Origin of the sequence: Paenibacillus sp. FSL E2-0177 (assembly GCF_037992975.1) — a bacterium.
GTDB classification, from domain to species: Bacteria; Bacillota; Bacilli; order Paenibacillales; family Paenibacillaceae; genus Paenibacillus_AQ; species Paenibacillus_AQ odorifer.
The window spans coordinates 6,689,891-6,747,561 of record NZ_CP150307.1 but is presented as its reverse complement, the minus strand read 5'-3'; the positions used below and the strand labels follow the sequence as shown (position 1 = coordinate 6,747,561).

General features: G+C 44.3%; 56 protein-coding genes and 1 riboswitch (2 of these 57 running past the window's edge). Of the genes, 46 read left to right on the top strand and 10 right to left on the bottom strand.

Translation table 11 applies throughout. The features are described from left to right. The 5 genes from MHI25_RS30030 to hmpA all read left to right on the top strand — a co-directional run. On the top strand, positions 1-503 hold the 3' portion of the coding sequence (locus MHI25_RS30030) for a response regulator transcription factor (RefSeq protein ID WP_076124136.1). Its footprint begins 193 nt before the window's first position; only the last 503 of its 696 coding nucleotides appear in the window; the start codon falls outside the window, past its left edge; it ends in the stop codon at positions 501-503. Positions 504-611: 108 nt separating this feature from the next. After that, positions 612-1,463 carry a M15 family metallopeptidase gene (locus MHI25_RS30025; protein ID WP_076124134.1) on the top strand — a complete coding sequence of 284 codons (852 nt, stop codon included), beginning with the start codon at positions 612-614 and terminating at the stop codon, positions 1,461-1,463. Beyond that, positions 1,463-1,984 (top strand): VanZ family protein, encoded by a 522-nt coding sequence (locus MHI25_RS30020; protein ID WP_076124132.1) that lies wholly within the window; start codon positions 1,463-1,465, stop codon positions 1,982-1,984. Before MHI25_RS30025 ends, MHI25_RS30020 begins: the two co-directional genes overlap by 1 nt. 38 nt (positions 1,985-2,022) lie before the next feature. Continuing rightward, positions 2,023-2,859, top strand: coding sequence for a YitT family protein (locus tag MHI25_RS30015; RefSeq protein WP_036682251.1), 837 nt, complete (start codon positions 2,023-2,025; stop codon positions 2,857-2,859). A gap of 208 nt (positions 2,860-3,067) precedes the next feature. Then, a complete protein-coding gene (gene hmpA / locus MHI25_RS30010; RefSeq protein ID WP_076181862.1) occupies positions 3,068-4,273 on the top strand; it encodes an NO-inducible flavohemoprotein in 1,206 nt (401 codons plus the stop codon). A 63-nt stretch (positions 4,274-4,336) separates the two neighbouring features. Here the strand turns inward: hmpA and MHI25_RS30005 are convergent, their stop codons facing one another. Continuing rightward, positions 4,337-5,443, bottom strand: coding sequence for a DUF4163 domain-containing protein (locus MHI25_RS30005; protein ID WP_076301504.1), 1,107 nt, complete (start codon positions 5,441-5,443; stop codon positions 4,337-4,339). Positions 5,444-5,628: 185 nt separating this feature from the next. Further along, positions 5,629-6,477 (bottom strand): metallophosphoesterase, encoded by an 849-nt coding sequence (locus MHI25_RS30000; protein ID WP_076301503.1) that lies wholly within the window; start codon positions 6,475-6,477, stop codon positions 5,629-5,631. Positions 6,478-6,585: 108 nt separating this feature from the next. Between MHI25_RS30000 and MHI25_RS29995 the strand changes: the two genes are divergently transcribed. From MHI25_RS29995 to MHI25_RS29985, 3 genes are all read left to right on the top strand, one after another. Next, on the top strand, positions 6,586-7,407 hold the full coding sequence (locus MHI25_RS29995) for a methyl-accepting chemotaxis protein (protein ID WP_036682244.1): 822 nt from the start codon (positions 6,586-6,588) through the stop codon (positions 7,405-7,407). A gap of 80 nt (positions 7,408-7,487) precedes the next feature. Further along, a complete protein-coding gene (locus MHI25_RS29990) occupies positions 7,488-7,766 on the top strand; it encodes a hypothetical protein (protein WP_038573810.1) in 279 nt (92 codons plus the stop codon). Positions 7,767-7,905: 139 nt separating this feature from the next. Continuing rightward, complete coding sequence (locus tag MHI25_RS29985; protein ID WP_340394738.1) at positions 7,906-9,027, top strand: nitric oxide synthase oxygenase; 1,122 nt, start codon at positions 7,906-7,908, stop codon at positions 9,025-9,027. A 123-nt stretch (positions 9,028-9,150) separates the two neighbouring features. Here the strand turns inward: MHI25_RS29985 and MHI25_RS29980 are convergent, their stop codons facing one another. Beyond that, entirely contained in the window at positions 9,151-9,792 is a 642-nt protein-coding gene (locus MHI25_RS29980; RefSeq protein ID WP_076124124.1) for a helix-turn-helix domain-containing protein, read from the bottom strand. A 187-nt stretch (positions 9,793-9,979) separates the two neighbouring features. Between MHI25_RS29980 and MHI25_RS29975 the strand changes: the two genes are divergently transcribed. Beyond that, positions 9,980-10,732: an SDR family NAD(P)-dependent oxidoreductase gene (locus MHI25_RS29975; protein ID WP_038573803.1), complete on the top strand. Its 753-nt coding sequence runs from the start codon at positions 9,980-9,982 to the stop codon at positions 10,730-10,732. A gap of 163 nt (positions 10,733-10,895) precedes the next feature. Continuing rightward, positions 10,896-12,311: a hypothetical protein gene (locus MHI25_RS29970; RefSeq protein WP_248548920.1), complete on the top strand. Its 1,416-nt coding sequence runs from the start codon at positions 10,896-10,898 to the stop codon at positions 12,309-12,311. 67 nt (positions 12,312-12,378) lie between these two features. On the opposite strand, the gene MHI25_RS29965 is transcribed toward MHI25_RS29970, so the two are convergent. Next, positions 12,379-13,869: a peptide MFS transporter gene (locus MHI25_RS29965; protein WP_076124120.1), complete on the bottom strand. Its 1,491-nt coding sequence runs from the start codon at positions 13,867-13,869 to the stop codon at positions 12,379-12,381. A gap of 255 nt (positions 13,870-14,124) precedes the next feature. On the opposite strand from MHI25_RS29965, the gene MHI25_RS29960 reads away from it, so the two are divergent. The 4 genes from MHI25_RS29960 (at position 14,125) to MHI25_RS29945 (ending at position 17,438) form a co-directional block, all read left to right on the top strand. Further along, on the top strand, positions 14,125-14,481 hold the full coding sequence (locus MHI25_RS29960) for a nucleotide excision repair endonuclease (protein WP_036682230.1): 357 nt from the start codon (positions 14,125-14,127) through the stop codon (positions 14,479-14,481). A gap of 134 nt (positions 14,482-14,615) precedes the next feature. Then, positions 14,616-15,281, top strand: coding sequence for a glycosyltransferase (locus MHI25_RS29955; RefSeq protein WP_175617270.1), 666 nt, complete (start codon positions 14,616-14,618; stop codon positions 15,279-15,281). A gap of 175 nt (positions 15,282-15,456) precedes the next feature. Beyond that, positions 15,457-16,179, top strand: a complete 723-nt coding sequence (locus tag MHI25_RS29950; protein ID WP_076124118.1) for a hypothetical protein — start codon at positions 15,457-15,459, stop codon at positions 16,177-16,179. 5 nt (positions 16,180-16,184) lie between these two features. Beyond that, positions 16,185-17,438, top strand: coding sequence for a polysaccharide deacetylase family protein (locus MHI25_RS29945; protein WP_340394737.1), 1,254 nt, complete (start codon positions 16,185-16,187; stop codon positions 17,436-17,438). Between the two features lie 16 nt (positions 17,439-17,454). Here MHI25_RS29945 and MHI25_RS29940 read toward each other — a convergent pair whose 3' ends face one another. Continuing rightward, on the bottom strand, positions 17,455-18,513 hold the full coding sequence (locus tag MHI25_RS29940) for an endonuclease/exonuclease/phosphatase family protein (RefSeq protein WP_076181878.1): 1,059 nt from the start codon (positions 18,511-18,513) through the stop codon (positions 17,455-17,457). Positions 18,514-18,668: 155 nt separating this feature from the next. On the opposite strand from MHI25_RS29940, the gene rlmN reads away from it, so the two are divergent. The 4 genes from rlmN to MHI25_RS29920 all read left to right on the top strand — a co-directional run bounded on the left by rlmN (position 18,669) and on the right by MHI25_RS29920 (position 21,894). Beyond that, entirely contained in the window at positions 18,669-19,739 is a 1,071-nt protein-coding gene (gene rlmN, locus MHI25_RS29935; RefSeq protein WP_076181880.1) for a 23S rRNA (adenine(2503)-C(2))-methyltransferase RlmN, read from the top strand. A gap of 79 nt (positions 19,740-19,818) precedes the next feature. Beyond that, the gene (locus MHI25_RS29930) at positions 19,819-20,106 is read left to right on the top strand and encodes a DUF6509 family protein (RefSeq protein ID WP_036682221.1); all 288 of its coding nucleotides are present in this window, start codon (positions 19,819-19,821) and stop codon (positions 20,104-20,106) included. Between the two features lie 222 nt (positions 20,107-20,328). Beyond that, positions 20,329-20,808 carry a transcription elongation factor GreA gene (gene greA, locus MHI25_RS29925; RefSeq protein ID WP_036682220.1) on the top strand — a complete coding sequence of 160 codons (480 nt, stop codon included), beginning with the start codon at positions 20,329-20,331 and terminating at the stop codon, positions 20,806-20,808. A gap of 156 nt (positions 20,809-20,964) precedes the next feature. Beyond that, entirely contained in the window at positions 20,965-21,894 is a 930-nt protein-coding gene (locus MHI25_RS29920; protein WP_076181882.1) for an AEC family transporter, read from the top strand. 4 nt (positions 21,895-21,898) lie between these two features. Here the strand turns inward: MHI25_RS29920 and MHI25_RS29915 are convergent, their stop codons facing one another. From MHI25_RS29915 to MHI25_RS29900, 4 genes are all read right to left on the bottom strand, one after another. After that, positions 21,899-22,741 (bottom strand): aldo/keto reductase, encoded by an 843-nt coding sequence (locus tag MHI25_RS29915; RefSeq protein ID WP_076305826.1) that lies wholly within the window; start codon positions 22,739-22,741, stop codon positions 21,899-21,901. A 58-nt stretch (positions 22,742-22,799) separates the two neighbouring features. Then, positions 22,800-24,008 (bottom strand): MFS transporter, encoded by a 1,209-nt coding sequence (locus MHI25_RS29910; protein WP_340394736.1) that lies wholly within the window; start codon positions 24,006-24,008, stop codon positions 22,800-22,802. 210 nt (positions 24,009-24,218) lie between these two features. Then, a complete protein-coding gene (locus MHI25_RS29905; RefSeq protein ID WP_254847727.1) occupies positions 24,219-24,731 on the bottom strand; it encodes a hypothetical protein in 513 nt (170 codons plus the stop codon). A gap of 159 nt (positions 24,732-24,890) precedes the next feature. Beyond that, positions 24,891-25,859, bottom strand: coding sequence for a Gfo/Idh/MocA family oxidoreductase (locus tag MHI25_RS29900; RefSeq protein ID WP_076181887.1), 969 nt, complete (start codon positions 25,857-25,859; stop codon positions 24,891-24,893). Between the two features lie 196 nt (positions 25,860-26,055). Here MHI25_RS29900 and MHI25_RS29895 point away from each other — a divergent pair, with 196 nt between their 5' ends. The 20 genes from MHI25_RS29895 to MHI25_RS29800 all read left to right on the top strand — a co-directional run bounded on the left by MHI25_RS29895 (position 26,056) and on the right by MHI25_RS29800 (position 49,913). Then, entirely contained in the window at positions 26,056-27,003 is a 948-nt protein-coding gene (locus MHI25_RS29895; protein ID WP_076181889.1) for a sugar-binding transcriptional regulator, read from the top strand. A gap of 160 nt (positions 27,004-27,163) precedes the next feature. Then, positions 27,164-27,267, top strand: a riboswitch (purine riboswitch). A 168-nt stretch (positions 27,268-27,435) separates the two neighbouring features. Then, positions 27,436-28,050, top strand: a complete 615-nt coding sequence (locus MHI25_RS29890; RefSeq protein ID WP_340395719.1) for a xanthine phosphoribosyltransferase — start codon at positions 27,436-27,438, stop codon at positions 28,048-28,050. Beyond that, entirely contained in the window at positions 28,044-29,363 is a 1,320-nt protein-coding gene (locus tag MHI25_RS29885; RefSeq protein ID WP_076105084.1) for a nucleobase:cation symporter-2 family protein, read from the top strand. Before MHI25_RS29890 ends, MHI25_RS29885 begins: the two co-directional genes overlap by 7 nt. Before the next feature lie 211 nt (positions 29,364-29,574). After that, positions 29,575-30,873 carry an SLC13 family permease gene (locus tag MHI25_RS29880; RefSeq protein WP_340394735.1) on the top strand — a complete coding sequence of 433 codons (1,299 nt, stop codon included), beginning with the start codon at positions 29,575-29,577 and terminating at the stop codon, positions 30,871-30,873. Between the two features lie 33 nt (positions 30,874-30,906). Continuing rightward, positions 30,907-32,058: a glycerate kinase gene (locus MHI25_RS29875; RefSeq protein WP_076222377.1), complete on the top strand. Its 1,152-nt coding sequence runs from the start codon at positions 30,907-30,909 to the stop codon at positions 32,056-32,058. A gap of 109 nt (positions 32,059-32,167) precedes the next feature. After that, positions 32,168-33,202 carry a sugar diacid recognition domain-containing protein gene (locus MHI25_RS29870; RefSeq protein WP_076181893.1) on the top strand — a complete coding sequence of 345 codons (1,035 nt, stop codon included), beginning with the start codon at positions 32,168-32,170 and terminating at the stop codon, positions 33,200-33,202. Between the two features lie 92 nt (positions 33,203-33,294). Continuing rightward, positions 33,295-34,650: an MFS transporter gene (locus tag MHI25_RS29865; protein WP_254847722.1), complete on the top strand. Its 1,356-nt coding sequence runs from the start codon at positions 33,295-33,297 to the stop codon at positions 34,648-34,650. A 67-nt stretch (positions 34,651-34,717) separates the two neighbouring features. Next, the gene (locus MHI25_RS29860) at positions 34,718-34,936 is read left to right on the top strand and encodes a hypothetical protein (protein ID WP_036682196.1); all 219 of its coding nucleotides are present in this window, start codon (positions 34,718-34,720) and stop codon (positions 34,934-34,936) included. A gap of 28 nt (positions 34,937-34,964) precedes the next feature. Further along, complete coding sequence (locus MHI25_RS29855; protein WP_076124098.1) at positions 34,965-35,654, top strand: hypothetical protein; 690 nt, start codon at positions 34,965-34,967, stop codon at positions 35,652-35,654. Then, entirely contained in the window at positions 35,651-36,853 is a 1,203-nt protein-coding gene (locus MHI25_RS29850; protein ID WP_076181895.1) for a glutathionylspermidine synthase family protein, read from the top strand. Before MHI25_RS29855 ends, MHI25_RS29850 begins: the two co-directional genes overlap by 4 nt. Positions 36,854-36,922: 69 nt before the next feature. After that, entirely contained in the window at positions 36,923-37,516 is a 594-nt protein-coding gene (locus MHI25_RS29845) for a hypothetical protein (protein ID WP_232061559.1), read from the top strand. Then, positions 37,513-37,905, top strand: a complete 393-nt coding sequence (locus MHI25_RS29840) for a DUF350 domain-containing protein (protein ID WP_038573772.1) — start codon at positions 37,513-37,515, stop codon at positions 37,903-37,905. The genes MHI25_RS29845 and MHI25_RS29840 overlap by 4 nt, the downstream gene beginning before the upstream one ends. Positions 37,906-38,022: 117 nt before the next feature. Next, entirely contained in the window at positions 38,023-39,006 is a 984-nt protein-coding gene (locus tag MHI25_RS29835) for an ion channel (RefSeq protein ID WP_339281506.1), read from the top strand. Positions 39,007-39,143: 137 nt separating this feature from the next. Then, on the top strand, positions 39,144-41,189 hold the full coding sequence (locus MHI25_RS29830) for a catalase (protein WP_340394734.1): 2,046 nt from the start codon (positions 39,144-39,146) through the stop codon (positions 41,187-41,189). Between the two features lie 168 nt (positions 41,190-41,357). After that, the gene (locus MHI25_RS29825; RefSeq protein ID WP_340394733.1) at positions 41,358-42,512 is read left to right on the top strand and encodes a glycosyl hydrolase family 8; all 1,155 of its coding nucleotides are present in this window, start codon (positions 41,358-41,360) and stop codon (positions 42,510-42,512) included. 31 nt (positions 42,513-42,543) lie between these two features. Further along, entirely contained in the window at positions 42,544-44,097 is a 1,554-nt protein-coding gene (locus tag MHI25_RS29820) for a hypothetical protein (RefSeq protein WP_340394732.1), read from the top strand. After that, complete coding sequence (locus MHI25_RS29815) at positions 44,094-45,644, top strand: hypothetical protein (RefSeq protein WP_340394731.1); 1,551 nt, start codon at positions 44,094-44,096, stop codon at positions 45,642-45,644. Before MHI25_RS29820 ends, MHI25_RS29815 begins: the two co-directional genes overlap by 4 nt. A 28-nt stretch (positions 45,645-45,672) precedes the next feature. Next, the gene (locus MHI25_RS29810) at positions 45,673-46,923 is read left to right on the top strand and encodes a glycosyltransferase family 2 protein (RefSeq protein ID WP_036682179.1); all 1,251 of its coding nucleotides are present in this window, start codon (positions 45,673-45,675) and stop codon (positions 46,921-46,923) included. 52 nt (positions 46,924-46,975) lie between these two features. Next, positions 46,976-49,072 carry a cellulose biosynthesis cyclic di-GMP-binding regulatory protein BcsB gene (locus MHI25_RS29805; protein WP_340394730.1) on the top strand — a complete coding sequence of 699 codons (2,097 nt, stop codon included), beginning with the start codon at positions 46,976-46,978 and terminating at the stop codon, positions 49,070-49,072. Continuing rightward, positions 49,062-49,913 carry a diguanylate cyclase gene (locus MHI25_RS29800; protein WP_036682174.1) on the top strand — a complete coding sequence of 284 codons (852 nt, stop codon included), beginning with the start codon at positions 49,062-49,064 and terminating at the stop codon, positions 49,911-49,913. The genes MHI25_RS29805 and MHI25_RS29800 overlap by 11 nt, the downstream gene beginning before the upstream one ends. Positions 49,914-49,919: 6 nt before the next feature. On the opposite strand, the gene MHI25_RS29795 is transcribed toward MHI25_RS29800, so the two are convergent. Then, a complete protein-coding gene (locus tag MHI25_RS29795) occupies positions 49,920-50,471 on the bottom strand; it encodes a helix-turn-helix transcriptional regulator (protein WP_076099730.1) in 552 nt (183 codons plus the stop codon). A gap of 143 nt (positions 50,472-50,614) precedes the next feature. Between MHI25_RS29795 and MHI25_RS29790 the strand changes: the two genes are divergently transcribed. From MHI25_RS29790 to MHI25_RS29755, 8 genes are all read left to right on the top strand, one after another. Beyond that, a complete protein-coding gene (locus MHI25_RS29790) occupies positions 50,615-51,268 on the top strand; it encodes an alpha/beta hydrolase-fold protein (RefSeq protein ID WP_076181909.1) in 654 nt (217 codons plus the stop codon). Beyond that, a complete protein-coding gene (locus MHI25_RS29785) occupies positions 51,265-52,035 on the top strand; it encodes a class III extradiol ring-cleavage dioxygenase (protein WP_076181911.1) in 771 nt (256 codons plus the stop codon). The genes MHI25_RS29790 and MHI25_RS29785 overlap by 4 nt, the downstream gene beginning before the upstream one ends. Before the next feature lie 16 nt (positions 52,036-52,051). Beyond that, positions 52,052-52,840 carry an SDR family oxidoreductase gene (locus tag MHI25_RS29780; protein ID WP_076124084.1) on the top strand — a complete coding sequence of 263 codons (789 nt, stop codon included), beginning with the start codon at positions 52,052-52,054 and terminating at the stop codon, positions 52,838-52,840. Positions 52,841-53,063: 223 nt separating this feature from the next. After that, entirely contained in the window at positions 53,064-53,312 is a 249-nt protein-coding gene (locus tag MHI25_RS29775; RefSeq protein WP_036682161.1) for a type B 50S ribosomal protein L31, read from the top strand. A 131-nt stretch (positions 53,313-53,443) separates the two neighbouring features. Next, on the top strand, positions 53,444-53,965 hold the full coding sequence (locus tag MHI25_RS29770; protein WP_339188888.1) for a YcxB family protein: 522 nt from the start codon (positions 53,444-53,446) through the stop codon (positions 53,963-53,965). Positions 53,966-54,048: 83 nt separating this feature from the next. Then, the gene (locus MHI25_RS29765; RefSeq protein WP_076191661.1) at positions 54,049-55,623 is read left to right on the top strand and encodes a diguanylate cyclase; all 1,575 of its coding nucleotides are present in this window, start codon (positions 54,049-54,051) and stop codon (positions 55,621-55,623) included. Between the two features lie 33 nt (positions 55,624-55,656). Then, positions 55,657-56,364 carry a DNA alkylation repair protein gene (locus MHI25_RS29760; RefSeq protein WP_076303640.1) on the top strand — a complete coding sequence of 236 codons (708 nt, stop codon included), beginning with the start codon at positions 55,657-55,659 and terminating at the stop codon, positions 56,362-56,364. Between the two features lie 213 nt (positions 56,365-56,577). Next, positions 56,578-57,671, top strand: partial view of a CHASE3 domain-containing protein gene (locus tag MHI25_RS29755; RefSeq protein ID WP_081393515.1) — the beginning only. Its footprint extends 1,624 nt past the window's final position; 1,094 of the gene's 2,718 nt are visible here — the first part of the coding sequence; its start codon is at positions 56,578-56,580; the stop codon falls past the right edge of the window.

Sequence of the window (57,671 nt, the reverse complement as noted above, 5' to 3'; positions counted from 1 at the left end):
TCACCCGCCATATTCGGGAGCATCATCATCTGCCGATTATTTTTCTGAGTGCTAAAACTTCCGATCTTGATAAAATCACCGGACTGGTTATGGGCGCAGATGATTATATGACCAAACCGTTTAACCCAATGGAGCTGGTCGCCCGGGTCAATTCCCAGTTGCGGCGCTCCATACAATTCAGTCAGCCCGCTGCCATACCTAAATCGGTGCTAGAGGTTCGGGGATTGATGATTTCACCGGATGAGCATACGGTTACTCTTTATGGTGAGGTTATTGAGCTAACTCCAAAAGAGTTTGATATTTTGCACTTATTGGTCAGCCATCCTAAGCAGGTGTTTAGTGCGGAGAACATTTTTCAACAGGTATGGGGCGATGCTTATTATGAGAGTGGGAACACGGTCATGGTGCATATCCGTACCTTGCGCAAAAAGCTCGGTGAAGACATCAATAAGAATAAATTCATTAAGACGATCTGGGGCGTTGGATATACTTTTAATGGGTAAAGCCCGTGAGATTTATTTATTTTAAGAAAAACTTTATATTTGTCCCGCCTTTTCTTTAAAGTGTCTTCGTTATTCTATTCCTATCAAGGAAATGGGAGGACATTGCTGATGAAGAAGTGGGGCTTTTTGGCGTTGGTTGTGTTGTTGCTTGGGTATGCAGCGGCTCGTTATTTACCGAATACGGGTAATTTAGGATACGATGATAAGATTCGCAAAGAATCTATTAGAAATAACAATAGCTTAGAGGTAGTAACACAAGATCAAGTGTATCAAGGGGATTTGTTGCTGGTGAACAAACAATACCCGGTACATGAGGATAGTGTGAAGTCTGATATCGTGACCTTATATGAGCAGGCGGATCTGGTGCAGGGTTATGGGCTGCTGGATACCTCGATTCGTTTGTCTGAAAGTGTAGCGCATAAATTCAATAAGATGGTCAAAGCTGCCGAAAAAGAGGGTGTGAATCATTTTTTAATTAGCAGCGGGTACAGGGACTTTGAAGAGCAAGAGAAATTATATCAGGAAAAAGGTTCGGACTATGCTTTACCGGCGCAATATAGTGAACATAATTTAGGATTATCTCTGGATATCGGGTCATCCCAATCAGAAATGAGTAAAGCGCCTGAAGGGAAATGGCTGCAAAAAAATGCCTGGAAATACGGCTTTATTCTCCGCTATCCGAAAGACAAAACCGAGATTACGGGGATAAAATATGAACCCTGGCATTTCCGTTATGTAGGGTTGCCGCACAGCGCCATTATTCATGAGAAGGGGCTTGTGCTAGAACAATATTTGGATTTCTTGAAAGAGAACAAAGAGATTTCAACAACAGTAGACGGCAAAGCTTATACAGTAAGTTATTTTCCGGTATCCAAATACACTACGATCAAAATTCCACAGGAAGGGCAATATATGACGTCAGGCGATAACATGGATGGCATAATTGTTACTACATATTAATGACTAAAGAGCCGAAAAAAAAGTCTGCTATAAACCTTTTGCTGGCAGCGATATTTATCGTCTATATGTATTTTTTAATCCGAATTATTTTATTTAAAGGTGCACCGGTGAACTTATTATCGCTTTGGGAGCAAGCGGGACGTATGTTTGAACATCCAGACCGGATTTTTAATCGGCGAGGCAACTATATCCCTTTTAAGGAGATCTCCCGGGGGATGGACGATCTGTCGCTTTCAGATCCTTTTTCATCGATTAATTTAGTAGGGAATTTGTTGGCCTTTATTCCGTTTGGGATCTTGGTGCCCATGCTGTTATCGCAAAAAGTAAGGCTGTTTCGAAGAGTTTTCTTCCTCTCGCTGGCGCTGAGCTTCTGTTTTGAATTCACACAATTAGTATTGTATATCGGCACCTTTGATGTGGATGATCTTATTTTGAACACTGGCGGCGGGGTGGCTGGTTACTGTATCTATAGACTGTTGACTTCTTTCGGATGGATTGCATCTATATCAAAGCGGTGTTAGTATTTGTGGATATAGATCTAGGGTAGAAGGGGCATGGTATGAAAAAGCGTATTTCGGATATTGTTTCCATCATTGTAGGAGCTTTGTTATTCTCCTTGGCCGTTAATTTGTTTGTGATTCCGAACGAGTTCGGTGAAGGCGGGGTCACGGGACTGACTATGATTACTTACTATTTGTATCAGTGGTCACCCGGTATTGTTAGTTTGATTCTTAACGCTTTATTATTAATTGTGGGGTACAAATTTCTAGACAAAACTACGACGGTATACACGATTATTGCGGTGTTTTTCAATTCGTTATTCCTGATTCTTACGAAAAATTGGAATATTGGCAGCGATGAGTTGATAATTAATGCAATATTCGGGGGTATCTTCTCAGGTGTGGGTATCGGGCTAATTATACGAGTGGGTGGAACGACTGCAGGGTCAACCATCATCGCCAGAATCCTACATAAATATTTGGACTGGAATGTTAGTTACGCGCTACTGCTCGTCGATTTAATTGTGGTGTTCGCTTCGTATTTCATCATTGGAGTACAAAGTCTGATGTTTACGATCGTGATGCTCTATGTAGCCACTAAGATAATGGACTTTATTATTGAGGGAGTGAACCCTAAGAAGGCTGTTACGATTGTATCCCAAGAGCAGGACAAAATTGCTGAACAGGTTAATGGAATTATGGATAGAGGCGTCACAGTAATATATGGCCGTGGGTACTATACCAAGACACCTAAAGAGCTGCTGTATATTGTGATTAGCAAGCAGGAAGTGACTATGCTTAAGAAAATCGTCAAATCCATTGATAAAGAGGCGTTTATTACCATCCACGATGTAAGAGATGTATTCGGAGAAGGTTTTGTGGAGCTGTCAAAATAATAAGATAAAAAGCTATCCCGGAAGCTATTATGGCTGCTTGGATAGTTTTTTTGATTTCGGGTGCATTATTGTGATGGATATCATTGCAATTGTTGAATCGTTCACATTTTTTCAATTTCCCGTGTGATTGAACGCACACTATGGGATGTTCAGCTTCTATATGCTTTTTATAGAGGAATTAATTTATTGCAGGAAAGAGGGTATTTAGATGTTAGATCAACAAACCATTGAAATCATAAAATCAACGGTGCCCGTATTGCAGGTTCATGGGAAGACCATCACAACTACTTTCTATGGCATGTTATTTGAAAATCATCCGGAGTTACTAAATATATTTAATCATGCCAACCAACGGGAAGGTAAACAGCAGACTGCACTTGCTAACGCCGTACTCGCGGCGGCAATGAATATTGATCAGCTGGGAAATATTTTGCCTGTGGTAAAACAGATTGCGGAGAAACATCGGGCATTGGGAGTATTACCTGAACATTATCCCATCGTAGGTGAGACTTTGTTAGCTGCTATTGGGCAAGTACTTGGCGATGCGGCGACGCCGGAAATTATTGATGCTTGGGCAAAGGCGTATGGCGTGATTGCAGATGCCTTTATTGGTGTCGAAGCAGAGAAGTATCGTGAAGCTGCCGAAATTCCCGGGGGTTGGAGTGGATTTAGAAACTTTGTGGTTACTAAGAAGGTTAAAGAAAGTGAACTTATTACTTCCTTCTACCTTTCTCCTGAGGATGGAGGGGCTATAGCTTCTTACTTGCCGGGTCAATACATCACGGTTCGTGTTCAGCCTGAGGGAGAGGAATACACCCATGTTCGCCACTATAGTTTGTCCAGTGCGCCGGGACAGTCGTATTACCGCATCACAGTTAAACGGGAAGGTGAAGGGCCGGATAAACCGGCTGGAGTCGTATCTACTTTCCTTCATGATGTCGTACAAGTGGGAGCTATATTGGAAGTAAGCTCGCCAGCAGGTGATTTCGTACTAAATAAAGATAGTGATCGTCCAGTGGTTCTTATCAGTGGCGGGGTTGGACTAACCCCTATGGTAAGTATGCTGGAGACATTAATTGCTACGCAGCCAGAACGAGAGGTAACGTACATTCATGCAGCCATCAATGGAAGCTTGCATGCTATGAAAGAAATGGTGGCGGATTTGGAGCAGTCCCATCCTACCCTACGATCCTATGTATGTTATGAAACTCCAAGTGAAGGAGATACGTTCCATAAAACAGGTTATATTGATCTAGCTTGGTTGCAAGAAGTAACAGACGTAAACTCTGAATTCTATTTCTGCGGACCGACTCCTTTTATGAAGGCGATATATAAGGCTCTTAAGGAATGGAAGGTGGCTGAAGACAGAATTCATTATGAATTCTTCGGCCCGGCGGGAAGTTTGGAAGCCTAAGCTGTAAAACCAAAAGAGCGTCCCAGTCCTAATGACTGTGACGCTCTTTTTTACAATAGAAGTTTATTTGAAGGCAGCGAATGGGTTAGTTCCCTTTGGTAATATTGAACTGAAATTAAAGGTGTACGTAGGAATTCCAGCCGCATAAGGGGCAATTTCATACTGTTGGTAGAAGATTGCAAGGCCACTCTCGGAAACGTAGAAGTTTGGTTTTTCTGTTAGTCCGCCAGGTGTATCTGGAAAAGCTAGCTCCTTGGTGCTTTCCTTCAACATTTTATCTAATTTTTGTTTGTAGTTTGGCTCTGCCTTCAGCAGGTCCTTAAGTTCAATTGGTTTGCCGTCTTTCAGCGAGAAGGTAAATCCTTCACGAAGGGCTCCACCATGAGCTCCACCAGTATAGCCATATTGATCAGTCACGATGCTCAGAACCCCTTCACGGTTAAAGGAGACGACAAAAGTTTGAGAGAAGTCATATTTATTCTCTATAGTACCATCTCTACGGCTAGCCTGTTCTTCACTCTCTGCGACGAATTGTTCAGCTTGTTTTTTGAAGATTGCATTAATCTTAGTTTGTACTTCATCCGTTAAGCCACTGATTTTGGGATATTGCACTTTGATACTAGCATTTTTATTGCTCTTATCTAAGGTTTCAGAGGTAATTTTGATGTCATTCATTACTTTTTTACTTAGATCAAGTGATTTCAATGAAGGATTATAAACGCCTTGCACTCCTAAATAGTCAGACAACAGTTTGAACGGAACATAAATCCGGTCGTTGATGACCTTCACATCATGACTGCCGGTCATGCTATAAATGTAATAGCCATTCAGGGTTGTAATAACACCGTAATCTGAGACCTCCATGTCCAGCTTCATGGAATCGCTGCCTACACTATAAGTTTTGGTGCTTGCATTATAGTTAATGGAGAGGCCAAAAGCATCCCGTAGTACAGTTAAAGGGATCATGGTGTTGCCGTTTACTATTTTCGCTTGCTGCGATAAGGTCTGGCCTTTATATTTAAGCACTACAGAGGGTTGCTGTGCGGCTTGTTTTACCGTATTTCCTCCGGTAGTTGCGGCTTGAACTGAAGTTCCTCCTACTAGTCCCGACCCTCCAAGCAATACTCCAGCAGCCAAGATGGCTGAGGTCCATTTCATACTTTTATTCATAACTTAATCTCTCCTTCCCAAGGATGGGCTTATGTAGTTGCAATATGATATTTTTTCCTCTATCACTCCTACAATTATACCTAGGTCCCAAATAGATTTGATTACAAAGACGGTTACAGTGTTGTTGCATAGATATGCAAAAGGTATATACTTTTTAACCATTTTGTACGATTAAGACACTAGCATTAAGAATGTAAAGTAATTACGGTGAGCTCGGGACGACAATTAAAACGAACAGGCATACGAGTTACTCCTATCCCGCGAGTGGTATAGACCTGAAGTTGGCTGTTGGGCAGTTGATATAACCCACTTGAATATTTACTTCCGTGAGGCGGGGTATATAAAGCTCCGACAAATGGAAACCGCACTTGGCCTCCGTGGCTATGGCCAGACAATTGCAGATCTATAGGCAGCTTACAAAAGTCATCGGCGAAATCAGGTTCATGGGCCAGGAGAATTGTGCAAGCCTCTTCCGGGATATGAAGCAGCGCTTGGGCGATGTCTGCTTTTCCGACCCAAGGATCATCTATTCCGGCAATATAGAGCTTGTCCGTACCTTGGGTTAGGACGATATGTTCATTATGGAGCACGTGGAAGCCCGATTGTGTTAGCCCTTTCGTTACAACCTTTCTGGTCCCAAAAGCATCATGATTGCCTAATACTGCAAATTGTCCAAAAGGAGCCCGCAACTGAGAGCACAAGGCTACGGCTTCTGCAATATAATCGGCTGAATGATCTAATAAATCGCCGGTGAAGCAGATCAGATCTGGCTTTACATGTTGAATTTGCTGCGCTAGCTCCGTTAAAGCTTGCGGCTTGGAATATACCCCCTGATGTAAATCACTAAAATGAACGATACGAAATTTATCGAAGGCTGGAGAAAGTCTAGGGAGTGTAATATCTACGTATTTGATTTCCAGCCAGTAGGGTTCGATCCAATGTGAATAGATACCGGATGCACCAGCTGTTCCAAGAAGGCCTAGAGTTACTTGAGCGCTTTTCTGTAGAAATTGTCGTCTGCTAATAGTATTCATAAACAAATCATACGTGGGGATTGTTACTCTACTATGACAATATTCATTTAATAACCCATTGTGACGATAAAACTACATATACATTTTTTTTATATGGGAGATGAAGAGATGAGTATTATCGATGCCTTAGTCCTCGCAGCACCTTATTTCAAAAAGATTCACTCGCAGGATATTATGATTGGAATCACGGACAGGGAGATCTTCCATTATTACGCACCAAGTAAAGTTATTGATCTCGGATTGGTTAAGGGTAACCCTATCCCGCCTGAAGATCTGTCGCTTTCAAATGGACTGAAAGGTATAGCAAGCTCTAACCGAATCCCAGCAGAAATTTATGGAGCTCCTGTAATCTCAACATGTGTACCTATCTACGGAACGGATGATGATGTAATCGGGGTTTTTGCCATTGCCTATACACTAGAGAACGAGAATAAGCTTGAAGGATTCACAGATGAGATTAATGAGATAAGCAGTCATCTAATGGAGATGGTGCAGAGCGTAGCTGCCCAATCTCAGGAGTTATCAGCTACTTCGCAGCAAATATTAGATAATACGCGTAGAGCCGTAACGGAATCACAAGAAGTGAATAAGGTTGCCGGCTTCATTCGTGAGATTTCTGAGCAGACGAACCTGCTTGGGCTGAATGCGGCAATTGAAGCCGCTCGTGTAGGAGAGCAAGGGGCTGGTTTTGGGGTGGTTGCTACGGAAGTACGCAAACTGTCCGTTAACACTAAAGAAGCAACCCATAATATTGAAAAATCACTGAGTGATGTTCAAAAGTCCATTAAGCAAATGGAGCAAGAAATTGAAGCGATCTCTGCTTCTTCACACTCACAAGCAGAATTGGTCACTGAATTCAGCGGAGTCATTGAGCGCCTGAATAAAGCGAGTAATGAAATGACGTCCTTTATGCAATCCATTATCCAGTAGATAGTGAATGCATAAGATGACTTCACCCAAACCATGCTAGAAGAGAACAGGCGCATTTCAGAAGGGAGCGTATTTCATTTATGAAACAACCCGATTCCAGTCTGCAAGCGAATGACAATGTAACTCAAGCCAAAAATTCTTTGGGCAAGCTTCATTTCTCTGTCTCTCAGGCACTTAGTCATCCAACAGAACAGACTTTGGCACAGGCTGAGAACCGCCTGGCACATACTGAGCAGGCGATTCAGCAAGCTCAGGACTGGCTAGGTCCTCAAGGTGTGGAGTTGGCTGAAGAACTGTTGACCGAGGATAAGAGCAGACTTGCCTCATTGAATAAGCAAGGGAAACGTTCAGAGCGCTAAATGTTCCTGCCACAACCTGTGAAGCTCCAAGCTTCACGGGTTGTTCTTATGCGCTTTTCCCTGAAAGATGTGGCATAGGAAGAGGGATGTTATACTGGATTGAGAGTTTAAGCAAGGGTTTAGATGGGGGATAAGGGATATGAATGGCAAGCACATCGAAGAATTAACCCGGCAGGCGGAAGCTTTCATTCGACAATGTTACGCTGAACTAGATAAGTCTGAAGCCGAGACGGATCATCGCATTCTAGCCGTACATGAGGAAATTAACCAATCAGGCAGTTACACACATACAACGGAAGAATTAGCGCATGGTGCAAGAATGGCCTGGCGCCACAATAGCCGCTGCATTGGGCGTCTTTTTTGGCAATCCATTGAGCTAATCGATGAACGCCAAGTAGAGACTGAGGAACAAGTTGCTGAAGCGTTGCTGCGACATCTGGAAAAGGCGAACAACGGAGGACGTATTCGTTCACTCATCACGGTCTTCCGCAGCGGAGAAGATCCGAATCAGCGGATTCGGATCTGGAACCACCAATTGATTCGTTATGCCGGGTATCCTGGCGATGAAGAACACGGACGTGCAGGCGATCCGGCATCGGATGAATTCACAAAAATGTGCCAGCAACTAGGTTGGCAAGGAACGGGTGGCGATTATGATGTGTTGCCGTTAGTGATCAGTATTGGCAACGGGCATCCTTACGTTTTCCCTATTCCTGATCACCTCATTCAGGAGGTACCGTTAACACATCCTGAAATTGAACGTTTTGCTGAGCTTCAGCTCCGTTGGTATTCTGTACCCATTATCACGGACATGCAGTTGGAAATTGGCGGTATTCTGTACACGGCTGCTCCTTTTAACGGTTGGTACATGGAGACTGAAATCGGCTCGCGTAACTTGGGGGATACTGGACGATACAACACTTTGCCGGTTATAGCTGATGTGATGGGACTGGATCGCTCCAGCAACACAACGCTTTGGAAGGATCGGGCGCTTCTTGAGCTGAATCGCGCAGTGCTGCATTCCTTCAAGCAAGCAGGTGTCAGCATCGTGGATCACCATACAGCAGCAGATCAATTTGTTCGATTCCAGCAACAGGAGAACGAGCAGGGGCGCCAAGTCTCAGGGCGCTGGTCCTGGCTGATTCCGCCTATGTCACCTTCGTCTACACCGATTTGGCATGATCGTACGTTAAAAGAATATGATTTCAGCCCTCGTTTTCTTTATCAACAATCACCCGTCGCAACCTGCCCGTTTCACTAGCTAACGAAGGCAGTATATAGGTCGCAACTTGAATCTGGATAGAGGCATTTTCCTCGGAAATGTCTCTTTTTGTTTGACTATAGAAAAAGCGCCAAGTTCCCCTTCTAAGGAAACTGGCGCTTTTTAGGCTTTTAAATGATCCAGAAAAATTTGTTTAAGCAGCTCAAGCTGATCGTCGGAGTCTAGATCCGATTCCAGCAGGAGAATGTTTTTTTTCATCGTTAGTTTTCTGGAAAAGAGGGCAAAGCTATTCATGAGCGTAATTAAGGTCTCTTTTACGGGGAGACCCGCACGAATAGAGCCGTCTTCTACCCCATTTTGAATGATCCTGGAGTATTCATGCCAAATTTTGCGGTTGAGTGCATTGAAGCTCAGAACATCCTCAACAGGTTCATTTGAATGTGAGGCGTAGCTTTCGAAATTGACCATAAAAATAATACTTAGATGATTTTGATCCTGAATAAAGAAATCAAATAATTTCTCGATTTGTTCAAGACAAGTAAGGGGCAAGTCAGCTACGTATTTAAAATGATCGAGCATAGGCTCCAGCATTCGGGTGGCTACAGCCACTACGAGTTTTTCTTTTCTGGGAAAATAGCGAAATAACGTCGCAATCCCGATATTGGCTTCGCTTGCGACATCTTGCATCGTCGACTTTTCGATTCCTTTTTGTGATAATACTCGTTCTGCGGATTCGAGGATCGTAATTAATCGTTGCTGCTTACCATCGGATCTTTCTTTTTCGTATCGTGTTTTAGGATTCATGAGGGCTAGACCCTTCCATTTTTTGATTGGGGTTTTCAATTATTAGTATTATATCCACCGTTTATTGGATTAAGCAAGGAGTGGTTGTAGTTCTTTTGTAAAAATGATATGATGTATATCACAGTGATAGTGTGACTATCATCACTCAAATATTATATCACAATATGATTATAGAGGAGACCTAATTATGAATCGTCTAACTAATAAAGTAGCAATTATTACAGGTGCAGGCAGCGGCATGGGCCGTGAAGAAGCCCTTTTATTGTCCAAAGAAGGTGCTACAGTTGTAGCCACTGATATTAACGAGGCTGCCGTACAAGCAGTTGTGAAGGAAATTGAAGCAAATGGTGGTCAAGCAGCAGCTTATGCACATAATGTGGCTTCCGAAGAAGACTGGATCAAGGTTGTAGAAGATGTGATTAGCAAGTTCGGGAAAATCGACATTTTGGTAAACAATGCAGGGATCTCATTCCCGGTTCAATTGCTCGAATCCACTGTTGATCAATGGAACAAAGTAATGAACATCAACGTGAGCAGCGTATTCCTTGGCATGAAGCATGTTGTTCCTCAAATGAAGAACAATAAAGGTGGTTCCATCGTTAATATTTCATCCATCGCAGGTTTGACTGGCAGCAGCGGTGCTGGTGCTTATACAGCTTCAAAAGGTGCAGTTCGTATGCTTAGTAAAGCAGCAGCTGTAGACTTTGGTAAAGATAACATTCGTGTGAACTCTGTTCACCCAGGATTTATCGAAACCCCAATGAGTGCTGAATTTGTAAATAACGAAAAAATGCATAGCTTCTTTATGTCTCAGACTGCGCTGCCACGTGTTGGACGTGCTTCTGAAGTAGCTGAAGCTGTATTGTTCTTGGCTTCTGATGAAGCTTCTTACATTACAGGTGTTGAGCTGCCGGTTGATGGCGGAGTTGTAGCTAAATAATAATCTCTAATTAAGAAACATTAAGAAGCCGTCCCATACGTAGATTTTCTCTACGCGCGGGACGGCTTCTTTTGCTGTTTTAGGCCCATTTCTACTGAACATTAGCCTACACCCCTGCATACCATATAGCACTCGGATAGTAGGAGAAGGGTGTGGTGCAGAGATGGGCATCCAGTTAACAGCGCTCCATTATGTATATCTGGCATTTATCGTATTTATAATGGCACTTCTGATCAAGAGACGGGACACAACGATGATCTGTATTGCGGGCATCTTTGTACTTGGGTGGTTAGCCACGGAAACCGTCAGTGGTTCAGTCACAGGTGTATTCAACTCTTTTGTATATGCAACCAAGGAGCTAATGGGTACAATCATGATTATTTCGATCATAGTAGCCATGAGCCGGGTATTAACACGCACGGGGATTAACGAGATCATGGTTGCTCCACTTACCCGCTTTTTGCGCACACCGTTCATAGCCTTTTGGGGAATCGGTCTGATTATGATGGTCACCTCATGGTTCTTCTGGCCTTCACCCGCAGTGGCCTTGATCGGGGTTGTGCTGCTGCCGGTTGCCATTCGAGTGGGACTGCCGGCTCTTGGAGCGGCGATGGCAATGAATTTATTTGGCCACGGGATTGCGCTCTCAGGTGATTACATTATCCAAGGTGCACCTAAACTAACAGCAGATGCGGCCGGACTTCCAGTGACCAGTGTCATGGAGGCGAGTGTTCCGCTTGTAATTGTTATGGGCGTGGTGACTACGATAACGGCGTATTGGATGATGCGCAGAGATCAGAAGAAGGGAACTTGGCGAGACGGGCTTATTGCCGGGAAAAGTGCCGTGAGTGCGTTATCTGCAGAGAATGATACGGCAGAAGATCCAGCGGTGATTCATCCAGCATTGAAAAAATTGCTGGCAATCGCCATTCCCATCCTGTTTTTAGCCGATGTAGCAGGCATGTTCCTGCTCGATTTGCAAGGTGGAGACGCAACTGCCTTAGTTGGTGGTACTGCGGTATTCATTCTGGTTGTAGTAACCTTGTTGGCACATCGTAATAAAGGATTGGAGCAAGTAACCTCTTATCTGATTGATGGACTTACGTTTGGCTTCAAAGTATTTGGTCCTGTGATACCGATTGCCGCTTTTTTTTATCTGGGGGATTCGGCGTTTGCCGAATTATTCGGCAAAGTGCTGCCTGCCGCATCTCAGGGGATTGTAAATGATCTAGGGGTCGCTCTAGCTCATAACGTTCCTCTGAACGGCGCAGTGGGTGCTGTGACCGCAACTATAACCGGAGCCATTACAGGCCTAGATGGTTCAGGGTTCTCGGGCATTTCACTTGCCGGGTCTATTGGGAAATTGTTTGCGGTGGCCACACATTCCGATGCGGCGACTTTAACTGCGCTGGGTCAGGTAGCTGCAATTTGGGTAGGTGGAGGCACGCTGATTCCGTGGGCATTGATTCCGGCGGCCGCTATTTGCGGAGTAAGCCCCTTTGAGCTGGCGAGACGGAATGTTAAGCCTGTACTCATTGGGCTGGTAGTCACGACGATTGTCGCCATGTTTCTGGTGTAGAGGCTGGATAACTATAGGAAACCAAAAAAAGGCTGCCGAGAAGATCTCGGGCAGCCTTTGGATGTGTTTAATGTATCCCTTTCATGAAATTCTGAATTTTGGAAGAGAATAGGAAGAGGATAAGCGCAAGGATAAGGGCCACTCCACCAATTACTCCAAAGTACATCATTTCGGTATCCGGGGTATAGAACTTCACAATCTGAGCATTAATTGCTTGGGCAGCGGCATTCGATAAGAACCACATACTCATCATTTGAGCGGTAAAAGCCGCCGGTGCCAGTTTGGTCGTTGCTGATAAGCCCACAGGGGACAAGCATAACTCCCCGATTACAATGATAAAATAGCTGAGTACCAGCCATAATGGATTCACAAGTGAATTAGCTCCACCGAAATAAGCAGGTACTAGAATCACCAGGAAGGATAAACCGGCAAACAATAAACCAAGCGAGAACTTTTGCGGAATCGAGGGTTGACGGTTACCAAGCTTTAACCACAACCAGGCAAATATAGGTGCAAGAGTGATAATAAACAGCGGGTTAAGCGATTGGAACCAAGCAGGAGAAATGTGTAAGCCTGCAAAATCCAGTTGGGTCCGTTTATCAGCAAAACTAGCTAGAACTGTGGAAGTCTGCTCTTGAATCGCCCAGAACATAATCGATGCGATAAATAAAGGAATGTATGCGAGAATTCTTGACCGTTCAACGGCTGTTGTTTTGGGACTGCGGTACATCATAATGAAATACATCGTAGGAATAAGTAAGCCTAATACCCCTACTATTTTTATTAATGTTTCAAAGGTAAGCACTCCGGTAAGAATGCCGATAGTAATCAAAATCGCAAGTACAACTAATCCTACACCAATCCAAGTAAAGATTTTTTTCTTCTGATCTGCAGGAATAGGGTTGTGTACAATCGTACCGGCCAAACCCAGATTTTTTGTGCGAGTCATAATATAAACGACTAGTCCAACAAACATTCCGACTGCGGCAATCGAGAAACCTAGATGGAAATTATTCATGCCTACTGCGCCAACAATTAGTGGGGAGAGAAATCCTCCCAGGTTGATGCCCATATAAAAAATGCTGAAGGCAGCGTCACGGCGGTTATCCTGCTCGCTATAAATTTCGCCGACAATACTTGAAACATTGGGTTTCAGTAGACCCGTTCCGAGTACGATTAAAACCATCGAAGCAAAAAACAATGTGGTATTGCCTGGAATAGCCAGTAGTATATGCCCGAACATGATTAAAACGCCGCCGTAGAAAACAGCCCTCGAAGTCCCGAGGAGCCGATCCGCAAGCCAGCCTCCGATGATCCCTGACATATATACAAGCGATCCATAGATAGACATAATAGAAAGTGCCATATCTTCAGGTAATCCGAGACCGCCTTGGCTCACTTCATAATACATGTAGTAGACAAGGATAGCTCGCATGCCATAATAAGAGAAACGCTCCCAAAATTCTGTGAAGAAAAGGGTGAAAAGTCCCTTAGGATGTCCGAAGAAACCCTTTTGCGGGACGCTATCTACTATTTTTTGCCGGTCTGTTACTGCCATGAATCAAATCCTCCTAGATGACAAATATCTATATATCATGATGCAAACGCCTCTATTTTATTTATAATCCTCTACTGTCTAAGACCGCAACCCTTGGGCAGGAAGGTTTTGAATAATGCCATAATTTTTAGTGATATTTCCATTAGATCAATCGAACTTGCTTTTATTGTATTTATTTGACTGCGCCAGATTGAATGGTCTTACTTAGCGATTTATGATACTATTTACTCCTATATAGAAAGAGGACGTGAGCTAATGATCAACATAACGATTCCAAAAGCGGATGTTAGTATTACTAAACAAATTAACCCGCAGTTAAGCAATATTTACGGATTTACGGACTTTCACCTGATTCCGAGAGATTACGGCGGTATCTTTATGTTCTACAATGATCAGGATGAGTTGTTGTTTGTAGGTAAAGCGAGAAAGCTAAGACCAAGAATTAAAAAACATTTTGAAGACACCGTATCTGACATCAAGCAACATCGGGACGAGGTCACCAGAATTGATGTGTGTTTGATCGAAAGTCCAGTTCATAGAGAGATCTATGAAACCTATATCATTAATGAACTGAAATCTAAATACAACGTAGATAAAGTGATGTTTAGATAAAAGTAAGACCCAGGCACCGTCCACGTGATGGTGCTTTTTTGTGTTCTGAGAATAGTTGCGAATGAAATGGAAGTAAAGGTGCACAATATACAAGATATTCAAATCCATCACTGTTCACAAGGAGATAGGTCATATTGAAAAATAAGTATTTGATGTTGAAGCTAACCTTATTGTGTATGTTTCTGGTTGTAAGTGTTACACCTACAATTGCCGATGCTGCAGCAGCTAAAGAGAAAAAGAGCTCCCACAAGCAATGCTTAACCCCCTCCGTAATTGAGCTTAAGGATAATCTTAGGAAGTTATGGATCGATCATGTGGTATGGACAAAGAACTACATTGTTAGCGCCTTTGCAGATTCTGAGGACAAGGATAAGGTACTGGCAAGGCTGTTACAGAATCAGCAGGACATAGGGGATGTCTTTAAACCGTATTACGGTGAGGCAGTTGGAGATAAGCTGGCTCAATTATTGCGGGAGCATATTCTTATTGCCGGAAAAGTTCTAGGTGCTGTAAAGGCTGGAAATCAGGCCGATGTGGAAAAATACAATAAAGAGTGGTATGCCAACGCTGATGACATTGCCAAGTTTCTTAGTAGCCAGAACCCCAAATATTCTTATGAACAATTAAAGGAAATGCTTCATGAACATCTGGAATTGATTACTGATGACGTGACAGCTAGAGTTAAAAAGGATTGGGATGCCGAAATTGCCGCATTTGATAAAGGGCTGGAGCATATGATCATGTTCGCAGATATCTTAACCGAGGGATTGATCAAACAATTTCCCGATAAATTCAATTGAAATCAAAGCACCCGAAGGGGTGCTTTATTTATTTTGCAGAAGAGAATAGGTCTTTAGGTGCATTTCAGAAAGTTAGATATAAAGGCTCACTTACATACAAGATAAGTAAACTATAATAGACTCGTGGGCACTCGACATTTTTTGACATTTTTTTATAATTGAGGTGATAAAATCGATGATTTCCCCCTTTTTTAAAAAGAAAGATTCAGTGGATAAGCAATCCAAGTCGGATATGGTTCAAAAGGTACAATTATTAGATGAACAGGTCGAAGAAATAGAAGAAAAGACCTCGGACGAGACTTTAGCTGGATTGGTTACTACAGGCAAAGCTCAGCTTGATAAAAAATCACTCGATTTGATCTTCTCCGTGGAGCAGATTATTCAGGCCAGACAACATGCGGAGACCAATATTAATGAGCTTCAGGATCGGTTAACCCATTCCAGCAGTCATGTGGAGCGCTTAAACCGGGATATGAAGAACCTCAATAAGGTTATTGAGGAAAGAGAAAAGAATGTCCGCGAGCTTGAGCATAAGTTGATTGAGAGAAATTTGAAGGTCGATCAAGTGCTGGAGGATTACCGGGAGCTTCAAACTACGCTCACAGCTGAGATTGAGGAATTGAAGAGTACCATTGAGCTGGAGCAGCAAAAATATGTAAATCTGATTCAAAAACATAACGAAGCCCATGCAGAGAAACTCAAAAAGATGAATGATCTGGAAGAGAAAATCGGACGGGTTGAGATTGAGAATGCACATCTAAAACAAAAGTACGATACGATTCGCCAAGAAAAGGCGTATCTCTCGGGTATGATCAGCGATTTTACCAATCGGATGACGGTTCCTTTTGGGAGTGGCAGTAGTCTGACGGATCGAAACGATGGAAACGGAGATACATAGGATTCATGGCATCTAAGGAACCGGACACCATTCTAATGATTGAGTTACTGTCGCTTGAGCATGAACAGGCCGGTTATCAGATTGAGGTAGGTCTAACCCGTAATGTTGGGTACACAAGAAGCAAGCTCACCATAGATGAATTTACATACGAACAATTGAAGGCGCTAGGTCCCTTTTCCGGAGGGAGAATGAGATTGTCGCTGTATCCGAAGTGGGATCCGTTTCGGAATAGTTACTACAGCACGCTGATTATAATGAACAGAGCTTACAGCGAAACATTGTATTTTGCCTGTTCTGAAAATTATGTAACCCAACTTCTTCAATTAAAGCAGCAGGACTATCCTCAAGCAGAAGAGGAGAGGGTAGTTCAGACCATGCTTCCCTCTACAGAACCAGGGCATAGGATAAGCAGAAAGAAGACCAAACGAATTGGACTGGTTGCACTGCTGTGTCTCATGTTCGCTTGTTTGATATTTGTGTTACCTCTGCGAATGGATGGACAACTCGTAGATAGTGCTGAAGCGCTGGAGGAACCCGTATTAGGGGCCGACTCTGAGCCATTACTTTCGGTACCGTTCGTTACCTTAGCGCAGACGATATCGGTTCATAACCAGCAAGCCGAGCCTACACCAGAACCTTCAGTCCCTCCTCAAGAACAGACATTACCGTACGAAAAGTATGAATTACCCGAGAATGAATTTTTGTATAGTTTGCCGAAGGGTTATGTTGCCTTGTCATTTGATGATGGGCCGTCAAAGTATACGAAAGAGATCGTAGATATTCTAGTAGAACATAAGGTGGCTGCCACCTTTTTATTCATTGGGAATAAGGTAGCTCATAATGCGGAAGCCGTTAGGTATGCTAATGAGCATAAGATGTCGGTTGGGAGTCATTCGTGGGATCATAGCAAAATGACTGCTAATGGCGTTGAGGAGAACCGGATTAACTTGGCGAAGACTAATCAGGCGCTGGAGCAAATTACACAATCACCGATTACTATTTTTCGGCCGCCATATGGGGCGATTGATGACAAGTTAACCGCCAAGGTGACGGAACAGCAGATGAAGGTATTATTGTGGAATCGTGATCCCGAGGATTGGAACGTCAAGAACCCAGAGGATATTCTTCAATATGTTCATCATGCCGATCCGTCCGGCGGAGTCTATCTATTTCACGAAAAGAAGATTACTGTAGAAGCTTTGCCCGCTATCATTAAGTATTTCCAAGAGAAAAACCTGAAATTTGTTGTTTTTAAATAGAATCAGAGAATCCATGTTATTGCAGAATAAAAGTGGCTGTTACAGGGTTGTGATCACTGTGTTCGAAGGATAACTCATGACCCTGTACGCCGCTTATGCTGACGTTTGGTGAGACTAGAAAGCCATCAATCACTGCGCGGAAATTCACACCTTCTGTATAGGCAACATCGAGCGTCCGGACGGAGGGTACCTTGGCATCTACAGCCCACTGAAAGCCCTGTTGAAAATGTTCAGGGAATTCTTGCAGCCATTGCGGCCAATCCTGCGTTGTCTCGAAAGCATCAGGAGCTGTACCCGGAAGGGAATGGTTCCAATCTCCCCCTAAGATGAGGTAGTTCCCTTTGTCATTCTCCTTCTTGATATAAGCCGATAAATACTCCAATTGCTGTTTGCGAATCGTTCCGCCTTGGTCAAAGGCTGATAAATGAAGATTGACTAGAATCAGTTCTTTTCCATTATCAACGGGGAATCTGCTCTCCACAAAAGCACGGTCGAGATCAAACTGTTGGCGAGGCCAGGTTTCTTTGCCCGGGAGATCATATCTAATATTACTTGTGCTGTTAAAACGGGATAAAGTTAATAAACCGCTGTTCACCGAGCCCATCGGATCAAGAACAGGAAGCGGTACCCAAGGTACCTTGTAGTTGGTCGCGAAAACATTGCTGTAATCAGCGAACTTATTCGACAAGTAAGAGACTTCATCTATACCGTTGCTACGGGAAGAATCGATGTCGACCTCCTGCAGCATGAACAGGTCCGAGTCTGTAACTGTCATAAGGGACGCTACGGCCTCAAGGTTTATCTTCGTTTGTTCCCTACTGCTTGAGCGTGACTTTGTTCCGCCATCCATAAAGAAATCTTGGCCTTTATCCAACCCGGCGTAGCCAATATTAAAGGTAGTTACAGAAAAGGACTCTCCCTGCTTCATTACTTGCTGCGGATTATTGTTTACAGTAAGTGTAGTAATCTCCTGTGGTTTATAGTCAGTGAGAGTAATATACACTAAAAAACCGCCAAGGATTAGAACGGCAGCTAGAAGGGTGAGGCTGATTGCTTTTATTCTTGTTGAACCCATATGATTCCATCGCTCCTTAGATACATGTTCATAGAACAGACTTTAATGGTGTAAACTTCGACACAACCCAATAACTCCCCTTGTTTTAATAAAAAAAATTTGAGACAATGAGTAGTGATGTTCTGAACTTTAACGTTTTGAAAAGAGGATAACGAATGAATATAGAATCCATTTATGGATTAACTTTTGATCAACTGGCGGCATGGCTGTTAGAACGTGGACATAAAAAGTTTCGGGCTACGCAGGTCTGGGATTGGCTTTATCGGAAGCGGATTACAGACTTTTCGGAAATGCTCGATGTAAATAAAGATTGTGTAGAATTATTAGAGCAGAATTTTGTCATTCATACCTTGGAAGAACATGTGAAGCAGGAATCTGCGGATGGGACGATTAAGTTCCTGTTCCGCCTAAAGGATGGCAACCTGATCGAGACCGTGCTTATGAGACAGAAATACGGCTTGTCTGTATGTGTAACCACGCAAGTGGGCTGCAATATCGGCTGCAGCTTCTGTGCAAGTGGGCTATTGGCGAAGAGCCGGGATCTCTCCAGCGGAGAGATTGTGGAGCAGATTATGAAGGTCCAGCAGCATCTGGATACGGCGAACCTGGATCAAAAGGTCAGTCACGTCGTAGTGATGGGCATTGGCGAGCCATTCGATAACTTCAAGAACCTGCTCGATTTCCTGGCGATTGTCAAAGATCACAAGGGACTAGCAATTGCGGGTAGAGGGATTACCGTATCAACGAGCGGATTGGCTAACAAAATCGTTGAATTTGCGGATGCGAATACGCAAGTGAACCTGGCGGTTTCTTTGCATGCCCCTAATAATGAACTGCGGACGCAGATCATGAAGATTAACAAGGCCATTCCAATAGAGAAGCTAATGGAGTCTATAGATTATTATTTGGAGAAAACCAAGCGGAGAATTACGCTGGAATACATTCTGATGAAGGATGTAAACGACGGCAGAGAGCATGCGCTTGAACTGGCCGAGCTGATTGGCGATCGACGCCCGCTCGTCAATGTGAATTTGATTCCTTATAACCCGGTGGATGAACACAGCCAATATCAAAGAAGCGAGCGGGAGACGGTGCGGGCCTTTTTTGATACCTTGAAGAAGCAGGGTGTCAGCGTAAGCACTCGTCTGGAGCATGGTGTGGATATTGATGCTGCCTGCGGACAGCTGCGAAGCAAACAAATCAAGAAATCCAAAGCCATGGCTTGACGGACTACCTCGACAACAATATGTTACTTTTTGTGATACAATGACGTGGCAGGTATTAGGAAAAGAGGTTGATTGAGTTATGTTGACATTTACGGGCTACAATGTGGAGAATGTAAAAGATCCTTTCGGTATACTAACCGGTAAACGGTATGAATTTGTCGTTCAACTGGACGTTCCAGAGGATGATGAGCTGTATGTAGAGAACGGAGTATCCGCTAGAGCGATTATTAAGGTGGATGAAGATCAAGTCAGCATCGTAAGTTATGATCTACAGGAGACAACTTCAGGTCAACTGCTCGATTTCGATATGGAAGAGGACGAGGAAGAAGCGTTACTCCTTTTTTGTAAAGAGCATTTGCCAGAATAATTAAGCAGCATTGACCTCCTTGCCCAATGTTCAATTGTGGCAGGGATTTTTTTAAAATATAAGCATTTATATGTTTTGTACTTTAAAGTATCTTTATATTTCTATGAGAAACGGTTGTCGTCCTTTAAGGACGACAATGTTGTTTCTTCTTGTAAGATCTTTCGCAAGTTTGGGATATATCGGTTAAAATATTATAAAGCATCCAAAATAGGAGTTGTATACATGTCTAATGAAGAAGTGTTCTTGACCAAAGAAGGGTTGGCTCAATTAGAGGAAGAGCTGAAGGAATTGAAAGGCGCAGGGCGTAAGGAATTGGCCGCACGGCTTAAATTGGCGATCAGCTATGGAGACTTGAAGGAAAATAGTGAGTACCATTCGGCCAAGGACGATCAATCGTTCATGGAGACTCGTATTATGATTCTGGAGAAAATGTTGACCAAAGCCAAGATCGTGGATGAGAGCCAAATGGATCTGTCAAAGGTTAGTATGGGTTGTATTGTTATTCTGAATGACATCGAATATTCGGAGAAGATCGAATATAGAATTGTTGGAGCTGCTGAGGCAGATGTTCTTAATAACAAGATTTCCTATGAAAGCCCGCTAGGCAAGGAATTGCTGGGTAAAAAGGTCGGCGATATTGTTAGTGTAAATGCACCGATGGGCATCATTAAATATGAGTTGCTTGAGATCAAAATGATGTAACAATATACCGAAAAGCTCCCAACCCTTTGTAAGGGTTGGGAGCTTTTTTGCTGGTATGATAGGTTTTGGCTATGAGATATATTGATTTCATATCTTAGACGTTCTGCGCTGTTACGCTTATAGTTTGAAGTAACCTACAGCAGAGGAGTTCTATTCATGATCCAAAGTGTGTTATCGACGTTATACCAAGTCATCGTGCCTTTGTCCATTCCTGTGATCGTGGGTGCGCTACTTGGGCGGTTTAAGAATCTGGATACGAAGCCGTTATTGACGCTTTATCTATACTTTTTAACGCCGGCAATTATTTTAAATACATTGGCTACTGCAGAGATATCCATGGATGATATTTATAAGACGCTCGCCTTTTCGCTTCTAAATCTAATCTTCTTATGGGCGATTGCGAATATAGTCGGCAAATTATTGAAGCTAGATCCATCCGAAGTATCCGGTCTGACCTTGATTTCAACGTTTACGAATAGCGTGAATTATGGACTTCCGCTGGTGTTGCTAGCTTTCGGACAGCTTGGTCTCGATAAGGCCTCTGTATATGTGATCGGACAGATGATTATCGTGAATACGATAGGCGTTTATTTTGCAGCAAGATCTCAGTTCTCGGTAAAAAATGCAGTGAAATCGGTCTTTTCACTTCCTGCCATTTACGCAGCTCTGTTGGCCCTTCTTCTCCGTATCTTTGGCCTGCATTTGCCTGCAGAGGTGGCTACAGGGGTTGCCTTGGTAGCTGGAGGATATTCACCGGTGGTACTGGCGATCCTTGGCGCACAGATGGTTAAAGTGAGAAACATGCCATCCGCACGCAAGGGTCAGTCTACTTTTTGGACTGGGCTTTCGATTCGATTAATCTTAGCGCCGCTAGTGGCTTACCTCGGATTATCGATCCTGCAAATTACCGGAACCTTGTTCTCTGTGCTGCTGATTTTGGCTTCTATGCCAGTTGCCGTCAACGCCGTCGTGCTAGCCGAGCGTTTTAATGCCTCACCGGAGCTGGTATCCAAATGTATTTTGTGGACGACGCTTGCTTCGTTTCTCGTGTTGCCGGTGCTTATAGTGTTAGTGCAAGGTGCGTAATCCCTTAGAAATCAAAATGATCTGGGTCTGGACCTACCCGCTGATCTTGGTTGAGAGAGTTAATTAGAGTCATATCCTCGTCAGATAATTTGAAATCAAACACGTCTACATTTTCGACGATCCGGTGTTCTTTAGTAGACTTAGGAATGGTGATAATCCCCCGTTGCAGGTCCCAACGGACAATAACCTGAGCGACGGATTTGTCATGTTTGACGGCAATTTGTTTCAGTACAGGCTGATCGAACAATTGACCTTGCATTAACGGAGACCAAGCTTCTAATTGGATTCCTTGCTCTTTGCAGAAGTCGAGCAGCTCTTGCTGATTCAAATAGGGATGTAATTCAACTTGATTGACCATCGGCTTAATCTCAGCATCCTTCAGTACATCTTCAAGATGGTGAATCTGGAAGTTGCTGACCCCAATGGCTTTTACCCGGCCCTCTTTATACAACGTTTCAAGCGCTCTCCAAGACTCTTTATATTTTCCTTTTACAGGCCAGTGAATAAGGTACAAATCCAGGTATTCAAGTCCGAGTTTAGCTAAGCTAGTCTCGTAGGCGGCAATGGTTTCTTCGTAGCCCATATCTGCGGTCCAGACCTTTGAGGTTACGAAAAGCTCTTCTCTGGACAAGTTGTTCTCTTGCAGAGCCTCTTGGATGGCTTGTCCCACGCCTGTTTCATTCTCATAAATTGCGGCAGTGTCAATGCTGCGGTAACCGTGTCTAATAGCCGATTTGATCGCTTGTATCAGTTCTGCGCCTTCTTCCACTTTAAATACGCCAAGCCCTAGCCAAGGCATATTTACACCGTTGTGTAATGTAGTTGTATCCTGTAGATGTTGAGCCATAATAAAGTAACCTCCTAAGATATTTAAAAGTTTGTTTGGGTTGTTAATGGACTGCTCTTTAAGCAGCTTTAGTCTGGAGAGGAGCCTCATCTTTCTTCTCCAGAGCACGGCTCCATGCCGTTAGTAATACAGCGGACAGAACCATGATGGCACCTACCCAAGTGGTATGAATTAGTCCCATATGATCTGTGACGATGCCGCCAAGGTACGCACCAATGGCAATACCAGCGTTAAAAGCAGCAATATTTAATGCAGAAGCTACATCTCGTGCACTTGGCGCATATCGATCTGCAAGCGTAACGACATGTACTTGCAAGCCGGGCACGTTCATGAAAGCTAACAGTCCCATAAAGAAGATCGTAATCAGTGCGGCAACCTTGTAAGGTGCGGTAAAAGCTAAGACAAATAAGACGACAGCTTGGACTGCAAACATATAGAATAGAGCATTCATCGGTTTGCGGTTGGCGGCTTTACCTCCAATCACGTTCCCGATGGCAATCGCAATGCCGTATACAAGCAAGATTACGGCGACTGTATTCTCTTTGAAGCCGCTGATCTCATGCAGAAGGGGTGATAAATAAGTAAAGACTACAAATGTGCCCCCATAGCCCAAAGCCGTAATTGCGAAGGCAAGCAGTAAACGCCCATTGGTGACCAGCTTAACTTGCTCACGAAGGGGTGTATAGGTGCCTTTGCGCAGCCCGGATGAAGGAACAAGGATCAGATTTCCGATTAGTGCTATAAGCCCGATAGCAATAATAGCAACAAATGCAGCACGCCAGCCGAGTTGTTGGCCAAGGAAAGTACCTAGCGGAACGCCAGTAACAGTAGCTACTGTAAGTCCAGTGAACATGATGGCAATGGCACTGGCCTTACGATCCTCAGGCACGAGGTCGGCGGCAATGGTCGAAGCAATCGACATGAACAAGCCATGGGCCAGGGCGGAAATTACTCTCGCGATTAACAGCAGTGTAATCCCGTCCGCAGCAGCCGCAAGACTATTGCCGATAATAAAGACGATCATAATGCTTAGCAGTAAGGTTTTGCGCGATATCGACGTGGTTAGCGACGTTAAGATGGGTGCGCCAAAAGTTACTCCTAAAGCGTATAAAGTAACGGTCAACCCGGCTGTGGTTACCGGTATATGCAGATCCGTGGCGATTAGAGGCAGCAGCCCCACACTTATAAACTCAGTGGTACCAATCGCAAAGGCACTAATGGCTAGAGCTAAGAGCGCCAAGGTGCTTCTTTTTTTATCTAAGGACATTTCTTTCACTCCTACGCTGTGTTAATCACCGGCCGGTAAGTGCTATTATGAAGAGATCTGTCCATTAAGTATAGTACGTACTTTAAAGTGCTATAGGTACTAAAAAGTACCTATGGCGCAACTCGCCAAACCGCAAAAAGCATGGGCACCCTGATCTCGTCAGGTTTGCCCATGCTTTTTTGCTATGCTTGTTATATAGTCCCAATAGGGTTAACGAGACCGTTGTTTAAGGTGGCGCCGTTTAGTTGTGCCTTTGTTAGTGGCGTGCCCACCCGATCCTCCACCAACCGCCTGCTGCTGTCTTGTTCCTGGGCTTTCAATAGCGGAGTTTGTTCCACCGGTGCTGAACGTTCCGCCTCCGCTTGCTACCTGAGTTGCGGAGGCATTCTGGCTCCGTTTAGGCAGTTTAACCGTCTGGGTATTGATAACGACCACAACTTCTTTGCGATACGGATATAATAAGAGGGGTTTAGCTTTGCCGCGTTTGTTGCCCCCACTGCCTAGGTTAGTCGCATCGCCGCCTGCGCCGACACTTTGTTGTTGGCGTGTATAGGGAGAAGCAATGGCGGCATTATTGCCGCTTGCGCTGCTGCGTCCTGCACCGCTTGCAATTTGTGTAGTGTTGGGGGCGTTCGTATATTGATTGTTGATGACAAAGACTAATCTGTCCACTCCGTGGAGTGGGGTCCTTGTAATTATGCGCCGTTTTCCTTTTTGAATAATGACAACGATCCGGTCTCTTTTATAGGCCACCCATATTCACTCTCCCATACTTTGACTTCATTAACATTAATGCAGATGGGGGGAATAAGTGATGAATACGGGCGATCTACCTCGAAAAACAATCATTTGCCAAAGTTAGCTGCCTACTAAACGGTTTATTTATTCAAAGCTATATTTGATCCCCCATTGCTCCCGGACATTGCTCATAATGTCCATGACATCCAAGGAGAGGTTGAGGGTCTCTTTATGGCTTTTATCTGCAATATACCGCTGCATATCTTCAATCTCGTATTGCAAAGCTTTGGCTGTATCTCCAGCTTCAATCGTCTCTACTGTGCCATCCAAATATTGAATGGTGGCTTTGCTGGCCCGCGGGAAATTGTCTACGGTAATAAATCCGAGCTCTCCTGCAACCACCCCCCGTTTAGGCATTTTGGAGCGCATTGTAAGGGAGATTACCGCCATTTCATCTGCCGCATTGTTAAGAACAATACCGGATTGCTCGTCCACTCCTGTCTCGAATTGTTTTACCGTAGTAAGAATCTCATGGGGCTGTTTGGACAGGAAGAATCTTGTGAAGGACAGCGCATATGTCCCAATATCCAGCAGTGCTCCGCCCGCCAGATCTTTGCTGAAGAAACGGTTGTTCACATCATATTCTTTATGGCTGCCAAAGGAGACCTGCACCATTTTGAGGCGCCCGATGATGCCGTCATCAATGAGCTGCCGCAGTTTCTTATACAGTGGCATATGGTAGATGGTCATAGCTTCGGCCACAACCAGATCCTTTTCAGCGGCAAGTCGGGTGACTTCTTGAAGTTGTTTGCTGTTCACCGTGATTGCTTTTTCGCAGAGAACATGTTTGTTATTCTGTAAGCTTTCAATGATGTATTCATAATGATTGCTATGTGGCGTAGAGATGTACACTACATCAATTGCAGGATCTTGCAGCATTTCACTGTAACTGCCATAAGCTTTCGTGGCTCCATATTGATTAGCGAATTGTTGTGCTTTCTCCAAGCTTCGCGACCCAACCGCATACAACGTTCCTCCCGTTTCATTCAGCGCAGCCGCAAATTCGGCAGCTATACTTCCTGGACCGACAATTGCCCACTTTAAAGGGTTCATTTCCAGCACCTCACTTGTTTGATTTTTTGTTTTTATTTAGAGATACCTTGATTCCATCTGATCCATTCATCTTCATAAAAGTTTTGATATTAAGCACATTTGTGCAATATAATAATAAATGTGCAAAACAATCGTCTACAGTATAGCGGGGGGGGCTAAATCCGTCAAACTGTTGAATACGCGGGGGCGTTGTAACATGGATCGAAAAGAAGATAAGAAGCTGCTTATTAAAATAGCACAAATGTATTATGAACAGAATTTAACGCAGAGTGAAATCTCCAGCCAACTTGGTATATATCGTACCACCATCAGCAGGATGCTAAAGAGGGTACGTGAAGAAGGGATCGTTACAATAACTATTAATTACGATACTGGCGATCATTTTACATTGGAGCAGGAGCTGAAGGAGCGGTTCGGGCTACGGGAAGCCATTGTTGTGGAGGTAGATCCTGCACAGTCCAGCACGATTAAACGCAAAGCTATAGGACAAGCCTGTGCGAGATGGCTCGAGCAAGTGCTTCTCCCGAAAGATACGATTGGGTTTTCTTGGGGAAGCAGCTTAGCTAGCGTTGTAGAAAGCCTAACACAAGCCCAGAGACCTTTTGTAACCTGTGTACCTACGGTCGGCGGCCCATCAGGAAAGATGGAGAGCGGGTACCATGTAAATAACATCTGTTATCAAGCTGCTCTAAAATGGGGTGCGCGCTCGTTAATGATTGATGTTCCAGCGATCACGGAGCAAAAGGAAACTAGAGATCAACTGATGAATTCCCAGTATTATCAGACCATTGCCAAGGCGTGGGACCATCTGGATATCGCTGTGTTCGGCATCGGATCGCCGGAAATGAAAGGGGAAGAGGCGTGGCGCGGTTTTTATGGTGATGCAGTGATTGCTGAGCTGGAGAATGGAAAGGTCGCTGGTGATATCTGTTCACGATTCTATGATGGCAACGGGATTCCCGTGCATACCGGAATATCGGATCGAACACTGACCATTGAGCTGGAGCAAATTAAGCAAGCACGGTATTCAATTGGTGTAGCGGAGTCACTCGAGAAGGTAACGGGGATCCTTGGGGCACTAAATGGGGGCTATATGAATGTAATTGTAACGACCCAAGAAACAGCGCAGAAGATATTGGAGTAGCAACTACTAAATGTAAACAATTGAATTTCGTGAAAATAACCTGAAAATGGCATGCAAATTGCTTAAAATTTTGCTTGTAAGCACCAGACAGAGCGTGTAAGATATACAAGGTATTCATATCGAACATTTATAAAAATATAAGTTTCACATTATACATTATCCTTATATTTGCTTGTTAACTCATATAATCTTGGGAATATGGCCCATAAGTTTCTACCGGATAACCAATGTAATTATCCGACTATGAGTGAAATAGCGCATCTAGGGTTCCGCTTCCTGACTATGGAAGGACTGGACCGAGCGATGCGGACACTATGCAGTGTTACACCACTAAGGGACAAAAACCCAGAAGGACAAATTCACTTGAGAGAAACGACTCAAGGGATTTGTCCTTTTTTTGTTTTTAATTCAGAAGGAGAGATCAAGTTTACTATGAAGGTACTTCAAGAGCGCATCAGACAAGAGGGTCTTATTTTATCAGATACGGTACTAAAGGTAGATTCATTTCTGAATCATCAGGTGGATACGGAGCTTGCCTTACAAATTGGACAGGAGTTCAAGCGGTTGTTCGGACATTTGCCTATCACTAAAATCATCACTATTGAAGCGAGTGGCATTCAATTTGCCATGGCTACGGCCATCGCCTTAGGCGTACCGTTTGTATATGCGAAGAAAAAGAAAGCAGTGACCTTATCTGAAGCGGTCTATTCCGCGCCGGTACATTCTTTTACACGCAAAGAGGATTATATGGTTAGTGTCTCGCAAAAATATATCGGACCAAACGATAAGGTACTTATTGTAGATGACTTTTTGGCTACTGGTGCTGCTCTTGTTGGACTGGTTGATATCGTGAAAGAGGCTGGCGCTGAGCTCCTTGGCGTTGGTTGTGTGATTGAAAAATGCTTCCAAGAAGGCCGGAGTCTACTCGAGGATAGAGGGATAGAAGTCCATGCCTTAGCCCGGATCACATCTATGTCACCAGGTGAAATTCACTTCATTGATAATGAAAGTTCAAAAGAGCCAATCAAGGAGAGTGCGAGATGTTAAGCAAGAAAAAAGTATTTGCGTTAGGATTTCAGCATGTACTGGCGATGTATGCCGGAGCAGTTGTTGTTCCGCTGATCGTAGGGAACGCGTTGAACCTGAATGCCACCCAAATGGCCTATCTTATCGCAGCTGATTTGTTTACTTGCGGGTTAGCTACTTTGCTGCAGATTATGGGCACTAAGTATTTTGGCAGCAGGCTGCCGGTTATTCTTGGATGTACCTTTACGGCAGTAGGGCCGATTATCGCTATCGGCAGTGCCAACAATTTGGCGACGGTGTACGGAGCAATTATTTTATCTGGTTTATTCGTGGTACTGGCGGCCCCCCTTTATGGGAAGCTACTGAGGTTTTTCCCAACGATAGTAACGGGCTCAGTCGTGACCATTATTGGGTTATCTCTTATTCCTGTAGCTATGAATAGCGTAGCTGGCGGAGAAGGCAGTGCTGATTTTGGGAATCCCCGCAATTTGTTGCTTGCACTGATCACGCTGCTGGTCATTTTAGCGGTTAACCGTTTTACTACAGGATTTCTTCGCTCGGTCTCTGTCTTGATAGGTCTTTTAGTGGGTACAATTATTGCTTATGGAATGGGCATTGTTAGTTTCTCTACAGTAGGTGAAGCCTCTTGGGTAAGTGTTGCACAGCCTTTCTACTTCGGATGGCCTCAGTTCAATCTTACGGCTATTTTCACTATGATCATTGTTAATATTGTTAGTATGGTGGAGTCCACAGGTGTTTACTTTGCGATTGGTAAAGTGACGGATCAGAAAGTGGAACAAAAGCAGATCGTAAACGGGCTGCGTTCAGAAGGTTTGGCGATTATGCTGGGCGGGATCTTTAATGCATTTCCGTACACAGCATTTTCGCAAAATGTAGGTCTGGTCTCGCTGACTCGGGTCAAAACTCGGAATGTTATTTTTGCAGCCGGCGGGATTATGGTTGTGCTTGGACTCCTGCCTAAATTGGCGGCTCTGACAACGGTTATTCCCAATGCCGTACTGGGCGGAGCGATGATCGTGATGTTCGGATCGGTTGCTGTTTCCGGGATGTCGATTCTGTCAGAGGTAGATCTTCGCAAGGATGGTAATCTGCTGATTGCCGCTTGTAGTATCGCTGTTGGATTGGGTTCGGCAACTGTACCTGCGATGTTCGATCAATTGCCTGAATTCGCTCGGATGCTGCTGCAAAACGGTATCGTCTCTGGTTCCCTTACAGCGATTGTGCTGAATATCTTCCTCTCCAAGACAAAGGATAATGTTCTGGCAGAAGATCCTGCTGCCCCTATTCTAACGAAAGAAACTCAAGTTTCTTAATACGTCTAATTCATGTTAAAAGACCAAGCTCTGGTGTGCTGAAACCTAAGCTTGGTCTTTTTCTCATGCTCAGAGCTTGTGCATATGCACAAAAAAATAGGTTGTCCCGTCAATATTATTGGGTTTGTAAGCGCAGTATACTCAGTTTAGAAAGCGTTATCAAATTACACACTGTATAGTGTCAAATTCTTATACTAGGGGGCAACTAGAGATGGAAGGCACAGTAATTAACTGGATGGGTGCGATTGCGGGATTGATTCTGGCCGTCGTATTGATTTTCAAAAAGGTTAACCCGGTCTACGCACTTTTTTTAGGCGCGATTGCCGGAGGAATATTAGGCGGGGCATCCATTGCAGAGACAGTACAATATGTCATCGACGGAACGAATAGTGTTATGGGTGCAGTTGTACGTGTTCTCGCAGCTGGTGTGCTGGCCGGGGTATTGATTGAATCAGGGGCAGCCGAACGAATGGCCGAGACCATAGTAGATAAGCTTGGCGAAAAGAAAGCGTTATTATCTATAGCGCTGGCAACTATGATTATTACAGCGGTAGGCGTATTCATCACAGTCGCTATCATTATTGTCGCTCCAATCGCTTTGTCCGTAGGTAAGAAGATCAGCATTTCCAAAACCGCTTTGCTGCTCGCACTGGTCGGTGGCGGTAAAGCCGGTAACATTATTTCACCGAACCCGAACACCATTGCCGTAGCTAAAGGCTTTGATGTAGATTTGGCTCAGGTCATGATTCATGGATTCATCCCAGCCATTGCGGGTCTGATTGTCACTGTTATTATTGCTAATCTGCTGGTCAACAAAGGTGTGAAAATTGCAGAGGGCGACGTTGTAACTAAAGAGGAAGACAGTACTAAGGTTAAACCTAGCTTTGGCCGTGCCATCGTCGCTCCAGTTGTCGCTATTTTACTTCTAGCCATTAACCCAATCGGAAATATTCTAAATATTGAATTGCTGAAATCATTTAAAGTCGATTCTATGATCATCTTGCCTCTTGCCGGCATTATTGGATTGATTGCTATGAAACAAACGAAGAACATCATTTCTTTTACAACCTCAGGGTTAAATAAAATGACAGGTACAGCCATTATCCTGATTGGTGCTGGTGCTATCGCTGGTATTATCTCGAAATCGGATTTGAGTGCTACTGTTGTAGATGCAATAACGGCTATGGGGATTTCCGGAACGTTCCTTGCGCCAATTGCAGGGATCCTGATGGCGGCTGCTACAGCATCAACCTCTACGGCTTCTATCGTGGCTGCCGGATCATTTGGTCCCGCTATTCTTTCGATGGGCACAGCGCCGCTAAATGCAGCAATTATGGTGCACACCGGGGCTACAGTCATTGACCATCTGCCACACGGTAACTTCTTCCACGTGACCGCTGATTCCGTTAAGATGAACATTAAGGACCGGATGTCACTGATTCCTTATGAAAGTCTCGTGGGTCTGACGATGGCTATCGTCGCCACTATATTATACGGCTTCATCCTATAATTTATATTTGCAACTAGAAGGGACGGATATTCTATGAATAAAGACTTTGTCATCGTATTGGCACCGGATTCTTTCAAGGAAAGCATGACAGCCAAAGAAGCTTGTGAAGCCATGGAAAAAGGCATTCATAAAGTAAATTCTAATATTACTTGTATTCATGTACCCATGGCAGATGGCGGCGAAGGAACGATGCAGTCCTTGGTCGATGCAACGGAAGGTACAGTATATATAACAAAAGTTAAAGGGCCACTGGGCAATGAAGTTAGCGCATCCTACGGAATCACAGGAGACGGGCTGACAGGGGTGCTGGAAATGGCTAGTGCGAGTGGTATTCAGCTGGTATCCCCTGAGACACGTAACCCGTTGATTACAACCACCTACGGGACAGGACAATTAATCAAAGCATGTCTGGATCGTGGGGTCAGCAAGCTGCTGATCGGTATCGGTGGCAGTGCCACCAATGACGGAGGCGCCGGGATGGTGCAGGCATTAGGCGGCAGGCTGCTGGATGCCGAAGGCAATGAGCTGTTGTTTGGTGGTGGTGAGCTCGGCAGATTAGCCCGTATTGATCTGAGTGGATTTGACCCTCGCCTTAAGGAAGTACAGGTTGAAGTGGCTTGCGACGTTACGAATCCATTATGTGGTCCGACCGGGGCTTCCAATGTATTTGGTCCGCAAAAAGGGGCTACTTCGGATATGATCAAACAGCTGGACAGCAATCTGCATCATTATGCGAGTGTCATCAAAGAGCAATTGGGTTTCGATATTATAGATATGCCTGGTGCTGGTGCAGCGGGTGGCCTTGGGGCAGGACTGGTGGTGTTCTTAAACGGAATATTAAAAAAAGGCATTGAGCTTGTGATCGACTATACTGGACTTGAAGAAAAAGTGCAGCAGGCGGACATGGTGTGGACCGGGGAAGGAAGCATCGATTTCCAGACCCAATATGGCAAGACTCCGCTTGGCGTTGCTGAGGTAGCTAAGAAATATAATAAACCTGTGCTGGCTTTTGCGGGACGGATCGGCGATCAGACGGAAGTGTTGTATGATAAAGGGATCGATGCTATTTTTGGGATCATGCCAGGTGCAGCTTCATTGGAGGATGCCTTGAATAAAGGCCAAGAGAATCTGGAAAGAACGGCTGAGAATGTGGCTAGGTTAGTCATGCTGAACCAAGGAAGCTGATTGAATTATACAAAGTGATAGAGGGGCTGACTGAACGGAGTCAGCCCCTTTTTTCTTTTTTAAGGTAGAAGCTTTCTGAGTAGAATATAAAGGAACAGGAGGTACAGACATGAAGATATCGAAATCACTCGCAGGACAAATAGCACAAGAAATGATGAGCGTAGTTCCGTATAACATTAATGTTATGGATGAGAGCGGCTTTATTGTAGGAAGCGGAGATCTCAAACGGGTCGGAACCTTACATGAGGGAGCGAGAATAGCCATTCAAAGTGGGCATGTCTTTGAAGTGTACGAGGATGGCAGCGGCATGAAGCCGGGGGTGAATGAACCCATTATTATAGATCATAAAGTTTTGGGTGTGGTAGGTATTACGGGACATCCAGATGAGGTTAGGCCGTTTAGTAAGCTGGTCAGAGTCACTACTATATTACTTATTGAGCAGGAAGCAAGGAACAAGCTGGAACAGGATGAGCGAGTAAAACGTGTGAAATTTTATCATGAATTGTCTTATCGTAAAGAAGCATATGATCTTGAGTTTCTGGAACGGGCGGGCAGCTATGGGCTTGATCTTAAGAAAAAATGCTGGGCGATCCTAGTGGAAGGCGATGTGAACGGAAAAGAATTCAAAAATGTATTTAGGTCCTATCCACATTACTGGAATTTGGAGAATGATAAGGCGGTTTTTTTTATAACGGATGTTTTTCTTTATAAAGAGCTCATAGGAAAACTAAATTCATGTGCGAATGTGGGGCGAATAGGTTCTGGCGAAGCAGAGGAGTTAGCTGCTTATTCACTTGAACAGGCCCAGGCGGCGATTAGTGTTGGTAGTAGAGTCGACCCGCTCAAGATACTGTACACTTATGAAGAACTAAGATTCTTAATTCATCTCTCCTATGACGGGGCAGAACGGCCCGGGACGATTTATGCTCTACTGGATCAGTCGGGCGATAAGACAGGCCTGATTGAAACACTGCAAGTATTTATTGCTGAGAATGGGGACCATAATCGTACTGTACAGAAGCTGAATATTCACCGAAATACACTGAACTACCGGCTTAATCGCATTCATACATTAACGGGCAAAAATCCACGCAACTACATGGAGTTGTTTGAATTGTTGTGCGGATTGATGTGGCGTAAGTAGTCTAAATCCCCCTATTCCAATTGCCATCCTGATTTTATAGGCATAAACTTAGATAAGCTTGTATAGATAAATTAGGACAGGGATGGATAGGAATGAATGAGAAAGTAGTAATGAATGATAAAGTAGTCATGCCATTATGGACCATGTGCCTTTTTATCGTAGTGATGAACACAACGATGTTTAATGTATCACTTCCAACCATTATTCAGGATCTCCAAATTTCTGCTGATCTAGGTTCATGGGTAATTTCGAGCTATTCGATTGGATATGCTTTATCGACGGTTATTTATAGCCGCTTATCAGACGTGGTGCCGATTCGGAGACTTTTGACCGTTGGCTTAATTACTCTCGGGTTGGCCTCAGTGTTTGGATTATTTGCGCATGACTTTAATACATTATTGATAACGAGAATAGTACAATCTGCTGGCGCGGGTGCGATGGCTGGATTGGGTCTCGTACTGGCTAGCCGTTATGTGCCTATTGAAAGACGTGGTGCGGCTATCGCCATGATCTCCGCAGGGAGTGCAATGGCCTTTGGTTTGGGCCCGATTTTTGGTGGTGTCATCAGTCAGTATTTTGGCTGGAACGGGTTATTCGGAATTACTTGCCTTGTGCTTGTTGTATTGCCAGTACTGCTGCGGTTATTACCTAAGGAACAGCCGCAGCCTGCAAGCTTTGACGTTATTGGGGCGGCGCTGACCGTTGTAAATGCAGCAAGTCTGCTGGTAGCAGTAACCACCCAATCTCTGGTATGGTTGGCAGTGGGCGTAGTGTCTATTATCGTGCACGCTTGGTATTTGAAGAAGGCGAAGGAATCCTTTATTAACCCGCAGCTGCTAAAAATGCCGGGATACTTGAAGCTAGTTACCATAGGCTTTTGTATTCTGGTGCTGAACTTGGGGAATTTGTTCCTGATGCCGCTTGTGCTCGCTAATCTGTTTGGTAAATCCGCGTTGATGATTGGTTTGTTTATCGCACCAGGTGCGTTATTATCCGCATTTCTTACCCGTTTTGTTGGACGTTTTATTGACCGGTATGGCAACTTGCGCTTCTTAATCATAGGGCATTGTATTCTTGCCGCTGTTATGGCTGCATTTGCGCTGAACCTTTCTGTATCTCCTGTAGTTCTTCTGCTTGGTTATCTTTGCTTCTCTCCGGCCTTCTCGGCGACAATGGCATCCTTAAATAATGAAGCTTCTCGGGTTCTTCCGCGAACTTGGATTGGTTCAGGTATGGGGCTTTTACAACTGATTCAGTTCTTTGGAGGTTCTGTATCTGTTGCGGTCTGTGGGCTGTTGCTGCATGCTCAGCGTGATCTTGCGCCGGCAAAAGCCTATGAGCATGTATACGGACTGTTGCTCCTTGTCAGCTTGTGTTCGTTAGGAGTTCTCCTTTTATATAGACGTTCTTATTCCAAAAGTAATGCTGGGCAATCTATACAAGCTTAGAACTGAAACGAAAAGGTGATAAAAACGTATCAGATGCTATAGCAGATATAAGGAAGGAATGGTAATAATGGATAACGGGATGAGTGTAGTTTTAATCGAAAAAATGCCAGAAGGTGATCTACGAGTGATTGAAGAGCGTACGTGGAGCATGAATATGATAACTGCACTTGAACATGTCAATTATATAGTGGTGGGCAGTAAGGAATATGAGGCGGTTGAAGGACGACTGAATGTGGATGAAGGCAAGCTGGAGCTTTTGCTTGTTCCGATGCACACTGAGGGATAGAAGATCATCAGGGAAGGAGAACCTTACGATGGCTAAAGAAGAAAGGGATAAGGAATTGCCTGCATCAAAATTATTTACCGCAGATGGCAAACCCATCCGTGTATTATCAACATCGCTAGGCATAGCCTTATTAGCGAATGCTATGTTTATTCCTGGCGGAGCGGGAGCTAGCGCGAATACTTCTGCGGGCGAACCACAGCTAGTCTCTTGGTCTAATGAAGAGGTTAAAGCTTATTTTGATAAAAATGTGGATTGGAATATTCCCTACCCCGAAGAAGGTACGAAAGAGGTAGAGGAGCAAGGCCAAGGCGTAGTAACTTCAAACGGAACAACGGTAGTGAATAACTATGGCGGTTATCATTCAGGTTTTGGCTGGACGGATTTGCTTCTGTATCACATGTTGTTTAACAGCGGTGCCAATTACTCCTCCAGAGGATGGGCTAAGGACCGTCCTACCTATTATGGAGGCACGAGAACCACTTATAAACCACCTACTTATAGCAGCGAAAAGTTCCAGAATAAAAAGGTGCCCGGTTCTGTAGTGAAACCTAAAACCTCAACCTCATCCACGGGTTCCATCACGAGAAGAGGTTCCTCTTCAAAGAACGGAATCGGTGGCACTTCCAGTGGCTTAAACTCTTCGAAGAACTCTAAATCAAGCTCAGGCTCGAAATCTTCATCGAGATCTGGTTCCAGTAAGAGTGGTTTCGGCGGATGAGTGATCAGCAGAGCGTGTTTGAGATTCTAGATTTGTCTGATCTGGAGCGGGGCCCACGGGTACAAGCGCTGCATGAGCTTGGGTTCACTTGGGCAGATCTAGAGGAAGAAGAGTACTGGATGGATGCAATAGCTGTGATGCGCAGCGACATTTATAAAGAGCTTGAGGAAGCCTCCGCAAAGCTGTGGGCTATCCTCGATAAAGCGGTTCGGTATATACATCTAAAACGCGATTTGTATGAGCTGCTGGGCATTCCTCCTGTTCTTTGGGAGATGCTTGACGGGTTTCCTATTCCAGAAGAAGGTCTAATCAGTCGGTATGCAAGGTTCGATTTTGCGATAGCTAATGATGGAACCATCAAGCTTCTGGAACTGAATGCCGATACACCTACAGGTTATGTGGAGGCTTCCATAGCAACACCTTGGATCTGTGAACAGGCGGGTGTGACTAGTCCAAATCATGCGATGAAGGAACAACTTGCCGCAGCCTGGCAGATAGAACGACCAGATACCGCAGCTTGTGTTGCTTATGGCTCTCATCTTGAAGATTCGGGTACGATTGAAGCCTTGGCCAGACATAGCGGGCTTACTATTCAGTGTGTGGACTGTCTCGATCTGTGGGTCGATGAGGGCATTCTGAAGGACGGGGAGGACCGGGTGATAAAGCGGATGTTCGCCCTATATCCTAAAGAGTGGATGGCCGTCGATGAGGGTGGAGATGCACTTGCCTATGCTGTTGAACAGGGAAATCTTCAGCTTTTTAATGGACCACACAGTATCCTGTTGCAGTCTAAGGGATTGATTGCAGCTGTGTGGGGAATGTATGAGCTTGGCTTATTATTTGACAATGAAGAGCGTGAGGCGATCTCACGTTATATTTTGCCTACTTATAATAAGCCTGTGTTCTCTGGCAGCTTTGTGTCCAAATCTGTATTTGGCCGCGAAGGCGGTTCTGTACGTCTCTTTGACGATAGTGGAACTCTAGAAATTGAGGACGAAGAGGGTTATGATAGCAGTCAGCTTTTTCCCTCTGTATATCAAAAAAGAGCTGAACTAGCCCGAATACACACCGCCGAAGGTGAATTCCACCTACTGACAGGCATGTTCGTCATTAATGGGAAGCCGTGTGGGCTGCTCGGCCGGGCTGGCGGACTGATTACGGGCAATGCCAGTCATTTTATCGCGTTGGGAGTGAGATAGTTGGATAAAAGTAAGGCTATAAACAAGTCGTCTACCAGATTAGTAAAGGCCCGGATCGGGGCTTTATGTATGATGCTTCTAACGGTATTGCTGCTTAGTGCATGTTCCAGTAATCAGGGGAGTGTGTTTGATTCAGGCACTGCTGAAACTTCTGACAGTGTTGCACGGGTACCTTGGGATTACCGGGTTGTGGAGAGTACTGTAGGTGATCTAATTGGTAGCGATATGACGGTGTTGCCGGATAATGAGCTGCTGCCGAATGATGAGAATTATGCTACTGGCGATAAAATATGGACACTGCAGTTCATGGACGCTGAGCTGATCACAGATGCCGACCAACGCAATGAAGTCCGCCTCTCTTCCTGGACGACCATTAAATCGTATCCCGATGAAAAAACAGCAGTCGAGGATCTTACCAACCTTAAGGTATCGGTAACTACAGATGTTGATCTTGTAGGAGTATACAAGACAAAATATAATGAGAAGACAAGAAACTTTGCCGTCCTCGAGCTGCCTTCCGGCAACCGGATCAAGCAGCCGATAGACGATGAGCGTTATGCAGCATTAGAGAAAGAAAAGACCGCTTCCGTAGTCCTTGAGGAAGTACATGATTTCGCCGATTATGACTCGGCATATGCGAAATTTCGGGGGTGGGCAAAGTGACGATTGTTGTTAATTTAATAGTCAGTATATTTGTGATTATTCTTCTGCAATTGTTGGGTATGGTTATCTTTGGCTTGATGACCCCGTTCAAGGATATGGAAGAGCTGAAAAAAGGGAATGTGGCTGTAGCTCTAGCGCTTGGCGGCAAATTTCTCGCTACAGCAATTATCATTGGAGTAGCGGCGTATACGAATACCTCTATTCTGCATATGATCATTTGGTTTGCTGTCGGTTATGTGTGCCTCATCGCTGCTTACTGGATTTTTGAATTGGCGACCCCAAGCTTTAAAATTTCAGAACATCTGGAAAAAGGCAATGTGGCAGTAGGCACTATGCTCTGCTTGGTGTTTATCGGCACAGCATTTGCAGTCAGCAGTTTGATTGTTTAGTTCAAAAATTGCAGATGGACATGGATAAGGCTGCCCTCAGTAATAACCTCGAGAGGCAGCTTTATTAATGTGAGGAAGGGATGGCAGATGCATTTTTTTCTGAGAATATCCACCAGGATGATGCGTTTACGCAAACGGTCGATCGGTCTGATTATTTTGATCTTTATAATTCTTAGCGCATCGATAGCTTACCTGCTTGAACCGAGTACTTTCCACAACTGGTTTAATGCCTTCTATTGGGTTATGACAACGATGGCCACCGTTGGGTATGGGGATTATTTTGCCGAGACGGTAGTTGGTAAGCTATTCACCATGTTTCTATATATTTTTGGGATTGGTCTTCTCAGCTTGGTTATTGGCAAGGTCATTGACTCTATTGCAGAGGTGCAGAGAAGGAGAGGAGCAGGAACATTGAGCTTCCGGGGAAAGGATCATGTGATATTAATCAATTGGAGTAAAAAAGCGCAAGCTGCGGTAGATGAGGTGTTATGCTATTCACCTAAATGTCATATCGTCATCATTGATGAGATAGGACGGCATCCGCTGGAGCATATGGAACAGGTCCACTTTGTAAGCGGTGATGCTTCCAGCGATGAGATTCTCCTTAAAGCTAACATACACGAAGCCAGGGCAGCCATTGTGTTCGGAGACACACGGATTGATGAAGCATCGCTAATTGACGGGAAATCTCTGCTTATCGCCTCCAGCATTGAGCGCATAGCGCCACAAGTACATACTACCGTAGAAATTATGCAGGAGAAGAATATACAGAATTTCAGGCATGTTCAGGTCAATGAATTCGTTCTGTCGCATGATGCCATTTCTAGATTGGCTGTCCGATCCGCTCTGCAAGAGGGGAATTCAGAGGTGATTACGCAGCTGCTGAGCCGCCAGTATGGGGATGATATTTATGAGATTCCAGTGAATAGTGCATGGAAGACCTATGGGCAGGCGTTTCAGGAATTGCTCCTTCAAGGTGCAACTTTACTCTCGGATCGTAGTGACCTTAGCATCAATCGCAAGCTGGACCAGCCTATTCCTAAAGAGGCTAGATTATATATTGTTTCGGATGAAGAGACGTATCGGAGAATTAAAGGTTAGGTCAGTGATAAGCGAGTAAAGCGGATTTTCGGGAGAATGGCTTCTCGGAATTCCGCTTCTTTTTGTTTGCCGTTCCTTCCTTAAGGGTAAGAGATGAATATTATCGTTACTCTACCTTTCGGAAGGAGCCATTGTTAATGAGTGAACAGCAAAAAGTGAACGGAAATAGCAAAAATGAGCAACTGGAACAGTTTCGCAGTAAGGACGAAGGTCACGCTTTAACAACCAATCAGGGATTGAAAGTGTCCGAGGATGAGTTCTCCCTAAAAGCCGGTGACCGGGGGCCAACCTTGCTGGAGGATTTTCATTTTCGGGAAAAAATGACCCATTTCGATCACGAGCGGATTCCTGAGCGGATCGTGCATGCACGCGGATTTGCCGCCCACGGGGAGTTTGAAGTATATAAATCGTTGAAAGAATATACGAAGGCGAAATTCCTTCAAGATCCGTCCGTGAAGACCCCGGTGTTTGTCCGGTTCTCAACGGTAGCAGGATCACGGGGTTCAGCCGAAACTGTGCGGGATGCCCGGGGCTTCTCGACCAAATTTTATACCGAAGAAGGCAATTATGATTTGGTAGGCAATAATATGCCGGTCTTTTTTATACAGGATGCGATTAAGTTCCCTGATTTAGTGCATGCGCTTAAGCCGGAGCCGCATAATGAAATGCCTCAGGCAGCATCAGCCCATGATACCTTCTGGGATTTCATCGCCAATAATCAGGAATCGGCCCATATGGCGATGTGGCTGATGTCTGACCGCGCCATTCCGCGAAGCTTCCGGATGATGGAAGGGTTTGGAGTTCACACCTTCCGTCTGATCAATGAACAGGGGAAAGCGCATTTTGTTAAATTCCATTGGAAACCAGTACTTGGTGTACATTCTTTGGTGTGGGACGAAGCACAGAAAATATCTGGAGCGGACCCTGACTTTCACCGCCGTGATCTATGGGAATCGATTGAAGCCGGCAACTTTCCGGAATACGAGCTGGGCATTCAGCTTCTTAGTGAAGAAGACGAATTCAAGTTTGATTTCGATGTGCTGGACCCTACAAAGCTATGGCCAGAGGAAGACGTGCCCGTGCAGATCGTTGGGAAAATGACCTTGAACCGCAACGTGGATAATGTTTTTGCCGAAACGGAGCAGGTGGCTTTCCACCCTGGACATGTAGTGCCAGGGATTGATTTCACCAATGACCCGCTACTTCAGGGCAGATTGTTCTCTTATACGGATACCCAGCTGATTCGGCTTGGGGGTCCTAACTTTCATGAACTGCCGATTAATAGACCGGTGTGTCCTTTCCACAACAACCAGCGTGACGGATATGGGCGGCAGACGATTAATCAGGGCACTGTGAGTTATCATAATAATTCTCTGGCCCAAAATACGCCGAGACCTGTCCCAGAGGCAGAAGGCGGTTATGTGCATTATCAAGAAAAGGTTGAGGGCCGTAAGGTACGGAGCCGGAGTAAAAGCTTTGAGGATCATTTTTCACAAGCCAAGTTATTCTGGAATAGTATGAGCCCTCCGGAACAATTGCATATTATCGAAGCTTATTCTTTTGAGCTTGGAAAGGTTAAGAGTAAGTCGGTCCGACAGCAGGTCGTAAATATGCTTGCTAACATTACCTCCGAGCTTGCTGTACCTGTGGCAGAAGCCATTGGAGTAGCGGCTCCAGAAGTTGGCGGTTCCGAGGTTACTCAAGCTTCCCCTGCCTTAAGTCAGGCTAATACGAAAAAACATCCCAACACGCGGAAAGTAGGCGTGATTATCGGAGATGGTTTTGATGAAGCTGCGGTAATGCCTGTGTTGGAAACGCTTATGGGAGCTGGGATACAACCGGAGCTAATCAGTGATAAGCTTGGATTTATTAAAGGCTCAAGCGGCACAGAGCTTGAAGTCATCCATACCTTGTCCACTACAGATTCGGTGCTCTTCGATGCGATTTATGCGGCTGGTGGAAATGCGGAACGCAAGAAATTCCATAAAGATGCAGCGTTATTCCTCAACCAAGCCTATGCACATTTTAAACCTATCGCGATGAAGACAATACTTGCTGAGCTGCTTGCAACAGATGAACATAGAAGCAGTCCGGGAGTCATAATAGGCGATGGTGGGGAAGTTTTTGCGGCTAGCTTCGTTGCAGCCATTACTGCCCATCGTTTTTGGGAACGTATGGAATAAAGTAAGTAGATGACAGAAAAAGGAGGATCTGCTCGTCAGAAGGCGTGTGGATGCCTCTTTTTTCATCTAATGGTTTCATAAATTTAACATTTGGATTAAGGATGTGATGTATATTACCGTTATAGATAATACTAGGCAATATAAGCAGATGCTTAGGGAGGTGGTTTTTTGAGGAAAGAGATAGCTGTTGCTGTAGTGGTACTTACAGGTTTTACAGCATTAACAGCATGTGAGCAAACAGCAATACCGGCATCAACACCCTCGCCCTCCGCAAATGTTCATACAACAGAGCCACCGAATCCTACGGGTTCGGCTAATAATGATATGGGGGACCCTTCACAGGAATTGGATGCTTTAGAGCAATTTATTGTTACGAAGCTTACCGGCTCGTCCGGTGTTTATACGAATTTAATTGAAACAGAGCAATCCGGGGAAGCAGCAAGCGGCCATGAGATTCTAAGTGAGTCTGCCTCTCTTAGAATGCTGGCAGCCGTACGGAGTGGTGAGAAAGAGCGATTTGCAGAAGAATGGGCGCTGGCTAAGCAAACCTTTGATATGAAGGGTGGTTTTAGCTACCGATATAGCCCTAAACAGCAGAAATTATATCCTGTGAATGCTGCCGTTGATGACTTACGTATCATTCGTGCGCTTTATGAAGCGGGGGATACGTTTAGAGATAAACAATATACAGAAGAAGCGGCTAAGTATGGTGAGAGGTTTTATAACTATAATGTAAAAAATGGATATATGTATGACTTCTATGATGAAAATTACAAAAAAACCAACACATTCGTTACTTTATGTTATATTGATTTAGGTACAATGCAAAAATTGTCGGTTTCTGGAGAATCTCGTGACTTTTTGTTGAATAATATGAGCGTTATTCTGAAAGATGGCTATTTATCAGATGAGTTTCCCTTCTATGAAACAAGGTTTAATTATGAGAGTGGAACCTATAGTTCGGAGAATATCAATACAGTAGAATCGCTACTGTCCATTCTGGCTTTGGCAGAGGTAGACCAGCAGAAATCCTCCAGCATTAATTTTATCAAGCAGCAGGTCGAAGCTGGCACATTATATGGACAATATTCGCGTGAGGGAAAGCCGCTTAACGATATTCGCTCCACAGCCATTTACGCCATTACGGCTATGATTGGTGCCGAGACCGGAGACGATGCACTCTATCGCAAAAGCATTGAAAGAATGAACGAGTTCAGAATAACCGATGCCGGCAGCTCACTGTATGGTGGCTTCGGCGATGTAGCTAGTGGCCAAGCCTATTCCTTTGACAATCTGATGGCAGCATTGGCCTATGTCTATTAATTTAAACCTATAGTAACGAAGGTGAATCTGCATGATAAACAACACGGTGAAATCACCTCTGAGGCAGGGGATGACACTCGCTAACCTACCGTTGCCATTGTCCCCGGCTTTTATCACTGCTTTTGGAGTGTTGCTTATAACCATCATCGCCTTATTTACCGCCCCGTATGTCGGAATGGCGGATAATGGTGATTTTTTTCGCAGCATCTATAGTAACGGAATTTATTTCAATCTGCCGGATTATGACGAGCAATACTTTGGTTATTTTGTAAAGCAATATGGAATCTTTCAATATTTTAATGAGAATGGCGCGACATTATTTTCTTCACAGTCCCTATTTATTCAGCTGGCCATTGGACTTAATAAGCTGTTTTTTAGCAGCGAGGTTTTCGATATCCGGTTTCAAGCAGTCATTTACACGATTTTATATGCTGCGGCGATCTACTTATTAATAGAGGCTATTACATGGGGGATGACCCGCAAGCAGGGATGGGTCACTGCAGGTATTGCTATTTTTATATTTGGAGATACCGGGTATACCGCTTATTTCAACTCCTTTTACGGCGAGAGCGTCGTGATGATCACGATGATTACTATGTTCGCAGCTTGGTTGTTGTTATATCAAAAAAGATACAATGACTATGTGCTGCTGGCCCTGTTCTTGATCAGTACGATCATCCTGACTACTTCCAAACAGCAAAATGCGCCAGTGGGTATAATCATTGCGGTTCTGGGGTGTTCAATCCTTTGGATTCGCAGGGATAAGATCTTTCGTATTCTGACCCTGGTTTCCCTTGCCTTGATCCTGTTCGCAGGTGTGTTCACTTATTTGAATATCTCGGATGAATTCGTGAATATTAACCAGTTCCATGCCATGACCCGAGGGGTGCTGAAGGATTCCTCCGATCCGGAGAAGGCATTGAAGTCATTCGATATTGATGAACAATATGCCATCTTGAAAAATAGCATTTACTACGAGAAATACGGAACTATTGATGTGAATTCACCAATCCTCCAAGAGAACTTTTACAGTCGTTACGGATTTGTTTCGATCCTTAAATACTATATATCGAATCCGGATCAGCTTAACTCGATTCTTAATGTAGCTGCTCAAAGTGCATTCTCGATTAAACCAGCGGCGATGGGCAATTACGAGCAATCCGTTGGGAAGGAATTTCGAGCACAGAGTCATTTTTTTACTGGATATAGTCAGCTGAAAAAAGCTTTAGCACCACGAACGATAGGTTTTATCTTCCTTTGGACAGTGCTTGTCATCGGTCTGTATATGCCTTCCTTTGTAACAGCCATTAAGGCACGCAATTTTAGAGGATTGCAGCGGATGGTATTGATTGTCGCTACGATAGGCATTGGTCTTTCAGGCATTTTTGTATCGATTATCGGTGCCGGTGATGCCGACATTTCCAAGCATGAATTCTTGTTCACTTTATCTTTTGATTTGGTGACCTTTTTGACAGTATCTAGTGTGATCGGACGCAGATTCTCCAAAAATCGCAAAAAGCCGGTTAACGAGAGCCCCACCATGTCTAGTCCATTTACAAAGCCTCAAAAGGATGTGAGTGTTTGAAGCGCAGAGGGATCTTATACTGTATATTGCTGCTGACGCTGAGTTTAACCATCCTATTGCTTCCCGCCACTCCTGTTCAATCTGCTGCATCGCCACAACAAGTCTTACTGCTCTATGACAGCCTTGCCAAGGGGACCTCTAAGGATGGAAATGTGACTGAACTTCAACGTCTGCTGGCAGCTTACTCGACAAAGGTTACACTTCGAAGCCTAGATCAATACGAGCAGGGGATGCTGAAAAATTACTCCAGAGTGATCATGGTCCGTAACGAAGCGGATATTTCGATCACGAATAAATCCTACATAGAGGATTGGGAGCATTATCAGGGGCAGTATTTGCATATCGGGTACAACCCACCCGCTAATCTAACGAAGGCGTTACAGCTAACCACTGATGTGATCTATGACGGGAGTGCTGAGCTCGAAATTGGACAGTTCTCCGGAATTCAAGCTAAGGTGCAGGATATGCCTTATATTGTAGCGAGTCAGGCGGTCAAATCCTTTGGGCAACTCTCTTTTGCGGAGGAGGGTCTGCAAGCACCGTACGCTGTGAGTAAGGGGAATGATACATATGCCCCATATTTTGAACAAGGGAATGCTAGTACGCTAGGGATGGCGTATGTTCTGAAGGATTGGCTCCATATCACTGCTGCTCCTAAAATGTACCTTGCGATCAAAGAAATCTATCCTTTCTCCGATCTGCGACTGCTGGCAGAAACGGGTGAGCGGCTGTATCAACTGGGGATTCCGTTTCTTGCAAGTGTGCGGCCTGTGTTCAGCAATACCGATTATCCGGCCATGCAGCGTTATTTAGTGGCCATGAAAAGCGTGCAATCCAACAATGGAAGCATTCTGGTCAATGCCCCAGTGGTGATGCCAACGATAAGCTCCAGTGACCATACGCTTAAAGGAAAGATGAATGATTTCATCAATCTGTTGGCCGAAAACGGGCTTGGGCCGCTTGGAGTCGGAGCGGAAATGCATTGGTCGTATGACAAAGAGTATTCAGAAGCGGGGATGAGCTTTTTTGATTCCGTGGTGTTATATCCGGATGAACAGATTGATTATATGGAGCAGAGCGACACCTCTAAATCCTTTCCATCCTCTTTATATAGCGTTCCGCTGGAATTTCTTCAGGCTTTGCCTACATCCAATAAAGTGATACCGCATTTGCCGATGGATACTGTAATCACCGTCGACATGCCCGAGGATGAGCGTCAGCTTGAAGAAATGCTGCAAAGTCTGGAACGGAATTGGGTTTCTTTTGCCGATTATAAGCAAGAAGAGCATCAGGTTGTTACTGATCAGAACACAATCTCCTCATTAGATGGAATGATTTCTATTAATGGACAACCTCTAAGCCTGGACTATACACCGGAAACAGTGGATAGCGATTATCGCTACACAGAGGAGCAGCAAAAGAGCTTCACCCGACTTTTTAATATTCAGAATCAATTTTTTATTGTTGTGATCATGATTTCTCTGCTGCTGTTTGGCGGATTGTTAATGATCGGATACCGGTTATATCGCAGAAAGTTTTTGAAATGAGACAACTAATCGTGATTTGGAGGGCCCTATGACGATTTCAGACGTGCTGATGGTGATTGCGGTGATCTGTATTTGGTCTCTGCTGCTGGTGAATGTGACCCTCATTATCGCGGGCTATCTATATTACATTAAATCCGAAAATGAGGATATACCAGAGATAGAGGGCGAATATCCTTTTGTTTCAATTATGGTTCCCGCTCACAATGAGGGGGTAGTGATTTGTAAGACGGTTGAATCTCTGCTGGCGCTGGATTATCCGCAAGATCGGTATGAGATTATTGTGATTAATGATAACTCCTCTGATAACAGTGCCGAGCTGCTTGCGGGCATACAATCCCGAAATCCGGGGCGTCAGCTGGTAGTCATTAATACGGATGCAGTTACAGGAGGCAAAGGCAAATCCAATGCCTTGAATATAGGCTTTACCAGCTGTAAAGGGGAGCTAATCGCCATTTATGATGCCGACAATACTCCGGAGAAAACAGCTTTGCGTTATCTGGTTGCTGAGATCATGCATGATTCCAGCCTCGGTGCGGTGATTGGGAAGTTCCGGACCCGTAATCGTGATGCAAGTTTACTGACCCGGTTCATTAATATTGAGACCTTATCCTTTCAATGGATGGCTCAAGCGGGACGCTGGAAGCTGTTCAAGCTTTGCACTATTCCGGGAACCAATTTCATTATGCGCAGGTCAATTGTGGAAAGCATCGGTGGTTGGGATGTTAAAGCGATAGCCGAGGATACAGAAATCAGCTTCCGGATTTATATGATGGGTTACCAAATCAAGTTCCAGCCGAAATCCGTCACGTGGGAGCAGGAACCACAGACCCTGAAGGTCTGGTTCAAGCAGCGAACCCGCTGGGCGAAGGGCAATATTTATGTCATTGTCAAAAATATTCCGCTGCTGTTCAATAAATCGGCCGCAAAGGTCCGGTTCGATATTCTTTATTTTCTATCCATTTACTTCTTACTGCTGCTGTCGTTAATCACCTCGGATGTGCTGCTGATCCTGCATGCTTTGGGTTATGTGCATACTACTATTGCAGGTCTTAGTAATTTCTTATGGCTGCTCGCTATTATTCTTTTCGTTGTGGGGACCTTCATCACGCTAACGACAGAAAAGGGCGAGATGAGCTTGTCCAATCTAGGGATTGTAATGTTGATGTATGTGTCTTATTGCCAGCTGTGGATGGTTGTCGCGGCTAACGGATTATATCTATATCTGAAAGACCTCATCTTCAAAAGAGAAGCCAAATGGTATAAGACGGAGCGCTACTAACGAGGCACCAAAAAGTCATATGAGAAAAATGTAATCACAGGAGAAACAGAACATGAAGATAAAAAAACAGCTGGTTATACTGTTAACCTGCCTCTCCCTTTTGTTAATTCCAATCCATCCTGCTGCCGCAGAGACGTTGCCGCAGGATCATAAGTCCACTTACACAACCTCATTTACGGGAACGGACTCGTCCTTAACAGGTTCGAGTGCCCAGCAGCAATATTTTGAGGTTCTGGATTATTGGAATGTGGATCAAGTAAAGATCAAACTGCATTTTCAAATTTCACAAATTACCGAAGAGCAGATTTCTAGTGTTACCTTAACGCTAAACGGCAGCCCGTTCTATACGTTTCGTCCGTCACTACAAGACAACGGCGAACAGCTGTTGACCCTTGTGGCGCCCAAGGGGTTTCTGAAAAAAGGGACGAATACGCTGGGCATTCAGGGCTATTTAAAGACAGATCGTCAAGATGACCTCTTTTGTTCGGTCGATGAAACGTCGGATAATTGGCTGCATCTGTTCAATACGTCCAGTATTAACGTGATTTATACCGCAAAGCCCTTGAGTGGAGGGATCAGTGACTTCAGCGAGCGATTCGCCGGGATAGATACCTTAACGAAGAATCAGAGTATTCTGACTGTACCGGACAAAAGCACAGCGGCAGAAATGGAAGCAGCCACTTATGCTCTCTCCGGGTTTGTTAAGGGGATTACGTTAAATGATAAGACTATTCCCTTGCTTCCCTACCGGGCAGACACTGTGCAGAATAAGGCCGCAGTTGTACTGGTAGCTATGTATGACAGAGTACCAAGCGGGCTGAAAGCTCAGCTAAGCTCCACTGAAGATTTGGGTACGCACGCGCTGCTCCAGCTAGTGAATAAGGATACCCAGCCCACCTTGGTTGTAACCTCGAAGGATGAGAACTTGCTGATTAAAGCAGGTCGCTTGATTGCTAATCCAGAGCTGATCGGGCAGATCACTAGTGATCTGAAAACAGTAACGGATGCTACAGAAGTATCAGCACCTGCGCTTTCGATTAGCTCTAACATCACGTTCACTGAGACAGGTGATAAACTGACCGGGGCACATCATCAGGAGCAGACGTATTTTATTTCATTACCAGCGAACCGCTCGATTGCCGATTCCGGTAAAATCAGCCTGGATTTCCGTTATGCACAGAATTTGGATTTTACTCGTTCATTGGTTACCGTGAGCATCAACAATACTCCGATTGGCAGTAAGAAGCTGACTAAGGAACTGGCGAATGGCGATATTCTTAATCTCTCGGTGCCTCAGAACTTGAATATCTCCGGAAATTTCTCGGTGACAGTGGCTTTTGATTTGGAGATCGAAGGAGCCAGATGTATTATCGATCGGGATCAAATGCCATGGGCTTATATCAGTAAAGATTCTGTAATGCAGCTGAATACGAAGGATCGCACGGATCTCTTATTTAATAACTATCCATATCCGTTCATCCGCGATGGGATCTATAATCATGTGGCGGTTGTACTGCCCGAACAAATGGATGATTACGCCTATTTAAGTGTATCGAATATCTTTAATCTGCTTGGTAAATATGCCAGCGGAAATATAGGGAATATCCAGTTCTATACCGATACCGTCAACGCTGATCATTTGAAAAATAATAATATCATCGCTATTGGTGCTTATAAGAATAATAAGGTGATCCGTGATCAGAATACTAAGCTTTATTTTCAATATAACGGAGATGGAACCACAATTCGCTCCAATGAGAAAATGAGTATTGAAGAGCAATACGGCGCACGAATCGGAACACTGCAGCTGATTGATTCGCCATTTGAGGCGGGACGTGCATTGCTCGCGGTTACAGGGGTCAGCTCGGAAGAGTATTACTTAGGATCTAAACTGCTCGCTACAGAACGGGACAAGTGGAAGGTGTTTGGCGATGGTGCAATCGTTGATAAAGACGGTAATGTCAGCGCACACCGCTTCAAAACAATCACTGGAGCAGCCGAGGACTCTGTGGCCCAGAAAATAATGGAACGGTCGGATGTACTCAGTTTTATCATCGTGATTTTACTGGTGCTGACGCTGGTGGTTCTATCGCTGATCCTGCTGCTTCGCAAACACATGAAGAAACGTGGTGATAAGCGTGAGACGTAATCGCAGCTTAGTGTCGGACATCGCTCTCTTATCATTCCTGGTGTTATCGTTCCTCTGTATCGTCTTTATTGCGGGTGCACCGGATGATTACCTCCAGAATATTATCATTTTAACGGTGGCTTTTATTCTGGCCATTGTTACGTATTTTACGACGGTCACTGCGGGTCTGGTCTTGAATCTGGTGTTTATCTTTGCTTACGGATTCTACACGATGTACCAGACGATAACGCTGGGGGAAACGATTAGCCTGAATACTTATTTCTGGCTAATTATGACTCCGCTATTAACGGTCGTTCTATGGGTATTCACTTTAAGCAGCCGTGATTTGCAGGTGGAGAATGAGCAGCTACGCAAAAAGACTGCCAATATGGCTATCGTAGATGAAAACACAAATTTGCGGAACAGTATTTCTTTTCAGACGGATGCTACATTATTTACAAGCATTTCGACCCGCTATCAGATTCCGCTCACCCTGCTAGTGGTGAAGGTGAAGTATTGGAAAGAGATCAGACGGATCATTCCTGAAGATCAGCTGGCAGAAGCTATCTATGACGTGTCTCAGCTTAGTCAGGCGAGTATTCGTACCAATGATGCACTCTATCTGCTAGATAAGGATGAAGCAACATGGGGCCTGCTGCTGTTCACGGACAGCGATGGGGCGAAGATTGTGATCGAGCGGATTAAGCTCAAGCTTCAGGAGTTGAATGACAATAATTTCTCCAGAAAATATAAGGTCAGCCTGGGTCTTAAGATTGGGGCGGTCGAATACCAAGCCGGCACGATTGAGAACCCGCTGGATTTCATTGTTCAGGCCAAAAAACAGCTGGAGTATGACGTGTAGGCCAGCTTAAAAATCAACAGTTTCACTATCAGCCTCTGTATGGATGGCGATGAGCACGCTTGCCGGCTCATCGCCTTTATTTATGACCAGATGTGGCACACAGGCATTCCAGCTAAAGGAATCCCCCGCTTGGAACATCCCGAAATCTTCACCTTGCTCCGCATAAACCTCACCTTTTATCACTAAATGGACCTCTTTGCCTTCGTGCGCCTGCGGAGTTTCACCCGTAGAAGTACCCGGAGGGAAATGGACAAGTACCATTCGTACACCACCTGCCGAGCTTAAATGCTCAACTTGCAGTCGATCACTTCCGCTACTGGTGATTTGCCGCTCCTCGGATCGTACCACCTGCATCCGCTCTTCCTTTTTTAACAGCAAATAAGCCAACGGAACGTTCAGCGCATCCGCAATCAGGCTAAGGGTTGCGATCGAGGGAGAGGTCTTATTAGTCTCAACCTGGCTCATAAAACCCTGTGACAGGCCAGTAGTTTCACAGATTTGGGCAATCGTTATATGTTTTCTTTTACGGATTGTACGAATGTTTGAACCTATATTCATTAGTAAAGCTCCTTTTAATATTAGTAATAACAAATATATTTTTATATTAACAAATTATTAATTGACATACTAGCTAGTGGTTTATAATATTAACTTTACAAATATTATTTTTGTATTACAAATATTTTGAAGGAGTGTTTAGTATGAAGGCACCTTATATATATGATGTCAGTCTACCTTCCGGTTACGATGAGAATCGGGTTTATCCGGTTATCTTCACCTTGCATGGCAAAGGTTCCAATGAGAAGAATATGTTCGGGCTTGTGGAGTCCTTGTCTGAAGAGTTTATTATTATCGGGATTCGGGGAAATATGATTTTAGGGGCAGGATTTCAATATTATGATCTCAAAAGTCTAGGTCATCCCATCCGCGAGCAGTTTGATCAGGCTGTATCGCAATTGCAGCAGTTTATCGAATACGCCACCGACAAATACCCTATAGATGCTAAACATCGTTATCTGCTTGGCTTCAGTCAAGGAGCCATTTTGTCCATGACACTCGCGCTTACAATGGGGAATTCGCTTCGGGGAATTGTGGCGCTGAACGGTTATGTTCCGGGGTTTGTGAAGACGGATTATGAGCTGAGGAGTGTGCAGGAGGTATCGGTCTTCATCTCGCATGGTGAATATGATTCTGTATTTCCAATTTCAGTGGGGACAGAAACAGCCGCTTATTTCGAAGGTCTAACCCCATTATTAACCTTTAAAACTTATCCTTCGGATCATGGTGTATTACCGCAGAATCAGCAGGACTTGATCGCTTGGTTACGGCAGAACTTAGGGAGTGATAAACTATGATACCTTCTTACTTTATTGCCCATGGTGCTCCTTCTCTGGTACTTGATAACAATGCATATACGAAATTTCTTGGGGAGCTCGCTGAGAGGAATGTCAAACCGAAAGCGATTGTTGTATTTTCTGCACATTTCGAAGAACACACACAATCGGTTGGAGTTATGGAGACTTTCGACACCATCTATGATTTCTATGGCTTCCCAGATGAGATGTATCGAATGACTTATCCTGCCAAAGGGGACAATGAGGTTGCACAGCAAATTATGTCTCTGTTCCACAAGAATGGGATTGCCAGCAAATTAAATACAGAGCGTGGACTAGATCACGGAGCTTGGGCTATTCTTAAATTAATCTATCCGAATGCAGATATTCCTGTCGTATCTTTGTCAGTTAATCGAGAGTTGTCCAATGAACAGCAATATTTAATGGGTAAGGCTTTATCTGAGCTGCGTGAGCAGGATATTATGATTATTGGCAGCGGTGGAACCGTCCATAATTTGCGTAGCGTGAAGTGGGGAATGGAGAACGTCGAGAAATGGGCGGAGACATTCGATGACTGGCTGCAGCACAGGGTGGAAGCTTGGGATACAGAGTCGCTATTTAACTATCAGGAGCTTGCTCCTTATGGCGTTGATGCAGTGCCGACTAGTGAGCACTTTATCCCCTTGATAATAGCTATGGGAGCTGGCGATAAAGGGAAGGAAGCGAAGCTGCTGCACCGAAGTTATCAGTATGGCAATTTAAGTCTTAGCTGTTGGGAGTTTAATTAAGAAGGAGGCATTAATGATGGACTTGGGACTTCGTGGGAAATCAGTTTTTGTAGCCGCAGCAAGTAAAGGATTAGGACTCGCAACTGCGCTGGAGTACGCCCGTGAGGGAGCGAAGGTAATGATCGCCAGCAGGAGTATGGAGCAGCTTGCAGACGCACAGAAAGAGATTCAGGCAGCCACAGGACAGCAGGTGAACATGGTTCAGATGGATGTGACTGTCCCAGAGGATATCGTACATGCTATTCAAACGGCTGTAGCCCTAAACGGTGGGCTTGATATTGTAGTGACCAATGCGGGGGGTCCTCATGGCGGAGGTTTCGCTGATATGGAAGACGCGGATTGGAACCAGGGGTTTGAGCTCACACTGATGAGTACCATTCGTTTGATCCGTGAATCACTGCCGCATCTGCGCTCTTCTGGGGCAGGGCGAATCGTTAATATAAGCTCGATTTCTATCAAGCAGCCTATTGAGGGGTTAATTCTTTCCAATGTTTTTCGCGCTGGCGTGTATGCCTTGACCAAGAGCTTGGCTACTGAGCTGGCTGCGGATCGCATTTTAATTAATACGATCGCACCAGGGCGTATTGCAACCGACCGGATTCTTCAACTAGACGGCAAACGTGCACAAGCAGAGGGGATCCCTATGGAGCAGATTCAAGAGGAAGCGCTGCTGCAAATCCCGTTAGGAAGATTGGGCACGCCCGAAGAATTCGGCAAGGCTGCTGTTTTTCTAGGCTCTTTTGCGAATACTTATGTAACGGGACAATCTCTTTTAGTCGATGGAGGAATGGTGAAGTCGCTCTAACCTCCGGCGTTATGGGTAGGCTTTGAAAGGTTATGGAAAAATTAGTAATTTGAATATTAGTTGCTTTGTGCTCTAAATAAGCGTATGATGGAGCGGTGGTCTAAATCGTAAGATTTACGAATTTTCCTACGTTTATTAGGTTATACTATATATAAACCTACAGATCATTTGGATAATTTACCATAAAGGCTCCACGAATTTATTCAGAAGGAGGACGATCAGAATGAGAGAAGGCATACATCCTAAGTACAACCAAGTGATTTTCTTGGATGCAAGCGTAGGCTTCAAATTCTTGAGTGCATCTACTAAATCATCCAATGAAACTATGGAATGGGAAGACGGCAACACTTACCCAGTGCTCCGTGTGGACGCAAGTTCCGCATCCCACCCATTTTACACTGGTAAACAAAGAGATACAGAACAAGGCGGCCGTGTTGATAAGTTCAAACAACGTCTTGCACAAAAGAAATAAGAATCCTTACGGATTGAAGAGGGACAACCCATGTAGAAGCAATCGCTTCGGGGATGTCCCTTTTTTGTGTTCAGGCATGTTAAAATGAGATGAATTTAAAAATATACATGGCGTCGAGGGAGCGATCAGTGATGGAAAATGTAATAAAAGTAGATACAGTCCTAAAGAGTGAAGACGTTCAGGAGTTTAACTTATGGTTCAGCTTGAATAGCCGGATTATACTCAACTCTTTTAGCGTAGTCGCTTACTTTATGATTTTGTTATTAATTACTAAGGATTACAGTACTCAAAGCATCTCAATCCTGGCTGTGACTGCTATAATTCTTGCCGCTGTCTTATGGTATATGACCAAGTCAAGCTTGATCAAAAAATCCAAAAAGGCGTTCAAAACAGATAGCCTAATTCAGCAACCGCAAAATTATACGATTTCAGATGAAGGCATATCTTATCTTTCCGAAGCGGGCACTGGGCAAGTGAAGTGGGAAGAGATACATAAGATAGGTGAAACTACGAACTTGTTTGTGTTTTTTGTGTCCACACAGAGAGCGCTGATTATCCCTAAACGTTTCTTTGAATCGGCACAAGATAAAATAACATTTAAGGATTTAGCCAGAAAATATATGTTCTCCAATCGGGTGAAATTTAAAGCATAAGATGTGCTGTTATTGTTGATTCATTTGTACCAAGGATTAGGCTATAATGATAGGAGCGACTTGAAAAATAGGAGAAATATGGCATGCCATGGATTCAGGGATATCCGTATTACTTATTAATGGGCAGTGTTCTAAGTCTGTACATGGGCGTCAGCTCCTATCGGCACCGTAAGTTAGCAGGGAGACGCTATTTGTGGATCTTAATGCTGTTAGTCAGCCTTATATTTGTTGCAACGGCGGGAGAGATTATGTCACCCTCTTTTCAGTCTAAGCTGTGGTGGAAGAATGTACAGCAGGCTCCGCTTTTTTTTAGTGCGCTCTTTACTTATGCTGTGGTAAAAGAATACGTATCTCCTTCCACAGGGCGCCTGCCCGTGAAGCTTGCCATCTTCTCTATCCCTATTGTTATGGATGTACTTCTTATTTTTACGGATAGCTATCATCATCTGATGCGCAGTGAAGTGTCCGTCCTGACGGTTGCGGGTGTTAGTGGAATTGCTGTAAAGCCTACGCTCCTTAGTATGGCTTTTATTGCGTATGATCAGCTTTTTGGGCTATATGCAGTCTGCTTGCTTGCAGTTTCCCTACTGAATACCCCGAGAGTTTATTTGCGGACTAATGTCCTGCTGTTGGCGGGTTTGCTGGTTCCGGTTATTTCCGTCTTTTTACTCCCCCTCTTGAAGATTACCATTACAGGTTTTACGGCGTTTACTTATTTGCCTGCGATTATAGCGGCTTATTTTGCACTTTTTGTTAGCTCCAAATTAACCATCTTCCCTCTAACCAAAAACAAAATTCTAGAGCACATGAAAGACGGCGTAGTTCTGACTGACCGTTATGATAATATCATTGGCATAAACGATGCGGCGACTGCTATTTTATACGACATTACCGGAATAGCGAACGATAATTGGATGGGAAAAAACATTGATCTTTTTACGAAGTCTCACAAAGACATTGCAGCTCATTACAGTCAGAGGACGGAAGGACAGTTTGAGGTAGTTTGTTCTGGCGCAGGGGAGCTCTGTTATGGGGTTTCTTTAATTGCTACGGAACATGCGACAACAGAGAATAAGGGTATGCTTATTGTGTTTAGTGATCATAGTGAGAAAAAGCGATATGAGCGTGAACTGGTCTATCAGGCAACGGTTGACGATCTGACAGGGCTTTATAATCGCAGGCATTTCATGCAAAGGGTTCAGAATCAAACGATCCCGGATGGATTAGGGTTGGCTCTGCTGTTATTTGACATCGATGATTTTAAATTAATTAATGATACTTATGGTCATTTAGCGGGCGATCAGGCGTTAGTTGATTTCTCGAATAAAATACTTCAGGTATACCAGAATAAAGGTATTGCTGGAAGAGTAGGTGGCGAGGAATTTGCTGTATGCTTTTTCGCTGAAGATAAACGTGCAGCCTTAAAAGAAGCAGAGGATTTTCGTACAATGATGAGTGATTACACGATAATCTTGAATGAACAGGATAGCATTCATCTTACCGCAAGTATCGGAATCTCTTTTACGGAGCGTAGAGAGGTGACTTTCGAAGATTTATATCGGGAAGCGGATGAAGCGTTATATCACTCTAAGAATACAGGGAAGAACAGAGTTACGTTAGGTCGTGAACCGATCATAAGAGAAGCGGTAAAGGGATAAGAACATCGAAGATAAGGGAGTGGCCTAATGAATCTGACTGTTGATGAAGTGATGAGTAAGCTTGAGGAGATGGGTACAGAGCAGACGAAACGTACTTTCTTACGACATGGCGCAGTGGAACCTTTATTTGGAGTAAAGGTAGGGGATATGAAGAAGCTGGTTAAGGATGTGAAAAAAGATCAGAGTCTGGCAAGGGCTTTGTATCAGACAGGCAATTACGATGCAATGTATTTGGCTGGACTAACGGTCAATCCTAAGAGTATGACGAAGGAAGAGCTTCAAAGCTGGGCTTCGGCGGCCAGTTGGCATGCGGTAGTGGAATATATAGTATCCCCTCTCGCCGCAGAGAGTCCATATGGATTGGAACTTGCGAGAGAGTGGATTCGTTCCTCGGATGAACTAATAGCCATTTGCGGCTGGAGCACTTATGCAAATTACATTTCAATTACACCGGATGATAAGCTGGACATCGCTGAAATTAGGGAGTTGTTACAACAAGTAGGCGCTACTATTCATCGGGAGCGGAATCGTGTCCGTTATACGATGAATACTTTCTTAATTATGGTGGGCAGCAGTATCACAGAACTGCATGAGGAGGCAGCAAAGATCGCAGCAGGTATAGGTAAGGTCCAGGTGAACATGGGACAAACCGCTTGTAAAGTTCCTATGGCTGTTGATTATATTGCTAAGGTTGAACAAGCTGGGAAGCTTGGTGTGAAGAAGAAAACTTGTATTTGCTAAGTTAGATATTTAGGTAACCCTTCAAGGTGAAAGGCACTTGTGGGGTTTTTTTTATTCCGGGAAAAACAAGTGTTTCAACCCTGCGGAAATTGTTTAAATTAGCAGCAGTCAAAATTTACATAGAAGAATTAATGAAGCCTTATTCAAGTAATCTTTTACAATGATGTAGAATAGAAAGGGGTTTATAGTTAGAAGACAGGACGGAGGCTAGTTGTGAACAAACGCCGATTCACTTTGCAGTATAAAATACTGTCAATTACAGTTTTAATCGTGATCTGTCTATTAGGATTCGTTTTTGTCATGCATGGAAGAATCAATGCTCTACAGCGGGAAACCAGCTTCATCTCTCATCAGGATCGAGAGATTACTAATTTAGCTAATCTAATTGAGAAGAATATTTTGGATATGGAAACCGGACAACGCGGATATGTCATCACCGGCGATAACAAGTATCTGGAGCCCTACAATTTGGGTAAGGCTGAATGGGAGGCTAATTATGATAAGCTCTACGTGCTGACTGCTAATGATTCTTTACAGCTACAGCGTCTGTTGGGTATTGAAAGTAAAATTAAGCAATGGATCGAACAGTCCGGAAATTATGTGATCCAGTTGAAAAAAGAGGGACAGGACGTTGAGCTCCTAAGATACTTTAATTCCGACGATGGCAAAGATCAAATGGATCGGATTCGTAATCAGATCAGCACTTACCGCGAGACGATGAAAGAGAACACCAACAGTCTGATAGCTAGACAAGCAGACAAGAATAAATTATTGCTAGAGCTTCTTTATATTGCTTGGGCAATTATAGCGGTTACCGCGATGGTCGCTTCGTGGATCAATTCACGCTCCATCGTTAGTACGGTTCGTAAAGTTACCCATACGATTGCAGAATTGAAATCTGACGAAGATATGAAGACAAGGATAGAGATCACCACGAATGATGAGATCAGGGATCTGAGCGTAGCTACGAATCATCTGATAGACACGCAACAAGAACGGATATGGATTCAGGCTAACGCAAACGAACTGTTGGCGAGGTATCAGGGCATCACACATATCTCGCAACTGGGCGATATTTTTCTTGGCAAAACCGCAGAAGTGATCAATTATCCATATGGATCCTTATATGTTCGAACACAGGATCATGATCGGGATTTCTTTAAGAGAGTCTCTATTTTTGGCGGAAGCAGTAACATTCCAGATCAGCGGGCATTCCAGACCGGAGAAGGTCTAGTTGGACAATGTGCTAAAGAGGCGCGTTTGATGCAAATACAGGATCTGCCGGAGGATTATATTAGCATACAGTC

What these genes read in the sequence shown, in the direction of transcription:
- MHI25_RS29780 (WP_076124084.1), top strand. Translation starts at nt 52,052, where the DNA reads ATGGACTTGGGACTTCGTGGGAAATCAGTTTTTGTAGCCGCAGCAAGT.
- MHI25_RS29920 (WP_076181882.1), top strand. Translation starts at nt 20,965, where the DNA reads ATGATCCAAAGTGTGTTATCGACGTTATACCAAGTCATCGTGCCTTTG.
- MHI25_RS29930 (WP_036682221.1), top strand. Translation starts at nt 19,819, where the DNA reads ATGTTGACATTTACGGGCTACAATGTGGAGAATGTAAAAGATCCTTTC.
- MHI25_RS29975 (WP_038573803.1), top strand. Translation starts at nt 9,980, where the DNA reads ATGAATCGTCTAACTAATAAAGTAGCAATTATTACAGGTGCAGGCAGC.
- MHI25_RS30005 (WP_076301504.1), bottom strand. Translation starts at nt 5,443, where the DNA reads ATGAATAAAAGTATGAAATGGACCTCAGCCATCTTGGCTGCTGGAGTA.
- MHI25_RS29900 (WP_076181887.1), bottom strand. Translation starts at nt 25,859, where the DNA reads ATGAACCCTTTAAAGTGGGCAATTGTCGGTCCAGGAAGTATAGCTGCC.
- MHI25_RS29770 (WP_339188888.1), top strand. Translation starts at nt 53,444, where the DNA reads ATGGAAAATGTAATAAAAGTAGATACAGTCCTAAAGAGTGAAGACGTT.
- MHI25_RS29965 (WP_076124120.1), bottom strand. Translation starts at nt 13,869, where the DNA reads ATGGCAGTAACAGACCGGCAAAAAATAGTAGATAGCGTCCCGCAAAAG.
- MHI25_RS29810 (WP_036682179.1), top strand. Translation starts at nt 45,673, where the DNA reads ATGACGATTTCAGACGTGCTGATGGTGATTGCGGTGATCTGTATTTGG.
- MHI25_RS29950 (WP_076124118.1), top strand. Translation starts at nt 15,457, where the DNA reads ATGATTTCCCCCTTTTTTAAAAAGAAAGATTCAGTGGATAAGCAATCC.
- MHI25_RS30025 (WP_076124134.1), top strand. Translation starts at nt 612, where the DNA reads ATGAAGAAGTGGGGCTTTTTGGCGTTGGTTGTGTTGTTGCTTGGGTAT.
- MHI25_RS29845 (WP_232061559.1), top strand. Translation starts at nt 36,923, where the DNA reads ATGATGCTTCTAACGGTATTGCTGCTTAGTGCATGTTCCAGTAATCAG.
- MHI25_RS29970 (WP_248548920.1), top strand. Translation starts at nt 10,896, where the DNA reads ATGGGCATCCAGTTAACAGCGCTCCATTATGTATATCTGGCATTTATC.
- MHI25_RS29785 (WP_076181911.1), top strand. Translation starts at nt 51,265, where the DNA reads ATGATACCTTCTTACTTTATTGCCCATGGTGCTCCTTCTCTGGTACTT.
- hmpA (WP_076181862.1), top strand. Translation starts at nt 3,068, where the DNA reads ATGTTAGATCAACAAACCATTGAAATCATAAAATCAACGGTGCCCGTA.
- MHI25_RS29790 (WP_076181909.1), top strand. Translation starts at nt 50,615, where the DNA reads ATGAAGGCACCTTATATATATGATGTCAGTCTACCTTCCGGTTACGAT.
- MHI25_RS29880 (WP_340394735.1), top strand. Translation starts at nt 29,575, where the DNA reads ATGGAAGGCACAGTAATTAACTGGATGGGTGCGATTGCGGGATTGATT.
- MHI25_RS29855 (WP_076124098.1), top strand. Translation starts at nt 34,965, where the DNA reads ATGGCTAAAGAAGAAAGGGATAAGGAATTGCCTGCATCAAAATTATTT.
- MHI25_RS29820 (WP_340394732.1), top strand. Translation starts at nt 42,544, where the DNA reads ATGATAAACAACACGGTGAAATCACCTCTGAGGCAGGGGATGACACTC.
- MHI25_RS29805 (WP_340394730.1), top strand. Translation starts at nt 46,976, where the DNA reads ATGAAGATAAAAAAACAGCTGGTTATACTGTTAACCTGCCTCTCCCTT.
- greA (WP_036682220.1), top strand. Translation starts at nt 20,329, where the DNA reads ATGTCTAATGAAGAAGTGTTCTTGACCAAAGAAGGGTTGGCTCAATTA.
- MHI25_RS29910 (WP_340394736.1), bottom strand. Translation starts at nt 24,008, where the DNA reads ATGTCCTTAGATAAAAAAAGAAGCACCTTGGCGCTCTTAGCTCTAGCC.
- MHI25_RS30000 (WP_076301503.1), bottom strand. Translation starts at nt 6,477, where the DNA reads ATGAATACTATTAGCAGACGACAATTTCTACAGAAAAGCGCTCAAGTA.
- MHI25_RS29945 (WP_340394737.1), top strand. Translation starts at nt 16,185, where the DNA reads ATGGCATCTAAGGAACCGGACACCATTCTAATGATTGAGTTACTGTCG.
- MHI25_RS29990 (WP_038573810.1), top strand. Translation starts at nt 7,488, where the DNA reads ATGAAACAACCCGATTCCAGTCTGCAAGCGAATGACAATGTAACTCAA.
- MHI25_RS29830 (WP_340394734.1), top strand. Translation starts at nt 39,144, where the DNA reads ATGAGTGAACAGCAAAAAGTGAACGGAAATAGCAAAAATGAGCAACTG.
- MHI25_RS29870 (WP_076181893.1), top strand. Translation starts at nt 32,168, where the DNA reads ATGAAGATATCGAAATCACTCGCAGGACAAATAGCACAAGAAATGATG.
- MHI25_RS29865 (WP_254847722.1), top strand. Translation starts at nt 33,295, where the DNA reads ATGAATGAGAAAGTAGTAATGAATGATAAAGTAGTCATGCCATTATGG.
- MHI25_RS29765 (WP_076191661.1), top strand. Translation starts at nt 54,049, where the DNA reads ATGCCATGGATTCAGGGATATCCGTATTACTTATTAATGGGCAGTGTT.
- MHI25_RS29960 (WP_036682230.1), top strand. Translation starts at nt 14,125, where the DNA reads ATGATCAACATAACGATTCCAAAAGCGGATGTTAGTATTACTAAACAA.
- MHI25_RS29890 (WP_340395719.1), top strand. Translation starts at nt 27,436, where the DNA reads ATGAAGGTACTTCAAGAGCGCATCAGACAAGAGGGTCTTATTTTATCA.
- MHI25_RS29875 (WP_076222377.1), top strand. Translation starts at nt 30,907, where the DNA reads ATGAATAAAGACTTTGTCATCGTATTGGCACCGGATTCTTTCAAGGAA.
- MHI25_RS29795 (WP_076099730.1), bottom strand. Translation starts at nt 50,471, where the DNA reads ATGAATATAGGTTCAAACATTCGTACAATCCGTAAAAGAAAACATATA.
- MHI25_RS29940 (WP_076181878.1), bottom strand. Translation starts at nt 18,513, where the DNA reads ATGGGTTCAACAAGAATAAAAGCAATCAGCCTCACCCTTCTAGCTGCC.
- MHI25_RS30015 (WP_036682251.1), top strand. Translation starts at nt 2,023, where the DNA reads ATGAAAAAGCGTATTTCGGATATTGTTTCCATCATTGTAGGAGCTTTG.
- MHI25_RS29995 (WP_036682244.1), top strand. Translation starts at nt 6,586, where the DNA reads ATGAGTATTATCGATGCCTTAGTCCTCGCAGCACCTTATTTCAAAAAG.
- MHI25_RS29860 (WP_036682196.1), top strand. Translation starts at nt 34,718, where the DNA reads ATGGATAACGGGATGAGTGTAGTTTTAATCGAAAAAATGCCAGAAGGT.
- MHI25_RS29985 (WP_340394738.1), top strand. Translation starts at nt 7,906, where the DNA reads ATGAATGGCAAGCACATCGAAGAATTAACCCGGCAGGCGGAAGCTTTC.
- MHI25_RS29835 (WP_339281506.1), top strand. Translation starts at nt 38,023, where the DNA reads ATGATGCGTTTACGCAAACGGTCGATCGGTCTGATTATTTTGATCTTT.
- MHI25_RS29895 (WP_076181889.1), top strand. Translation starts at nt 26,056, where the DNA reads ATGGATCGAAAAGAAGATAAGAAGCTGCTTATTAAAATAGCACAAATG.
- MHI25_RS30020 (WP_076124132.1), top strand. Translation starts at nt 1,463, where the DNA reads ATGACTAAAGAGCCGAAAAAAAAGTCTGCTATAAACCTTTTGCTGGCA.
- MHI25_RS29775 (WP_036682161.1), top strand. Translation starts at nt 53,064, where the DNA reads ATGAGAGAAGGCATACATCCTAAGTACAACCAAGTGATTTTCTTGGAT.
- MHI25_RS29980 (WP_076124124.1), bottom strand. Translation starts at nt 9,792, where the DNA reads ATGAATCCTAAAACACGATACGAAAAAGAAAGATCCGATGGTAAGCAG.
- MHI25_RS29850 (WP_076181895.1), top strand. Translation starts at nt 35,651, where the DNA reads ATGAGTGATCAGCAGAGCGTGTTTGAGATTCTAGATTTGTCTGATCTG.
- MHI25_RS29915 (WP_076305826.1), bottom strand. Translation starts at nt 22,741, where the DNA reads ATGGCTCAACATCTACAGGATACAACTACATTACACAACGGTGTAAAT.
- rlmN (WP_076181880.1), top strand. Translation starts at nt 18,669, where the DNA reads ATGAATATAGAATCCATTTATGGATTAACTTTTGATCAACTGGCGGCA.
- MHI25_RS29885 (WP_076105084.1), top strand. Translation starts at nt 28,044, where the DNA reads ATGTTAAGCAAGAAAAAAGTATTTGCGTTAGGATTTCAGCATGTACTG.